This is a genomic window from Microbacterium sp. (assembly GCF_044340635.1).
In the GTDB taxonomy this organism is placed as follows: Bacteria; Actinomycetota; Actinomycetes; order Actinomycetales; family Microbacteriaceae; genus Microbacterium.
The window spans coordinates 1-55,176 of sequence record NZ_JBIITF010000019.1 but is presented as its reverse complement, the minus strand read 5'-3'; the positions used below and the strand labels follow the sequence as shown (position 1 = coordinate 55,176).

Annotated in this window: 56 protein-coding genes and 2 tRNA genes (1 of these 58 only partly in view); 28 read left to right on the top strand and 30 right to left on the bottom strand. The window is 68.5% G+C overall.

Annotation, left to right across the window (positions count from 1 at the left end; all coding sequences use genetic code 11):
• Positions 1-13, bottom strand: the start of a protein-coding gene (locus ACIQ0W_RS14335; RefSeq protein ID WP_100811644.1) for a cold-shock protein. Its footprint begins 371 nt before the window's first position; the window shows 13 of its 384 coding nt (coding positions 1-13); its start codon is at positions 11-13; its stop codon lies beyond the left edge, outside the window.
• 134 nt (positions 14-147) lie between these two features.
• Here ACIQ0W_RS14335 and ACIQ0W_RS14330 point away from each other — a divergent pair, with 134 nt between their 5' ends.
• From ACIQ0W_RS14330 to ACIQ0W_RS14320, 3 genes are read left to right on the top strand one after another with little or no spacing between them, the layout of a single operon-like run.
• Positions 148-426 carry a multidrug ABC transporter ATPase gene (locus tag ACIQ0W_RS14330; protein WP_396643395.1) on the top strand — a complete coding sequence of 93 codons (279 nt, stop codon included), beginning with the start codon at positions 148-150 and terminating at the stop codon, positions 424-426.
• Positions 427-433: 7 nt separating this feature from the next.
• Positions 434-2,164 carry a helicase-associated domain-containing protein gene (locus tag ACIQ0W_RS14325; protein WP_396643394.1) on the top strand — a complete coding sequence of 577 codons (1,731 nt, stop codon included), beginning with the start codon at positions 434-436 and terminating at the stop codon, positions 2,162-2,164.
• A gap of 42 nt (positions 2,165-2,206) precedes the next feature.
• Positions 2,207-3,847, top strand: coding sequence for a DNA repair helicase XPB (locus ACIQ0W_RS14320; protein WP_396643393.1), 1,641 nt, complete (start codon positions 2,207-2,209; stop codon positions 3,845-3,847).
• A gap of 30 nt (positions 3,848-3,877) precedes the next feature.
• Here ACIQ0W_RS14320 and ACIQ0W_RS14315 read toward each other — a convergent pair whose 3' ends face one another.
• Positions 3,878-4,291, bottom strand: a complete 414-nt coding sequence (locus ACIQ0W_RS14315) for a hypothetical protein (RefSeq protein ID WP_396643392.1) — start codon at positions 4,289-4,291, stop codon at positions 3,878-3,880.
• Positions 4,292-4,365: 74 nt separating this feature from the next.
• Here ACIQ0W_RS14315 and ACIQ0W_RS14310 point away from each other — a divergent pair, with 74 nt between their 5' ends.
• From ACIQ0W_RS14310 to ACIQ0W_RS14295, 4 genes are all read left to right on the top strand, one after another.
• Positions 4,366-4,914, top strand: coding sequence for a TetR/AcrR family transcriptional regulator (locus ACIQ0W_RS14310; RefSeq protein ID WP_396643391.1), 549 nt, complete (start codon positions 4,366-4,368; stop codon positions 4,912-4,914).
• A gap of 81 nt (positions 4,915-4,995) precedes the next feature.
• The gene (locus tag ACIQ0W_RS14305) at positions 4,996-5,688 is read left to right on the top strand and encodes a response regulator transcription factor (RefSeq protein WP_396643390.1); all 693 of its coding nucleotides are present in this window, start codon (positions 4,996-4,998) and stop codon (positions 5,686-5,688) included.
• Positions 5,689-5,778: 90 nt separating this feature from the next.
• On the top strand, positions 5,779-7,518 hold the full coding sequence (locus ACIQ0W_RS14300; protein WP_396643389.1) for an ATP-binding protein: 1,740 nt from the start codon (positions 5,779-5,781) through the stop codon (positions 7,516-7,518).
• Positions 7,519-7,691: 173 nt separating this feature from the next.
• Positions 7,692-7,979, top strand: coding sequence for a WXG100 family type VII secretion target (locus ACIQ0W_RS14295; RefSeq protein ID WP_396643388.1), 288 nt, complete (start codon positions 7,692-7,694; stop codon positions 7,977-7,979).
• Between the two features lie 184 nt (positions 7,980-8,163).
• Here the strand turns inward: ACIQ0W_RS14295 and groL are convergent, their stop codons facing one another.
• The 6 genes from groL to ACIQ0W_RS14265 form a co-directional block, all read right to left on the bottom strand.
• Positions 8,164-9,789, bottom strand: coding sequence for a chaperonin GroEL (groL, locus tag ACIQ0W_RS14290; RefSeq protein WP_396643387.1), 1,626 nt, complete (start codon positions 9,787-9,789; stop codon positions 8,164-8,166).
• Between the two features lie 121 nt (positions 9,790-9,910).
• Complete coding sequence (locus ACIQ0W_RS14285) at positions 9,911-10,993, bottom strand: DUF3048 domain-containing protein (protein ID WP_396643386.1); 1,083 nt, start codon at positions 10,991-10,993, stop codon at positions 9,911-9,913.
• 125 nt (positions 10,994-11,118) lie between these two features.
• Positions 11,119-11,325 carry a cold-shock protein gene (locus tag ACIQ0W_RS14280; RefSeq protein WP_036300326.1) on the bottom strand — a complete coding sequence of 69 codons (207 nt, stop codon included), beginning with the start codon at positions 11,323-11,325 and terminating at the stop codon, positions 11,119-11,121.
• 160 nt (positions 11,326-11,485) lie between these two features.
• Positions 11,486-12,052 carry a LytR C-terminal domain-containing protein gene (locus ACIQ0W_RS14275; protein WP_396643385.1) on the bottom strand — a complete coding sequence of 189 codons (567 nt, stop codon included), beginning with the start codon at positions 12,050-12,052 and terminating at the stop codon, positions 11,486-11,488.
• A gap of 58 nt (positions 12,053-12,110) precedes the next feature.
• Positions 12,111-12,380 (bottom strand): DUF3263 domain-containing protein, encoded by a 270-nt coding sequence (locus ACIQ0W_RS14270; protein ID WP_396643384.1) that lies wholly within the window; start codon positions 12,378-12,380, stop codon positions 12,111-12,113.
• Between the two features lie 27 nt (positions 12,381-12,407).
• The gene (locus ACIQ0W_RS14265) at positions 12,408-13,415 is read right to left on the bottom strand and encodes a DUF2332 family protein (RefSeq protein WP_396643383.1); all 1,008 of its coding nucleotides are present in this window, start codon (positions 13,413-13,415) and stop codon (positions 12,408-12,410) included.
• A gap of 85 nt (positions 13,416-13,500) precedes the next feature.
• Here ACIQ0W_RS14265 and msrB point away from each other — a divergent pair, with 85 nt between their 5' ends.
• Together msrB and ACIQ0W_RS14255 are read left to right on the top strand one after the other, a co-directional pair.
• Entirely contained in the window at positions 13,501-13,902 is a 402-nt protein-coding gene (msrB, locus tag ACIQ0W_RS14260) for a peptide-methionine (R)-S-oxide reductase MsrB (protein WP_396643382.1), read from the top strand.
• Positions 13,899-14,438, top strand: a complete 540-nt coding sequence (locus ACIQ0W_RS14255) for a nitroreductase family protein (protein WP_396643381.1) — start codon at positions 13,899-13,901, stop codon at positions 14,436-14,438. Before msrB ends, ACIQ0W_RS14255 begins: the two co-directional genes overlap by 4 nt.
• Positions 14,439-14,531: 93 nt before the next feature.
• On the opposite strand, the gene ACIQ0W_RS14250 is transcribed toward ACIQ0W_RS14255, so the two are convergent.
• Positions 14,532-15,482, bottom strand: coding sequence for a DMT family transporter (locus tag ACIQ0W_RS14250; RefSeq protein ID WP_396643380.1), 951 nt, complete (start codon positions 15,480-15,482; stop codon positions 14,532-14,534).
• 213 nt (positions 15,483-15,695) lie between these two features.
• On the opposite strand from ACIQ0W_RS14250, the gene ACIQ0W_RS14245 reads away from it, so the two are divergent.
• Together ACIQ0W_RS14245 and ACIQ0W_RS14240 are read left to right on the top strand one after the other, a co-directional pair.
• Positions 15,696-16,556 carry a hypothetical protein gene (locus tag ACIQ0W_RS14245; RefSeq protein WP_396643379.1) on the top strand — a complete coding sequence of 287 codons (861 nt, stop codon included), beginning with the start codon at positions 15,696-15,698 and terminating at the stop codon, positions 16,554-16,556.
• 100 nt (positions 16,557-16,656) lie between these two features.
• The gene (locus ACIQ0W_RS14240; RefSeq protein WP_396643378.1) at positions 16,657-17,247 is read left to right on the top strand and encodes a hypothetical protein; all 591 of its coding nucleotides are present in this window, start codon (positions 16,657-16,659) and stop codon (positions 17,245-17,247) included.
• Positions 17,248-17,367: 120 nt separating this feature from the next.
• Here ACIQ0W_RS14240 and ACIQ0W_RS14235 read toward each other — a convergent pair.
• Positions 17,368-17,440 (bottom strand) — tRNA-Thr (locus tag ACIQ0W_RS14235).
• Positions 17,441-17,507: 67 nt separating this feature from the next.
• Positions 17,508-18,476, bottom strand: coding sequence for a DsbA family protein (locus ACIQ0W_RS14230; protein WP_396643377.1), 969 nt, complete (start codon positions 18,474-18,476; stop codon positions 17,508-17,510).
• Positions 18,477-18,710: 234 nt separating this feature from the next.
• Here ACIQ0W_RS14230 and ACIQ0W_RS14225 point away from each other — a divergent pair, with 234 nt between their 5' ends.
• Together ACIQ0W_RS14225 and ACIQ0W_RS14220 are read left to right on the top strand one after the other, a co-directional pair.
• Positions 18,711-19,814, top strand: a complete 1,104-nt coding sequence (locus ACIQ0W_RS14225) for an ABC transporter ATP-binding protein (RefSeq protein WP_396643376.1) — start codon at positions 18,711-18,713, stop codon at positions 19,812-19,814.
• A 90-nt stretch (positions 19,815-19,904) separates the two neighbouring features.
• A complete protein-coding gene (locus ACIQ0W_RS14220) occupies positions 19,905-21,215 on the top strand; it encodes a DUF4032 domain-containing protein (protein ID WP_396643375.1) in 1,311 nt (436 codons plus the stop codon).
• 18 nt (positions 21,216-21,233) lie between these two features.
• On the opposite strand, the gene ACIQ0W_RS14215 is transcribed toward ACIQ0W_RS14220, so the two are convergent.
• From ACIQ0W_RS14215 to cysS, 3 genes are read right to left on the bottom strand one after another with little or no spacing between them, the layout of a single operon-like run.
• A complete protein-coding gene (locus ACIQ0W_RS14215; RefSeq protein ID WP_396643374.1) occupies positions 21,234-21,875 on the bottom strand; it encodes an NAD(P)-dependent oxidoreductase in 642 nt (213 codons plus the stop codon).
• A 32-nt stretch (positions 21,876-21,907) separates the two neighbouring features.
• Positions 21,908-22,900 carry a 23S rRNA (guanosine(2251)-2'-O)-methyltransferase RlmB gene (gene rlmB, locus ACIQ0W_RS14210; RefSeq protein ID WP_396643373.1) on the bottom strand — a complete coding sequence of 331 codons (993 nt, stop codon included), beginning with the start codon at positions 22,898-22,900 and terminating at the stop codon, positions 21,908-21,910.
• Positions 22,893-24,293 carry a cysteine--tRNA ligase gene (gene cysS / locus ACIQ0W_RS14205; protein WP_396643372.1) on the bottom strand — a complete coding sequence of 467 codons (1,401 nt, stop codon included), beginning with the start codon at positions 24,291-24,293 and terminating at the stop codon, positions 22,893-22,895. Before cysS ends, rlmB begins: the two co-directional genes overlap by 8 nt.
• Before the next feature lie 121 nt (positions 24,294-24,414).
• Here cysS and ACIQ0W_RS14200 point away from each other — a divergent pair, with 121 nt between their 5' ends.
• Positions 24,415-25,350 carry a DMT family transporter gene (locus tag ACIQ0W_RS14200; RefSeq protein WP_396643370.1) on the top strand — a complete coding sequence of 312 codons (936 nt, stop codon included), beginning with the start codon at positions 24,415-24,417 and terminating at the stop codon, positions 25,348-25,350.
• Positions 25,351-25,368: 18 nt separating this feature from the next.
• On the opposite strand, the gene ispD is transcribed toward ACIQ0W_RS14200, so the two are convergent.
• Together ispD and ACIQ0W_RS14190 are read right to left on the bottom strand one after the other, a co-directional pair.
• Complete coding sequence (ispD, locus tag ACIQ0W_RS14195) at positions 25,369-26,610, bottom strand: 2-C-methyl-D-erythritol 4-phosphate cytidylyltransferase (protein ID WP_396643369.1); 1,242 nt, start codon at positions 26,608-26,610, stop codon at positions 25,369-25,371.
• Positions 26,611-26,619: 9 nt separating this feature from the next.
• Positions 26,620-27,102 carry a CarD family transcriptional regulator gene (locus ACIQ0W_RS14190; RefSeq protein WP_036297846.1) on the bottom strand — a complete coding sequence of 161 codons (483 nt, stop codon included), beginning with the start codon at positions 27,100-27,102 and terminating at the stop codon, positions 26,620-26,622.
• A gap of 137 nt (positions 27,103-27,239) precedes the next feature.
• On the opposite strand from ACIQ0W_RS14190, the gene ACIQ0W_RS14185 reads away from it, so the two are divergent.
• Complete coding sequence (locus ACIQ0W_RS14185) at positions 27,240-27,710, top strand: DNA modification methylase (protein WP_396643368.1); 471 nt, start codon at positions 27,240-27,242, stop codon at positions 27,708-27,710.
• Positions 27,711-27,717: 7 nt separating this feature from the next.
• On the opposite strand, the gene ACIQ0W_RS14180 is transcribed toward ACIQ0W_RS14185, so the two are convergent.
• Both ACIQ0W_RS14180 and ACIQ0W_RS14175 read right to left on the bottom strand, forming a co-directional pair.
• Positions 27,718-28,404, bottom strand: coding sequence for a response regulator (locus ACIQ0W_RS14180; RefSeq protein WP_396643367.1), 687 nt, complete (start codon positions 28,402-28,404; stop codon positions 27,718-27,720).
• The gene (locus tag ACIQ0W_RS14175; RefSeq protein WP_396643365.1) at positions 28,401-29,675 is read right to left on the bottom strand and encodes a sensor histidine kinase; all 1,275 of its coding nucleotides are present in this window, start codon (positions 29,673-29,675) and stop codon (positions 28,401-28,403) included. The genes ACIQ0W_RS14180 and ACIQ0W_RS14175 overlap by 4 nt, the downstream gene beginning before the upstream one ends.
• Positions 29,676-29,843: 168 nt before the next feature.
• Between ACIQ0W_RS14175 and phoU the strand changes: the two genes are divergently transcribed.
• Positions 29,844-30,509 carry a phosphate signaling complex protein PhoU gene (phoU, locus tag ACIQ0W_RS14170; protein WP_304688899.1) on the top strand — a complete coding sequence of 222 codons (666 nt, stop codon included), beginning with the start codon at positions 29,844-29,846 and terminating at the stop codon, positions 30,507-30,509.
• 64 nt (positions 30,510-30,573) lie between these two features.
• On the opposite strand, the gene ACIQ0W_RS14165 is transcribed toward phoU, so the two are convergent.
• A complete protein-coding gene (locus tag ACIQ0W_RS14165; RefSeq protein ID WP_396643364.1) occupies positions 30,574-31,323 on the bottom strand; it encodes a phosphoglyceromutase in 750 nt (249 codons plus the stop codon).
• A gap of 51 nt (positions 31,324-31,374) precedes the next feature.
• On the opposite strand from ACIQ0W_RS14165, the gene ACIQ0W_RS14160 reads away from it, so the two are divergent.
• On the top strand, positions 31,375-32,229 hold the full coding sequence (locus ACIQ0W_RS14160; protein ID WP_396643363.1) for a class I SAM-dependent methyltransferase: 855 nt from the start codon (positions 31,375-31,377) through the stop codon (positions 32,227-32,229).
• A gap of 9 nt (positions 32,230-32,238) precedes the next feature.
• Here the strand turns inward: ACIQ0W_RS14160 and ACIQ0W_RS14155 are convergent, their stop codons facing one another.
• The 4 genes from ACIQ0W_RS14155 to ACIQ0W_RS14140 all read right to left on the bottom strand — a co-directional run bounded on the left by ACIQ0W_RS14155 (position 32,239) and on the right by ACIQ0W_RS14140 (position 35,574).
• Complete coding sequence (locus ACIQ0W_RS14155; RefSeq protein WP_396643362.1) at positions 32,239-33,390, bottom strand: aromatic acid exporter family protein; 1,152 nt, start codon at positions 33,388-33,390, stop codon at positions 32,239-32,241.
• Positions 33,387-34,523: a YgfZ/GcvT domain-containing protein gene (locus tag ACIQ0W_RS14150; RefSeq protein ID WP_396643361.1), complete on the bottom strand. Its 1,137-nt coding sequence runs from the start codon at positions 34,521-34,523 to the stop codon at positions 33,387-33,389. Before ACIQ0W_RS14150 ends, ACIQ0W_RS14155 begins: the two co-directional genes overlap by 4 nt.
• On the bottom strand, positions 34,523-35,125 hold the full coding sequence (locus tag ACIQ0W_RS14145) for an FABP family protein (protein ID WP_304687370.1): 603 nt from the start codon (positions 35,123-35,125) through the stop codon (positions 34,523-34,525). Before ACIQ0W_RS14145 ends, ACIQ0W_RS14150 begins: the two co-directional genes overlap by 1 nt.
• A gap of 158 nt (positions 35,126-35,283) precedes the next feature.
• Positions 35,284-35,574 (bottom strand): hypothetical protein, encoded by a 291-nt coding sequence (locus tag ACIQ0W_RS14140; protein WP_304687372.1) that lies wholly within the window; start codon positions 35,572-35,574, stop codon positions 35,284-35,286.
• A gap of 127 nt (positions 35,575-35,701) precedes the next feature.
• Here ACIQ0W_RS14140 and ACIQ0W_RS14135 point away from each other — a divergent pair, with 127 nt between their 5' ends.
• The 4 genes from ACIQ0W_RS14135 to ACIQ0W_RS14120 are packed head-to-tail and all read left to right on the top strand — an operon-like array spanning position 35,702 to position 40,159.
• Positions 35,702-36,391, top strand: coding sequence for a DNA-binding response regulator (locus ACIQ0W_RS14135; RefSeq protein WP_396643360.1), 690 nt, complete (start codon positions 35,702-35,704; stop codon positions 36,389-36,391).
• Between the two features lie 59 nt (positions 36,392-36,450).
• A complete protein-coding gene (locus tag ACIQ0W_RS14130) occupies positions 36,451-38,625 on the top strand; it encodes an RNA degradosome polyphosphate kinase (protein WP_396643359.1) in 2,175 nt (724 codons plus the stop codon).
• Positions 38,622-39,560: an NUDIX domain-containing protein gene (locus tag ACIQ0W_RS14125; protein ID WP_396643358.1), complete on the top strand. Its 939-nt coding sequence runs from the start codon at positions 38,622-38,624 to the stop codon at positions 39,558-39,560. Before ACIQ0W_RS14130 ends, ACIQ0W_RS14125 begins: the two co-directional genes overlap by 4 nt.
• Positions 39,557-40,159, top strand: a complete 603-nt coding sequence (locus ACIQ0W_RS14120; RefSeq protein ID WP_396643357.1) for a hypothetical protein — start codon at positions 39,557-39,559, stop codon at positions 40,157-40,159. The genes ACIQ0W_RS14125 and ACIQ0W_RS14120 overlap by 4 nt, the downstream gene beginning before the upstream one ends.
• On the opposite strand, the gene ACIQ0W_RS14115 is transcribed toward ACIQ0W_RS14120, so the two are convergent.
• Genes ACIQ0W_RS14115 through ACIQ0W_RS14105 form a run of 3 tightly spaced genes read right to left on the bottom strand, consistent with a single transcriptional unit; the run spans position 40,151 to position 46,074 of the window.
• Positions 40,151-41,467, bottom strand: coding sequence for a M1 family metallopeptidase (locus ACIQ0W_RS14115; protein ID WP_396643356.1), 1,317 nt, complete (start codon positions 41,465-41,467; stop codon positions 40,151-40,153). The two genes, ACIQ0W_RS14120 and ACIQ0W_RS14115, sit on opposite strands and share 9 nt — an antisense overlap.
• A gap of 10 nt (positions 41,468-41,477) precedes the next feature.
• Positions 41,478-45,437, bottom strand: a complete 3,960-nt coding sequence (locus tag ACIQ0W_RS14110; protein ID WP_396643355.1) for a Pls/PosA family non-ribosomal peptide synthetase — start codon at positions 45,435-45,437, stop codon at positions 41,478-41,480.
• Position 45,438: 1 nt separating this feature from the next.
• A complete protein-coding gene (locus tag ACIQ0W_RS14105; protein WP_396643354.1) occupies positions 45,439-46,074 on the bottom strand; it encodes a hypothetical protein in 636 nt (211 codons plus the stop codon).
• A 159-nt stretch (positions 46,075-46,233) separates the two neighbouring features.
• On the opposite strand from ACIQ0W_RS14105, the gene pstS reads away from it, so the two are divergent.
• The 4 genes from pstS to pstB all read left to right on the top strand — a co-directional run bounded on the left by pstS (position 46,234) and on the right by pstB (position 50,267).
• Complete coding sequence (pstS, locus tag ACIQ0W_RS14100; RefSeq protein WP_396643353.1) at positions 46,234-47,334, top strand: phosphate ABC transporter substrate-binding protein PstS; 1,101 nt, start codon at positions 46,234-46,236, stop codon at positions 47,332-47,334.
• A gap of 76 nt (positions 47,335-47,410) precedes the next feature.
• Positions 47,411-48,352, top strand: a complete 942-nt coding sequence (gene pstC / locus ACIQ0W_RS14095) for a phosphate ABC transporter permease subunit PstC (protein WP_396643352.1) — start codon at positions 47,411-47,413, stop codon at positions 48,350-48,352.
• A 1-nt stretch (position 48,353) separates the two neighbouring features.
• Entirely contained in the window at positions 48,354-49,448 is a 1,095-nt protein-coding gene (pstA, locus tag ACIQ0W_RS14090; RefSeq protein WP_396643351.1) for a phosphate ABC transporter permease PstA, read from the top strand.
• Between the two features lie 39 nt (positions 49,449-49,487).
• The gene (gene pstB / locus ACIQ0W_RS14085) at positions 49,488-50,267 is read left to right on the top strand and encodes a phosphate ABC transporter ATP-binding protein PstB (protein WP_100813456.1); all 780 of its coding nucleotides are present in this window, start codon (positions 49,488-49,490) and stop codon (positions 50,265-50,267) included.
• An 81-nt stretch (positions 50,268-50,348) separates the two neighbouring features.
• Here the strand turns inward: pstB and ACIQ0W_RS14080 are convergent, their stop codons facing one another.
• From ACIQ0W_RS14080 to sigK, 4 genes are all read right to left on the bottom strand, one after another.
• Positions 50,349-51,233: an aminotransferase class IV gene (locus tag ACIQ0W_RS14080; protein WP_396643350.1), complete on the bottom strand. Its 885-nt coding sequence runs from the start codon at positions 51,231-51,233 to the stop codon at positions 50,349-50,351.
• A 167-nt stretch (positions 51,234-51,400) separates the two neighbouring features.
• A complete protein-coding gene (locus ACIQ0W_RS14075; protein WP_396643349.1) occupies positions 51,401-52,042 on the bottom strand; it encodes a DNA-directed RNA polymerase subunit beta in 642 nt (213 codons plus the stop codon).
• A gap of 84 nt (positions 52,043-52,126) precedes the next feature.
• Positions 52,127-52,894, bottom strand: a complete 768-nt coding sequence (locus ACIQ0W_RS14070) for an anti-sigma factor domain-containing protein (protein ID WP_396643347.1) — start codon at positions 52,892-52,894, stop codon at positions 52,127-52,129.
• On the bottom strand, positions 52,891-53,493 hold the full coding sequence (gene sigK, locus ACIQ0W_RS14065; RefSeq protein ID WP_396643346.1) for an ECF RNA polymerase sigma factor SigK: 603 nt from the start codon (positions 53,491-53,493) through the stop codon (positions 52,891-52,893). Before sigK ends, ACIQ0W_RS14070 begins: the two co-directional genes overlap by 4 nt.
• A gap of 189 nt (positions 53,494-53,682) precedes the next feature.
• Between sigK and ACIQ0W_RS14060 the strand changes: the two genes are divergently transcribed.
• The 3 genes from ACIQ0W_RS14060 to ACIQ0W_RS14050 all read left to right on the top strand — a co-directional run bounded on the left by ACIQ0W_RS14060 (position 53,683) and on the right by ACIQ0W_RS14050 (position 55,073).
• Positions 53,683-54,342: a fasciclin domain-containing protein gene (locus tag ACIQ0W_RS14060; protein WP_396643344.1), complete on the top strand. Its 660-nt coding sequence runs from the start codon at positions 53,683-53,685 to the stop codon at positions 54,340-54,342.
• 144 nt (positions 54,343-54,486) lie between these two features.
• Positions 54,487-54,559: transfer RNA gene (locus ACIQ0W_RS14055), tRNA-Lys, on the top strand.
• Between the two features lie 130 nt (positions 54,560-54,689).
• Positions 54,690-55,073, top strand: coding sequence for a hypothetical protein (locus ACIQ0W_RS14050; protein ID WP_396643343.1), 384 nt, complete (start codon positions 54,690-54,692; stop codon positions 55,071-55,073).
• The last annotated feature ends 103 nt before the right edge of the window (positions 55,074-55,176 follow it).

Sequence of the window (55,176 nt, the reverse complement as noted above, 5' to 3'; positions counted from 1 at the left end):
TGCCGGTGGGCATCGTGAACTACCTCGTTGCGTCTGGCGCCCGCAGGCGCTGAAGAATCCGGGGAAACCCCCGACATACCAGCCTACGGCACCTCTTCGCGAGGCGCGCGATCGATCCGAGCACCCGCGCCCACTAGGCTCGGACGAATGAGCACGTCTCCCGATTCTTCGCAGCTGCAGCCTGGGCGCGCCGAACGCATCCTCGCGTTCATGTCGCTCGGGATCGCGCTCCTGTCGATCGTGTGCTTCGTCGCCATCATCATCGGAACAGCCACGGGCATGAGCCGGGAAGACTTCGCATCCGGAATCTGGCCCCTCGTCGCGGTCCTGCCCAACATCGGGCTGCCCCTCGCCTTCGTCTTGATCATCACGCTTCTCGTCATCACCTGGGTGCGTCGCAGGCGCGCGAATCAGGCATCGTCTTGAGCCGACCGTGACAGAGGGAACGAGGGAGCTCGCCGCGCGCCTCGCGACCCTCGACGATTCGGAGTTCGCCGCCCTGCTCGCGGCGCGTGGGGTGTCGCCCACGGTCGCTTGGCGCGACTACTTCGATGCCGCCGACGCGCTGACCGATCCCTCGTTCGTCGCGCGGGCGTTGCAGGGTCTGACCGCCACCGAGCTCTCGGCCGTGGCCCGGGCCGCCGCAGACGGAACACCCGTCCCCCAGGAACAGGCCGCCACGGTTCGGAGTCTCGGACTGACGGATGCCTCGGGCATCCCCCTCCCCTCGACGTCCGCCGCGATCAACCTCGTCACCTTCGACGCCGCGTCGTCGCAGGACGCACTGCCGCCGGCCGACGCCGCGACCGAGGGCGCGACCGCCGAGCGTGCCTTCACGAGCGTCGCCTCGCTCGGCGACATCCTGATCCAGTCGCTCCACGCGCCGTTCGCCCGCCTGGGCTCCGGCGCGATCGCGGCCGCCGATCGTCGCCGAATCTCGGACGAGCTTCAGCACCCGGAAGACCTGGATGCCCTGATCGCGCTCGCCCGCACAGCCGGCTTGCTGGATGTCGAGGGGCGCTGGCTGCTGCCCACCGCGCAGGCCGAACTCTGGCTGCGCGAACCCACGGTGCGGCGTTGGTCGCTCGTCGCGACAGCGTGGCGCGACGAGCTTCCCCGCGGAATCCGCGCGGGTGGTGCGTGGACCGATCCGTCGACGTGGAACGCGACATTCCCCGCGGATGCCTCCTGGCCGGCCCGTGCGGAAGCCCTGCGGGCCCAGGCCATGGTGTGGGGCCTCATCGCGCCGGATGGCGCAGCCCCGCCGTGGTCGCGCGCCCTCCCCTCGGGCGCCGAGCGTGCCGAGGCCGAGTTGGGGGCCCTGCTCCCGCACGAGGTCGACCGCATCTACCTGCAGAACGACCTGACGGCCATCTCTCCGGGCCCGCTCGCGTCCGGACTCGATGTGCGCCTGCGCCAGCTCGCCCATCGTGAGTCGCACGCGCAGGCCTCTTCGTATCGCTTCACGCCCGAGACGATCGCCGCCGCGCTCACCGAGGGCGAGACCGCCGAGTCGATGCTGGAGTTCCTCGCGGGGCTCTCCCTCACGGGCGTACCGCAACCCCTCGAATACCTCGTACGGACGACCGCCGACAAACACGGTCTCGTCCGCGTCGGCTACGACCCGGACGCACCGCCCGAGACCCCCCGCACGCTCGTCACGAGCAGCGCATCACAGGCCCTCGAGACGATCGCCGTCGACCAGTCGCTCCGCTCCCTCGGCCTGGTCCGAACCGGCGACGGGTCGGCGTTGACCTCGCGCGTGCCCCGCGAAACCGTACTGTGGGCGCTGATCGACGCCCGGTATCCGGCCGTCGCGGTCGATCGTGCGGGCACGGAAGAACCCATGCGGCGCCATCGCATCGCGGCCAGCGCGCTCCCTCCCGGTTCTGTGTCCCCCGAGGCGTACACAGCGCTGATCGAAACCCTTCGCTCGTCCGTCTCCTCCAACGCGGACACCGCCTGGCTCGAGCGCGAGATCGAAGCCGCCGTGCGCCTCCGTGCGGTCGTCGACGTCGACGTCCAACTGCCCGATGGGTCGACCCGCACATTCACCCTCGAGGCCAGCGGCCTGGGCGGCGGGCGTCTGCGCGGCCGAGAGCGCGGCACGGATGTCGAGCGAACCCTGCCGGTCTCGAGCGTCCGAGGCATCCGACGCGTGTGAACCGCGCCGCGGCACCCGCGCGCACCGGTAGAATTGGCCCTTATGTCTGATGGCCCCCTGATCGTGCAGAGCGACCGAACCGTGCTGCTCGAAGTGGCGCACCCCGACGCCGAGACGGCGCGGCACGAGCTGGCGATCTTCGCCGAGCTCGAGCGGGCGCCCGAACACATCCACACCTACCGGATCACCCGGCTCGGACTGTGGAATGCCCGCGCCGCCGGGCACCACGCGGAAGACATGCTGGCGACGCTCGACCGGTGGTCGAAGTTTCCCGTCCCGCCGTCGGTGTCGATCGACGTCCGCGAAACCGTCGGCCGCTACGGCCGGCTCGTCATCGAACGCGACGACGAGGGCACACTCGTGCTGCGCAGCACCGACGGCGCCGTGCTGTCGGAGGTCGCGCGCAACAAGCGCATCCAGCCCCTGCTCACGGGCCAGCCCGTGCCGGGCACGTACACGGTCGACGCCTGGGCGCGCGGGCACATCAAGCAAGAACTGCTGAAGATCGGCTGGCCGGCCGAAGACCTCGCCGGGTACACCCCCGGCACCCCGCACGAGATCGCGCTCGACGAGAGCGAATGGAACCTGCGGCCCTACCAGCGGCAGGCCGTGGACAGTTTCACGGATGGCGGATCCGGCGTCGTCGTCCTCCCCTGTGGCGCCGGCAAGACCCTCGTCGGTGCCGCCGCGATGGCTGACACCAAGACGACGACACTGATCCTCGTCACCAACACCGTCTCTGCCCGGCAGTGGCGTGACGAGCTCCTCAAGCGCACCACCCTGACCGCCGAAGAAATCGGCGAGTACTCGGGGCAGGTCAAAGAGGTCAAGCCCGTCACGATCGCGACGTACCAGATCCTCACGGCCAAGCGGAAGGGCGAATACGCCCACCTCGCCCTCCTCGATGCGCTCGACTGGGGCCTGATCGTCTACGACGAGGTCCACCTGCTGCCTGCCCCGGTCTTCAAGCTCACGGCCGAGCTGCAGGCTCGCCGCCGCCTGGGTCTCACCGCGACACTCGTCCGCGAAGACGGACGCGAGGGCGATGTGTTCAGCCTGATCGGACCCAAGCGGTTCGACGCTCCGTGGAAAGAGATCGAGGCTCAGGGGTTCATCTCCCCCGCCGCCTGCTACGAGGTGCGCATCGATCTTCCGGCGTCCGACCGCCTCGAGTACGCCGCCGCGGCCGACGACGAGCGATACCGCCTGGCCGCGACCGCACACGCCAAGATCGACGTCGTGCGCCAGCTGGTCGAGCGGCACGAGGGCGAACGGATCCTGATCATCGGGCAGTACCTCGACCAGATCGACATCCTCGCCGAGGCTCTCGACGCGCAGAAGATCACGGGCGCGACGCCGGTCGACGAACGGGAAAGGCTGTTCCAGGCGTTCCGCGAGGGCTCGATCTCGGTGCTCGTGGTGTCGAAGGTCGCGAACTTCTCGATCGACCTGCCCGACGCATCCGTCGCCATCCAGGTCTCGGGATCGTTCGGCTCGCGACAGGAAGAGGCACAACGCCTCGGTCGCCTGCTGCGCCCCAAGACGAATGGCCACACCGCGAGCTTTTACACCCTCATCGCGCGCGACACGGTCGACCAGGACTTCGCACAGAACCGTCAGCGCTTCCTCGCCGAACAGGGCTACGCCTACACGATCCTCGATGGGACGGCCATCGCCGCCTGAGTTGGCGTCGGCGTCCCCCGCCGGCTGGCCCTACGCCGCGATGGTTGTGCCGATACACACTCCCAGGCACGAGAAGTAGACCACGCCGGCGAACAGCGCGTGAAACGTCACGTGCCGGGGCATCCGGCCACGCACGACGTCGACGATCGCCCGCCCATAGTCCGCCGCGCCGGGCTCGGTGATGCCCCGCAGCCGCCGCGAACGGCGCACCATCATCGATTCCCCCGGCGGGATTCCGATGGTGAGGACGACCAGCGCCGCCCACGCGTAGATCACCGATCCCGATGCCATGAAGACGATCCAGAGGATCAGGACGGCGACGGTGAGCACGACATGGCTGACGATAGCCGGGGCATAGTGACGGCCGTGACGTGCCCAGCCGACGAGCAACCACGCGCCGACGACCGCCTGGATCACCCAAACGCCGAGCACGAAGTAGGTCATGTCGGGCAGAATACTACTTTCGTAGTGTCGTGTCACTACTTTTATAGTGCGGATGTTGCACCTAGTGTTCCCCTATGGCTTCCACCCGCGATCGCGCTGTCGCGGCAGCTCTCGCGCTCGTCGGCGAACAGGGCATCCGCGCGCTGACTCACGCTCGCGTTGATGCGCGGGCGGGACTGCCGAGAGGTTCGACGTCGAACTGGTTCCGCACGCGGGCAGCCCTCGTCACCGGCCTGATCACGTCGATCGCCGAGGCCGAGCGCGCCGACGCCGCGGGCGGCTCCAGCTCACGTCCGCGGACGCCCGAAGACCTCATCGACATGTTCTGCCTTTTCGTCGAGACCGAGACGGGCGCGGCGGCAACCCGCACGCGTGTCCGCCTCGCTCTCGCGCTCGAGGCCGCGCACGACACCGCCCTCATCGCTCCCCTCATCCGCCAGCGAGCGATCTTCGTCCAGTGGACGGCAGAGCTCCTCCGCGGAGTCGGCGCGCGGCGGCCGGAAGAGGCGGCCCGGACTCTGCTCGCCTGCGGCAACGGCCTCACCTTTCACCGGCTCACGGTCGATCCCGACGCCGAGATCCGCCCGGTCATCGAGCGCGCGGTCCGTGCGTGTCTGGACTGACGAGCAACCCGACCAGGGCGTGAACGCGCCGATCAGGGCAGGATTCAGCGGATGCATCACTCCAGTGGGGATAATGGGGTAATGACTGCACCGCGCATCCTCGTCGTGGACGACGAGCCGAACATCCGCGATCTGCTGATCACGAGCCTGCGCTTCGCCGGCTTTCAGGTCAGGGCCGTCTCGAACGGCGCGCAGACGATCTCGGCCGTTCTCGAAGAAGAGCCCGATTTGATCGTGCTCGACGTCATGCTGCCCGACATGAACGGGTTCAGCGTCACCAAGCGCCTGCGAAGCGCCGGCTACACCGCCCCCATCCTCTTTCTGACCGCCAAAGACGAGACCGAAGACAAGATCGAGGGCCTGAACGCCGGCGGCGACGACTACGTAACCAAACCGTTCAGCCTCGACGAGATCGTCGCGCGCATCCAGGCGATCCTCCGCCGCACGATGCAGGCCGACGAAGAGGCGGTCATCCGTGCCGGCGAGCTGTCGATGGACCAGGACACGCACGATGTGAAGGTCGGCGACGTCTCGATCGACCTCAGCCCGACCGAGTTCAAGCTGCTGCGCTACCTGATGCTGAACCCCAACCGCGTGCTGTCGAAGGCGCAAATCCTCGACCACGTCTGGGAGTACGACTTCAACGGTGACGCGGGCATCGTCGAGAGCTACATCTCGTACCTGCGGCGCAAGATCGACCCGCACTCGTCCGAAGCGCTCATCCAGACCAAACGAGGCTTCGGCTACATGCTGAAGGCCGGTAAGACCGCGTAGGGGGCTCCCCTGAGCGATCGTCACAAACCCGACAAGGTCACCCGGTGGTGGCGGGGCGTCAGCCTCCGCGCCAAGGTCACCGGCGTCACCGTGGCGATCCTCGCGATCGGCCTGTTCGCGTCGGGCATCGCGACCATGGCGTTCGTGCACAACGCGCTCGTCGTCGCGCAAGATCAGCAGCTGGAAGCGCGCGCTTCGTCGAACCTCGCCGCCGGGCTGCTGGATGTCGAGATCGACGAAGACGACGGCACCGTCAAGATCTCTCTGACAGACCAGGCCCTGGCCGGCGACTACTTCATCGCCGTCTACGAACCGGGGGGCGAAGCGTTGGGCGGTCGACCCCAGGAGGGCGGCCCCATCTGGCCCGAGGAGTACACGCTCGAGAAGACCTACTCCACGGGAACAACGCCGTTCACGCTGTACGGGGAAGACGGAGAGGTCTATCACGCCAGCGCGGGAACGCTGGATCCGCGCCTCACGGGTGAGCTGTACACGCAGATCATCGCGCAGCCCCTCGCCCCGATCGATCGGACCGTCGCGACGTTCTTCGGCGTCTTCACGATCCTCGGGCTCATCACGATCGCGGCCGGTGCACTCACCACCCGCCTGCTCGTCACCCAGACGTTCCGCCCGCTCGGGCAGGTCGAGCGTGCCGCGACATCCATCTCGTCCGGTGACTTCAGCCAGCGACTCACACCCAGCGACCCCCGCACCGAAGTCGGAAAACTCACGGGCGCGCTCAATACGATGCTCGATCGTGTGGATGCCTCGCTCAGCCAGCGCGAGGCGACCGTTCGCCAGATGCGGCGCTTCATCGGCGATGCGAGCCACGAACTGCGCACGCCCCTCGTAACTGTGCGCGGCTACGCCGAGCTGTATCGGATCGGTGCCATCCGAGGTGACGAGGACATCGCACAGGCGATGGAGCGCATCGAAAAAGAGGCGATCCGCATGGGTGTGCTGGTCGAGGACCTGCTCGCCCTGGCGCGCCTCGACGAGCGCCGCGAGGTCGAAATCGCGCCGATCGACCTACGCCCGATCGCGCGTGATGCGGGCATGGATCTGCGCGCCGCCGCACCGCAGCGCACCGTGACCGTGATCGACGCGGATTCCCTGGCGGCGCGGATCGCCCTCGAGAACGACGGCGCGACGGGCACCGTCCCCGTGGACACCGATCCCGCAGAAAAGGATGCCTCCGCCCCGCGTCGACGCGGCGGGGCGAGCTCCGCTGCCCGTGCACGCTCGCTCCTGCGTCGCATCCCGCGCCCTGTTCCGGCGCCGCGCGGCGGATCCGCGTCGGATTCAGCGGACGGCCCTGCTCAGCTGTCGTTCCCGACGAAGTCGATCCCGGTCGCCGTGAGCCGCCCACCCGTGGTGCTCGGGGATGAGAACCGGATCCGCCAGGTCGTCGCGAATCTGCTCGGCAACGCGCGTCGCTTCACCGCCGACGATTCGCCGATCGAGATCGTGGTCGGCACCGACGTCACCGCCGTGAGCCCGACCGCACCGCTCGGTATGGGGTGGGTGGCGATCGTCGACCACGGGGAGGGCATCCCCGAGCAGATCCGCGACAACATCTTCCAGCGCTTCTGGCGCGCCGATTCATCGCGTACGCGCGAGACCGGCGGCTCCGGCCTCGGGCTCGCCATCGTGGCTTCGATCGTCGCGGCGCTGAACGGCACCGTCGAGGTCGAAGACACTCCGGGCGGCGGCGCCACGTTCCGGGTCTCGTTCCCCATCGCGGCCGAGTCGACGCTGTACCTCGACACGCAGCCTCTCCCTAAGCTCCCGCCGCTCCCCCCTCTGCCGCCGCAGCCCTCCGCTCGTTGAGCGCACCTTCTTCCGAGCGCTTCGCTCACTCGACGACCGGTCCTCCCCAGCGGCGCGGCCGATAAAGCGAAGGGCGATTCGGATGCTTGCGCGCAGTCCGTGCCTGCCAGGCCCGTAGCGTCGGGGCATCCGCCGGCACTCGGCGATACCGATCCGCACCTCAAGGAGCTCTCATGGCCGTTTTCACCGTCGATTCCGACGCCGTCATCGCCCAGTCCGCCGCCATCCGCGGAACGATCGACCGCATCCAGTCCGAGTCTCAGTCGATGCTCGGCCAGCTCGTCCAACTCCAGTCCGCGTGGACCGGTCAGGCATCCGCGGCCTTCCAAGAGACCATCGAACGGTGGCGCACCACGCAGCGACACGTCGAAGAGAGCCTTGCCACCATCACTTCGGCGCTGGAGTCGGCCGGCAGACAATACGCGGATGCCGAGATCACGAACGCGGCTCTGTTCCGCTGACCCAACCGCGAGAGTGCCCGTCCCCAGCGCGAGGATGCCCCTTCCCACAGCGAGGGTGCCCGTTCCGCGAACCGAACGGGCACCCTCGGCGACAGAACGAGCACCCTCACGCCGCCTCTGAGGCCGAGACAAGAAGAAGGGCCCCGGCGCAATGCCGGGGCCCTTCTTATGATTCGTGCGGGACTTAGAAGTCCATGCCACCCGTCGGGTCGCCGCCACCCATGGCAGCGCCGGCCTTCTCGGGCTTGTCGGCCACGACGACCTCGGTCGTCAGGAACAGACCGGCGATCGACGCCGCGTTCTCCAGAGCGGAGCGCGTCACCTTGGCCGGGTCGATGATCCCGTGCGCGAACATGTCGACGTACTCGCCGGTCGCGGCGTTGAGGCCGTGTCCGATGGGCAGCTCGGCGACCTTGTTCGCCACGACACCGGGCTCGAGGCCCGCGTTCAGGGCGATCTGCTTGAGCGGCGCCTCGATCGCGACGCGAACGATGTTCGCGCCGGTCGCCTCGTCACCCGTCAGGTTGAGCGTGTCGAACACGTTCTTCCCGGCCTGGATGAGGGCGACGCCACCACCGGCGACGATGCCCTCTTCGACGGCGGCCTTCGCGTTGCGAACGGCGTCCTCGATGCGGTGCTTGCGCTCCTTGAGCTCGACCTCGGTTGCAGCTCCCGCCTTGATGACGGCGACGCCACCGGCGAGCTTGGCGAGACGCTCCTGGAGCTTCTCACGGTCGTAGTCGCTGTCGGTGTTCTCGATCTCGCGGCGGATCTGGGTCACGCGACCCTCGATCTGCTCCGAGTCGCCGGCACCCTCGACGATCGTGGTCTCATCCTTGGTGATGATGACCTTGCGCGCCTTGCCGAGCAGGTCGGTGGTCGTGTTCTCGAGCTTGAGACCGACCTCTTCGCTGATGACCTGACCACCGGTGAGGATGGCGATGTCCTGCAGCTGCGCCTTGCGACGGTCGCCGAAGCCGGGAGCCTTGACGGCAGCCGACTTGAAGATGCCGCGGATCTTGTTGAGCACGAGAGTCGCGAGAGCCTCGCCCTCGACGTCCTCGGCGATGATGACGAGCTCCTTGCCCTCCTGGATCACCTTGTCAACGACCGGCAGAAGGTCCTTGATGTTCGAGATCTTGGAGTTCGCGATGAGGATGTAGGGGTCCTCGAACACGGCTTCCTGGCGCTCGGGGTCGGTGACGAAGTAGGGGTTGATGAAACCCTTGTCGAAACGCATACCCTCGGTGAGCTCGAGCTCGGTGCCGAACGTGTTCGACTCCTCGACGGTGACGACGCCTTCCTTGCCGACCTTGTCGATCGCCTCGGCGATCAGGTCACCAATGGTGGTGTCGGCGGCCGAGATCGACGCGGTAGCGGCGATCTCTTCCTTGGTCTCGACCTCTTTGGCGCTCTTGAGCAGCTCGGCCGAGATGGCCGCGACGGCCTTCTCGATGCCGCGCTTGAGCGAGATGGGGTCGGCGCCGGCCGCGACGTTGCGCAGGCCTTCCTTGACGAGGGCCTGAGCCAGAACGGTAGCGGTGGTGGTGCCGTCACCTGCGACGTCGTCGGTCTTCTTGGCGACCTCCTTGACGAGCTCCGCGCCGATCTTCTCGTACGGGTCGTCGAGTTCGATCTCCTTGGCGATCGAGACGCCGTCGTTCGTGATGGTGGGGGCGCCCCACTTCTTCTCGAGCACGACGTTGCGACCGCGGGGGCCGAGCGTCACCTTGACGGCGTCGGCGAGGATGTTCAGGCCGCGCTCGAGGCCGCGACGGGCCTCTTCGTCGAAAGCGATGATCTTTGCCATGTGTGTGTCGTCCCTCCCGGACGTAGGTATTGGTTTAGCACTCCGGTAAGGCGAGTGCTAACGCCCATTCTGGCACTCACCCCCACCGAGTGCAAGCCGCGCAGAGTCCGGATGACTCAGGTCAGACGACCGCGATGCTCCCACCGCGCGCATCGGGCACGAGCTCGACCCACGTGTTGCCGGGAGCGAGATACACCGGCGTGCCGTACTGATTCGTGAGCTGAATGGGTGCGTCAGCGGATGCCTTGGTCCAGGTGACCTGGATGACCTTCCCGCCCGTTGCCACCCACGCCGGGCCGCTGCCTACCATGACGGTCTTCGGGATGTCGCCGTAGGCCCAGTCGATGCTCACCGAAAGCGCGACGACATTGGTCGCTGCGAGCTGCCCACCCCCGGAATCCAGGTCGGGCGCGCCGTTCTGCGAACGGAGGTAGCGCCCGGATCCCGCGTCCCACCGCCACGACCGGCCCTCCTTCGCCGAGAAGAACAGGTCGAACCCGTTCGCCGCGCTCCCGTACGCCGCGGCAGACGCCGTCTGGGGGCGCTGCGAATACGCGAACTGCTGGGCCGGCGGAGGTACATCGGCGTACGCGGCTCGTAACTCCTGCGCCTTGACGAGCACGTTGTGGGGCGCGGCCTTCGACGGGGTGCGGTACATGAACCGGTCGTCCGCACCGCCGTGGATGGCGTTGTGAACGGGCGCATTGAGCATCATGTCCACGAAACGCTGCTGCCCACCCGAGTAGGCGATCAGACCGCCGAAGGGCGAAACGATATCGGGGTCCATGGGACGGATGCTTCGCACGGGACCGATCTCGGCGGGCACATCCGAGAACCAGAGCGCGACGTACCGGGTCAGGCCACCCTCGACGAGCTCCTCGAACACGATGTCCGTGCGGTCCAGACCCACCTGCGGGCGGGCCGCGACGTGGTTGTCGATCTTTGCCGCGAGGGCGGGGCCCGTGATCGTTTCGGCGGGAACCTGCGTACCGCGCAGAGGCTGCACGGCCATCGGGGGCGCCTCGGGTGTCGGCGTGGGGCTGGGCTCGATGGACGCCGTCGTGCTGGGCGTCGCCGGCGGGGGGCCCGCTTGCGCCGGTTCCGCGGCGCAAGCGCCGAGCATCAGTGCCGAGACGAGCACACCGACGGTTGCGGCGAGCCGCACGGAACGAGGGAGCGCGCGGGCCCGCGCAGGCGACTTCATGCGCGTCAGACTAGGACGCGCGCGCCGAGGGGCGCCGTCGACACGGCGGTCGGCGCCGAAGCCGACGCACCATCCGCGGGCGCATCAAGCGACGACCCTTCACGAACGCGCGTCCGGAACGCGCGTCAAGAGACGACGCGGACCGATTCGGCCTGCGGGCCCTTCTGCCCTGCTCCGACCGTGAACTCGACGAGTTGCCCCTCTTCGAGGACGCGGAATCCCGACATGTCGATGTTCGAGTAGTGGACGAAGACGTCCTGCCCCCCGTCGACCACGGTGATGAAGCCGAATCCCTTCTCGGCGTTGAACCATTTGACGGTGCCCTGGGTCATGCGTGAACTCCTGTGCTGCGCGGGTGAGACAGGGTCATGCTAGCCACCGGGATCGCGCCAGATGAGCCTCCAGCACAACTGTTGACACGGGGGCCGTCAACTCGTAACTCTGCCGAAACATGCGGGCGAATGGGGTGCGGAGTGCCGGCCTCCGCCCGGGCTAACCGGCGGGCGTCTCGGTCGCGACGGGCTCGATGCGGTCGAGTCCGAGCACCACGGTCAGCTGCGTGCCGGGGGTGCCGGGGAGCGGATACTCGGGGTCGAGCACGACCTCTGCAGCACCGATCACACCGGCGAGGCCGCGGGCTGCACCCTCGGCCTCGGGCGCGGCGTAGTAGACGGTCGTCAGCGGGAAGGCACGGTCACCGGCGTTGCCCGCGAGCACGTTGGCCTCGGGCCATCCGCTCGCCACCAGCTCGTCCTTCACCAGCGTCGCCTGCCCCTCTTCGGGCGTGCCGTTGAGCACGAGCACCGTGTAAGAGGTGTCCACGACGGGTTCGGCCGTGGGGACGACCGAGATCGAGGGCGCGGGAGTCGGAAAGAGCACGATCTTGCCCTGCCAGATCATGCTTGCGAAGATGCCCAGCAGAACAAGGACGACCGTCGCGGCGAGCGCCCAGAGGAAGGTCGTCCAGCCGCGAACGCGAGGATTCTCGGCTCGGTGCGCGCCGACGCGGCCGGGGGACGCGGAGATGTCGTCGAATCGATCGGTGGGGGGCGGGGGCACCTGAGAATGCTACCGGCGGTCGTGTGTGCGAACCCTCAACGCCGCGGCCGACCGAGGGTCAGAGTCCGAGCGCGCCTTCGCGGGCGGCGCGTTCGGCGTCGCGCTGGTCCCGGATCCGGCGGAGACGCTTGACCAGCATCGGGTCGTACGCGAGCGCCGCTTCGGTCTCGATCAGCCGACCCAGAAGCTGGTAGTAGCGCGCGGGTGCGAGGTCGAGTTCGGCACGGATCGCCTCTTCTTTCGCGCCCACGTGCCGACGCCACTCCGCCTCGAAATCGAGGATCGCGCGCTCATCGACGGTAAGAGCATCGCTCGGGGACTCGGCCATGACCCCAGGGTAGGTCGGCCGGACGCTTCAGCTCGCGCGCCACTCCAGCCACGCGCCAAGCGGATCCGCCGCAGCCAGAACACGTCCGTTGTGGCTCAGGACGAACCCCGGCCATCCGCTCGCGTCCACGGGCGTCGTCCACCGTTCGTGGAGGGCGGGCGGGTCCAGCGATACCCAGTGGACGCCCGCACTCCGCAGTTCGGCGAGCGCGTCGAAGAGCCGCTCGCGACCGGCGCGGGGTACGTGCGGCAGGAGCCCCGGGGTGGTCACCACGGCCGTCGCCCCGGACGGCGTGGAATCGACCAGCCGACGGAGCGCCTCGGGATCGGTGGCGTCGCCCGCGTCGATGCGCAGGTGCTCGGCGGCGGCAAGATCGAGCGCAGCATCGATACGCGCCGCGCGGCCCGTCTCGCCCGGCCAGACGAGAGCGGTGGCGAAGCGACGGTCGTCCGCGTCGGACGGATCGAGCGGGCGCAGGTCCAGCCCGGCGCGCCAGACGATCTCGGGCATGAGCAGTTCGGGCCGGCGTCGTTCTGGCGAACGGTCGCCGCGGAGTTCGCACGAGAGCACGACCGACGATGGGCCGTCCACGGGATCGAGCGCCACACTCCGCGCTCCGCCGTACCGATACGAGTACCGGTCGGGCAGCAGACACAGACCCGCGGATGCCCCGAGTTCGATCAGCGCGATCGGCCCCTCGATCGCGGCGAGCGCGGGTAGCAGCACAGCCGACCGCTGCGGTTCGTTGGTCTGGAGTGAGCGAACGGATGCGTCAGCGACGAGTTCGTCTGCGTGCTGGATGAGCCAGTCGGCGAAAGCCGCGTACCCACCGACTTTGGGCGCGCCCCGCAAGCGCGCGAGAGCGAACACCAGCGGGGGTTGGCGGCGGTCGGGCGGGAGGCGTCCGATCACGGCGCAGGCCGAGGCATCCTGCGCCACTCCCCTCGCCCATTCGGCGTAGAGCGCGGAGCGGCCCGGGGTCTCGACGAGAGCGAACCGCCCGTATCGCTCTGCCACCTCATCCGCCGCCGTCATGCCCCTATTCAATCGCGCGCATACCGGCGGATGCGCCGCGTCGGCCGCACGCAGGGTTGAATGGAGGGGACGACAGGAGAGTGCGATGGACTACACCGTCACCAAAAGCGACGAGCAGTGGCGCGAAGAACTCGACGCGGACCGGTTCGCCGTGCTGCGGCAGGCCGCGACCGAGACCCCGTTCACCGGCGAGCTGCTCGAAGAGGAACGTTCGGGGCTCTACACGTGCGGCGCGTGCAACGCCGAGCTCTTCGAGAGCGGCACGAAGTTCGATTCCGGATGCGGATGGCCGAGCTTCTACGAATCCGTCCGTCCCGACGCGGTCGAGCTGATCGAGGACGACTCGCTCGGCATGATGCGCACCGAGGTGCGCTGCGCGACGTGCGGATCCCACCTGGGTCACGTCTTCCCGGACGGGTACGGAACACCCACGGGCGACCGGTACTGCATGAACTCGCTCGCGCTGTCGTTCGAGCCCGAGAAGTGAGCGCGCTCGACGCCGTCCGGGCCCGGCGCTCGTGGTCGAAGGTCACAGACGAGGCCCCGACGCACGACGAACTGCTCGAGCTGGTGTCGGCGGCCGGTCGAGTCGCAGATCACTCGGGATTGCGCCCCTGGCGCCTGATCGAGCTGCGCGGAGATGACCGCGACACGCTCGGCCGCGCGATCAACAAGGCCGAGGGTGAGAAGGGCGTATCCAGCAAGCCCCGTCGCGCTCCCCTGCTGATCGCCGTGGTCGCGAGCTACCGCAAGAGCGACAAGGTGCCGCGCTGGGAGCAGGAGGCCGTCGCCTCAGGCGTCGCGCACATGCTCAGCCTGCTGCTCGACGAGGCCGGTTACGGCGTGCTGTGGCGCACGGGGCACTACACGCGGGCGAAGGCCGTCGCCAAGGCGCACGGGCTCAAGAAGAACGAAGAGCTGCTGGGGTGGCTGTACGTGGGGAAGAAGCCCGAGCGCACGCGCGGTGGCTTCCGCCGCGGCGTGGATGCTTCGCGTTTCGTCTCGCGGATGCCCCGCCCCTAGCGCGCCCGACCCCACCCCGCCGAAACACCCATCGTGCGACGAAACACCCCGTGTCGAGGGGTGTTTCGGCGCAGAAGAGGTGTTTCGGAGGCTTCAGCCGCGGTCGGTGGCCCGGCGGCGGCGCGGCATCACGACCACCAGCACCGCGACGAGCGCCACCACCACGGCGATGAGCGCGCGCGGCACGTCGAGGTCGGCGCCCGTCGGCCAGGCCACGTCGAGCACGACGGATGTCGCGAGCAGGCCGACGACCGAACCGAGCCCGAGCAGAAGCACTCCGGTGTACCGGACGAGCCCGGCCGACACGAAGATGTAGACGACCCCGGTGGCGCCGCCGAGGTAGAGCCACGGGTTTGTCGGGAGCACCGCGGGCGGACCGACGAACGCGATGTGGATCGCGGCCGCGACGCCGAGGATGACGGTTCCGCCCAAGAAGTTGACGAACGTCGCGGCGAAGGCCGACTCGACGCGCTGCCGCAGACGCCCGTTCGTCGCCTGCTGCCACGCGATGCCCGCGCCCGCGAGGAACGGCAGCGTGAGCATCCACCACGGCACCGAAACCACGGCGCTGCCGACCAGCCCCACGGCGACCGCCACGAGCGCGAGTGCTCCCCCGCCGACGCGACGCATCGTGACCGGGACGACTCCCGCGGGACCGTAACCCGCACGGTCGAGCACCAGCCCACCGACCGTCTGGCCCGCGACGACCCCGACGGTGAACAACGAAACCCCGAGCAGCCCGACCGTCAGGCCCTGCGTGACGGTTGTCAGTGCGCCCGCGAGCCCACCGAGAAGCATCCATGAAGGGATGCGCCGTTCTCGGACGCCCGCGAAGAGTCGACCCATCGCGGCTCGACCGGCGGAGGTGACGGGCGCTAGCACGACCAAGATGATCAGGCCCGAACCGAACGACACGAAAGCGGCGAAGATCCCGTCCCCGGATTCGCTGCCGAGGCCGCCGTTCATGCGGGCCTGCACGGCGGTCATGGCGCCGACCGACACTGCGCCGAGTGCCGAGAGGAGTACCGGGGGGCGCTGACGCATCGCCACTCCCCCTTCTTGGAGCCGACTACGGGATGTGAACCCGTAACCCCGGACTCACGGGTTCAGATGCGCTGGCGGACCGGGCCCCGGCGTTCCGCGGATGTCGCGTCAGATCAGGGTAGCCGTTCGATCGTCGAGCCAGCGCTATGGACGGGTCGGCCGGGATGCGGGATCGACCGCGAAGCGAGGGGCAAACTTAGGTAGCGTCTGGGCATGCGACTTCTGCCCGCAAGCCTCCTCCTCCTCGTGGTAGCGGGTGTTCTGGTCGGATGTACGTCCTCTGATGCTTCGACGTCGGCTAGTGCTGAACCGACGGCGTCCGCGTCGCCCGAGCCCACGGCAACGGTCACCGGCGCAGATCCCCTCGATCTGATCGGCACCTGGCGCATCTCGGAGGCGGATGGCGAGACACCTGGGACCGTAGTGCGCATCGGGCTCGGCGGCCTCGAGATCTGGCGGAGCTGCGGCGATGTCGTCGGGTCGTGGGTTGCGGACCACACCCAGATGCGCGCCGTCGTGTCGGGGTATTCGCAGACATGCGACCCGCTCCCGCCTCTCACATGGATCGATGACACGGCGTCGTACGAGCTCACGGCCGAGAGCGCGACCCTCCGTTCCGGCGACGGAGGCGTGCTGGCTGTCCTCATCGCGGATGACGCAGCCGAGTCTCCCGATCGAGTGACGCTGGGGCATTTCTCGACCGAGATCGACGATCGGGCACGAGACCACTTCGCCGGAATCGTCTCCTGGCCCGCGGGGCTGGAGCCCGCCGAGCCCGGCGAGCTCTTGGGCGAATGGGTGCCGCAGGGAGACTTCGCCGCCGACCCGCACGTTGTGTTCTCAGAGGCCGGACACTGGTCGGGTACCGACGGTTGCAACGGCGGCGGCGGACGCTGGATCGTCTCGGCTGGCGGTTCGTTCGACAGCACATCGGGAGCATCGACCCTCGTCGGTTGCGACGGCGCACCGGTTCCGAGCTGGGTGATGACGGCGCGCGGGGCCGGGATGGACGGCGACGAACTCGTCTTGCTCGACATCAGCGGGCAAGAGCTGGGACGCCTCATCCGGACATGAGCGGCGGATGAAGCGACACGACGCCGTGTCGCCGTCCGACGATAATGATCGGATGATCCCGCCGCGCGCACACGATGATTGGACGGCCTTGGACCCGTCAATGCGTCGAGAAGCGCTGGGTGCACTCAAAGCACGGCTCCACGAGAGCCCGAAGGATCTGTCCACACGTCGCGAGATCGTCGATGCGTACCGCCAACTGGGGAACCCGGACCAGGCAGGCCGTTTCGCCCTCGGTCTGGAGGAGGGCGCTCGACCCGATGAGATTCGTGCCTACTCTTCGATGATTCGGGGACTCGGTGCCGGCGAATCTGCGGCGCGCAGGCTCAGTCTCATCACGGCCGAGGTCGAACTACCGGAGCCGGTGAGGCAAGCAATCGAGGGCCGACCGCTGGGCGACGAGTGGCGACCCGGAGGAATCTACGTCGGCATCGCCTGGGCGATCTGGGTCGGGCTCGGGCTCATCTCGATGATGGTCGTGTTCAGTTTCGCCATGGCGGGAGCGCGCGACGTGCAGTCGATCGCGCAATGGTGGACCGCCTTGACCGGGTGGGCGCTTGTGGTCGCGTTGACTTCGACCACTGCGTGGTGCGCGGCGTCCAAGAAGTGGAAACCTGCACTCGTTTGGGCATCCATCACCATCGTGTTCACCGCGTGCGTTCTCGTCATTTCGGTAGTACTCCTCCCGCGCTAACCGCGCCCATTTCGTCTGGGCTACTGGCACGGGAATGGCACCCCGGGATCATCACAGGACCATCCAGAGGGCCCTGGTTAGCGCACCGGATCGGCTCGCTGACCAGGGACCTATCCACAGAGCCGACTACGGGACTTGAACCCGTAACCCCCTAATTACAAGTTAGGTGCGCTACCAATTGCGCCAAGTCGGCAGGTCCACCAGTCTATCGACGCCGATCGAACGTCGTGAGCCGGCGCAGCCCGCGAGCCGCTCACTCCTCAGGGAGTGGGGGACGGCGTGGTCGTCGGGGTGACGGAGGGCGTGGGGGTCGGCGTCGAGAAATAGGCCTCGCTCGCCAGCGTGAGCACGAACTGCGCGAACTCTTTCGCATCGGTCAGGTCGCCGTTGTACGGCGTGCCGTTGACGTAGACCTTCGGGCCGGTCAGCGCCGCGTCGGTGCCCTCGACCGGCTCAGCCAGCGCGCGCGCGGTGGCCTTCTGGACCCACGGCACGAAGCTCGCATTCTCGATGCACCGAGCGACCCGCTTGGGGTTCTCGACGCCCACGGCCTGAGCGAGCACCGCCAGGTCGTCGTCGCTCAAACCGTCGGTGTCGAGCTCGGGTCGCTGCTCGAGCAGCCGGTGATTGAACGCGAAGAACGAGGTCGGCGCGTACGTCGCAACGCACGCAGCCGCACCGGCCGAACGCAGCGAGTACTTGGTTCCGTTGGATTTTCCCGTCAGGAGTGCGACCGGGTGGTACGAGATCGTCGCCGCCCCCTCCGATACCCATTCCGACAGCTGCTGGGCATTCGCCAACTGGAAATCGGAGGACGCCTCGGACAGGTAGTCGACGTAGACCTCGACCCGCAGCGGCTGCTGGGTCGACGTCGGTTCGGGCGTGGCGGCCTCGGTCGCGTCGGGAGCCGCGGCATCGGACGACGCGGGCGGGGCATCTGCCGCGCCGCCTCCGGAGAAGGATGCCAGCACGCTCGCGGGAATCGAGTCGACGACGATGCCGTCGTCCTGCACGGTGGGAGAAAGCTGCGGCTGAGAGGCCGACTCGCCGAGCGTCCACGCCACGGCGACACCCGCGCCGACGACGACGGCTGCCACGACGACACTGCCGACGACGATGCGCGCGAGGCGCCCTCGACGCTGGCGGGCCTGGACGGCAGCCGCCTTCTCGCGTACCGCCTCGCGGCGGTCGCGACGCGCGGGGACGTTGGGCGTCTCATCGCTCGACATGAAACCTCTGAATCGCTCGGGCCGAAAGCGTCGGGCGCTTCCGGGTAGGACGCGCACGGGAAAGCGACATCCGCATCCGATGGTAGTCAGAGAGGCTGGGAATCACCCAGACGAGGCGCCTATTGCTGTGCCATAATTCCGAGAGGCGCGCCGATGCGCCTGCGGCGGCTAACCCCCGCCACTTCCATTCACTACGGATCGTCCGGCACGTACCTGCCGGTGAAGGAGAAAACAATGTCGTCTGTCACGTTCGACAACGCCACCCGCCTGTACCCCGGCGGTGAGCGACCCGCCGTCGACAAACTCAACCTCGAAGTCGCCGATGGCGAGTTCCTCGTTCTCGTCGGCCCCTCCGGTTGCGGCAAGTCCACGTCGCTGCGCATGCTCGCCGGCCTCGAAGAGGTCAACTCGGGACGCATCCTGATCGGTGACCGCGACGTCACGGACGTCCCGCCGAAGGATCGCGACATCGCGATGGTCTTCCAGAACTACGCCCTGTACCCGCACATGACGGTCGCCGAGAACATGGGCTTCGCCCTGAAGATCGCCGGCGTCGGCAAGGACGAGCGTGCCGCCCGCGTTCTCGAGGCCGCGAAGCTGCTCGACCTCGAGCAGTACCTGACCCGCAAGCCCAAGGCTCTCTCGGGTGGTCAGCGTCAGCGCGTCGCGATGGGTCGCGCCATCGTGCGTCAGCCCCAGGTGTTCCTCATGGACGAGCCGCTGTCGAACCTCGACGCCAAGCTCCGCGTCCAGACCCGCACACAGATCGCATCGCTCCAGCGCCGCCTCGGCGTCACGACGGTCTACGTCACGCACGACCAGACCGAAGCCCTCACGATGGGTGACCGCATCGCCGTTCTGAAGGATGGCGTCCTGCAGCAGGTCGGCACGCCCCGCGACCTGTACGAGACGCCGAAGAACGTCTTCGTCGCCGGCTTCATCGGATCGCCCGCCATGAACCTGTTCACGGTTCCCCTCACCGAGGGTGGCGTCCAGTTCGGCACGTCTGTCGTGGGAATCGAGGCTGACACGATCAGCCGCGCCCACGGCAGCGAGGTCACGATCGGCGTTCGTCCCGAGGACGTCGTGCTCGGCCCGGCGGACGGCCCGGGCCTCTCGGTCACGGTCGACCTGGTCGAAGAGCTCGGTGCCGACGGCTACCTCTACGGCCACGCGGACGTCCTCGGCAAGCGCACCGACCTGGTCGCGCGCGTCGACGGTCGCCGCCACCCGAACGCCGGCGAGACGGTGACGCTCGCGCCGATCCCCGGACACATGCACGTGTTCGACGTCGTCACGGGCGACCGCCTCAGCGACAAGCCCGTCGTTTCGGCGTAACTCCCTCGTGCGGCGCGGGTCCTCTTCGGAGGCCCGCGCCGCACGCATTTTCTCGCGCCCGCAGCACCCGAAACCGACGGAGGAGACACCGTGAGCGATGCCCTCAGCATCACCGCGAGCGAGGTCGACCCGGGCTTGCTGACCCTGCCCTGGTCGTTGCCGCTCGCCGAGTGGCCGAGCAGCACGATCGTCTCGCTTCCCAAGGGCCTTTCGCGTCACCTGGTGCGTTTCGCGAATCTCTCCGGCCGGGTCGTCGCGGTCAAAGAGACGACGGCCGAGATGGCGCGGCGCGAGTACGAGATGCTTGGCAACCTGCACCGGCTCGCCGTGCCCTGCGTCGACCGCGTCGCGGTGATCGCGGGACGCAAGGATGCCTCGGGCGAGCCGCTCCCGGCCGCCCTGGTCACCGCGCACCTGAAGTTCTCGCTCCCCTATCGCGCCCTGTTCACACAGGTGCTGCGCCCCGACACCGCCACGCGCCTGGTCGATGCGCTCGCGGTGCTGCTGGTGCGCCTGCACAATGTCGGTTTCTTCTGGGGCGACGTGTCGCTCTCGAACACGCTTTTCCGTCGCGATGCCGGAGCCTTCGCCGCGTACCTCGTCGACGCCGAGACCGGCGAATTGCACGAGAGCGGGCTGACGCTCGGTCAGCGCGAGCACGACCTCGACGTCGCGCGCACCAACATCGCCGGTGAGATCATGGATCTCGAGGCGGGCGGGCGACTCGAGGGCGGTGTCGACGCGATCGAGATCGCCGACGGCATCCTCTCGTCCTACCACTCGCTCTGGGCGGCGCTCACGGACCAGGAGAGCTTCTCGTCCGCGGAGTCGTGGCGCCTCACCGAACGCGTGCAGCGCCTGAACGCGCTCGGGTTCGACATCGGCGAGATGTCCATCCAGGCCGCACCCGACGGCACCCGCGTCTCGATCCAACCGAAGGTCGTCGACGCCGGGCACCATCAGCGGCGCCTGATCCGGCTGACGGGGCTCGACGTCGAAGAGAACCAGGCACGGCGCCTGCTGAACGACCTCGACGAGTTCCGCGCCCGCGTCTCGCGGCTCGGCGTCGACGAAGAGATGGTCGCCCACGAGTGGCTGACGCGCGTCTTCGAACCCGTCGTCAAGGCCATCCCCTACGACCTGCGCGCCAAGCTGGAGCCCGCCGAGGTGTTCCACCAGGTGCTGGAGCACAGGTGGTACATGTCGCAGGAGCGGGGTTCATCCGTTCCCCTCGCCGAGGCCCTGACGTCTTACGTCAACAACGTCCTGCGCCATCGCCGCGACGAGGCGACCATCATGGGCCCCCCGACCGAGACACTGGCGATCCCCGTCATCGACGACGACGCCGAGATCGAACCGGACGCCGAGGCGGACGCCGTCGACTGGCGGGACCTCGTCTGAGCGGGCCTGCCGCGTCAGCTAGTAGCCGACGGTGAACCGCTCGCGGGAGTGCTTCGGCTCTTCGATTTCGTCGAGCACAGCCACGGCCAGGTCGGCGCCCGAGATGAACGACTCCCCGTCCGCGTCCGTGACGATGACATCGCCGCCGTCGCGGTACGACCCCGTCCGCTCTCCTGGGTTCCATGCGCCGAACCCGCCCGCCGGGTGGACGTAGAACCAGTCGATCGACGGATCCCCGGTCTGCAGGTCCTCGAGGATCCCGATCGCCTCGAACGCCTCGGGCTTGTACTCCTCGGTGAAGCTCGGCAGATCGATGACGCGGGGACCACCGGGCGCCGAAAGGCTCCCGCCCGCACCGCCGATCACGCCGACCCGTGTGCCGGGCTGAAGCGTCGCGACGAGCTCCGCAACCGCGGGACGAAGGAGCCCAGCCATCTCGCCCCGTGCGGGAACCGACACGATGACGACCTCGGCACCCTGGATCTCGGCGACGAGGCCGGGCACGTCGAGCAGCGAGCCCTCGATGTAGGTGACACCCTGTTGCCGATCGGACGCCGCGGTCCGCGCGACCGAGAGCGCGGTGTGTCCGCGCCGCGCGGCTTCGGCGACGATGTGGCTACCGGCGTAGCCGGTTCCTCCGATGACGACGATGCGAGACATCCGTGATCCTTTCGCTTGCGTTTAGCGGTGCTTCAGTCTCCGACGGACGCGCGCAGGGTCGACACCTGGTAGAGGGCGACGGATGCCGCGATGCCGGCGTTCAACGACTCTGTGCTGGCCGAGATGGGAATCGAGACGATCTGGTCGCATGTCTCGGCCACCAGACGCGACAGCCCCTTGCCCTCGCTGCCGACGACGATCACTATCGGGCGGTCGGCGAGCTCGAGGGCGGGCAGCGACACATCGCCATCGCCGTCGAGTCCGAGCACGAAGACGCCCTGGCGCTTGAAGTCCTTCAGCGTCGAGGTCAGGTTGGGCGCGACCACGACAGGCGTGCGAGCAGCAGCACCGGCGCTGGTCTTCCATGCTGCGCTGTTGACGCTCGCCGAACGACGCTGCGGCAGGATGATGCCGTGCCCGCCGAAGGCGGCCGTCGAGCGGATGATCGCGCCGAGGTTGCGGGGGTCGGTGATGCCGTCGAGCGCGACGAAGAGCGGGAGCTTGCCCGCGTCGATGACCTTCTCGAGCAGGTCCTGCGGGTGCCCGTACTCGTACGGCGGCACCTTGAGCGCAACGCCCTGGTGAACGCCGTCGAAGCCCGCCATGCGGTCGAGCTCCGGTCGCGTGACCTCGAGCACCGGAATCTCGCGGTTCGTCGCGATCGAGAGCATCTCTTTCACGCGGTCGTCCATCTCGACCCGCTGCGCGATGTAGAACGCCGTGGCGGGGATCTTCGCCCGCAGGGCCTCGAGCACCGAGTTACGGCCGGTGACGACCTCGGTCTCTTCGTCCTTCTTCGCGCGGGGCGCGCGTCCCGAGCTCGGGTTCGAGCTCGGGCGCCCCTTGCCGCCCGCGGCGGCGAAGCGCTCGGCCGCGGCCTTGCGCTTGCCCGCGGGGTGCCACGCGCGATCCTCGGCCTTGGGCGTCGGCCCACGACCTTCGAGCGAGCGCTTGTTCTTTCCGCCCGTGCCCTTTGTGGGACCCTTTTTGCCCCTGCTCGCGCCGGGCCGTCCTGGCTTAGCCATCGATGCTCCAATGCGTGCCGTCTGAGGTGTCTTCGAGGGTGATGCCGGCCGCCGCGACAGCGTCGCGGATGCGGTCGGCGGCGGGCCAGTCCTTACCGGCGCGCGCACGCGCACGCTGGTCGATCAGGCTTGTCACCAGGGTATGCAATGCGCGGGCCTCCGCGCCGTCCGAATGGTCGCGCCAACGCTCGGACATCGGGTCGATCCCGAGAATTCCGGTCATGGTGTGCACGTGGATGGCGGCGGTCGTCGCCGCATCCAGGTCGGATGCGTCCAATGCCGCGTTCCCTGCCCGCACGGTCTCGTGCAGCACGGCGAGCGCCTCGGGAACGCCCAAGTCGTCGTCCATCGCGGCGACGAACGCATCGGGAAGGTCGGTGGCGAGCCATCCGTACTCTCCGCCGCGGGCACGGCCCAGTCGCACGAGGAACGTGCGCAGCCGTTCGAGCGCCGATGCGGCCTCGGCGAACGACGACTCGGTGATATCGAGGCTCGAACGATAGTGCGCCGAGACGAGCGCGTAGCGGACGACGAGCGGGTCGTAGGCACGCAGGATGTCTTCGGCCAGGACGAAGTTGCCGAGCGACTTCGACATCTTCTGTCCATCGACGGTGACGAGCCCGTTGTGCACCCAGTACCGCGCGAACGCGTCGCCCGCAGCGGTGGACTGGGCGAGCTCGTTCTCGTGGTGCGGGAATCGCAGGTCCAGTCCTCCGCCGTGGATGTCGAATTCGGGGCCGAGATACCGGCGCGACATCGCCGAGCACTCGATGTGCCAGCCGGGACGACCCGCACCCCACGGCGAATCCCAGATCGCGCTGTCGGGCTCGCCGGCCTTGGCGCCCTTCCAGAGCGCGAAGTCGTGGGGATCGCGCTTGCCGCGCGGGTCCGCGTCGGCCGCGGCCTCCATCGCGTCGAGCGACTGACGCGTGAGCGACCCGTAGGCGGGCCACGATCGCACATCGAAGTAGACGTCGCCCTCGGCGGCGTAGGCGTGGCCCTCGGCGATGAGTCGGCCGATCAACTCGTGCATCTGCGGGATCGACGCCGTGGCGCGCGGTTCGTAAGTCGGCGGACGGATGCCGATCTGGGAATACGCGTCCGAGAACGCCAACTCCATGCGATACGCGAGTGCCCACCAGGTCTCGTCGGGCGTCGCGTTCGCGAGCACCTTGTCATCGATGTCGGTGACGTTCCTGACGTACGTCACGGGGCCGACGCGGTGCTCGAGCCAGCCGCGCAACACGTCGAAGGCGAGCGCGCCGCGCAGGTGCCCGAGGTGCGGGCCGGACTGCACGGTCGGGCCGCACACGTACATCGAGACGCGTCCGGGGTCGCTCGGCACGAAGTCGCGCAGTTGCTGCGCCTTCGTGTCGTAGAGCCGGAGAGTCACCCACCTACCCTACCGGCGGGGGTTCAGCGCATCGAGCTGTCACGAAACGCTCGATCTGGCGAGCGGATGCAGCGGTTTGCGACAGTTCGACGCCCCCACGCCGACCGGGTAGAACTGGAGGGTGCTTCCCGTCCTCGCCGTGCTCGCCGCGGCCGTCCTTTTCGGCACGACCGGTACCTCGCAGGCGCTCGGCCCCGACAACACCACCCCCCTCTCCATCGGAGTGGTGCGCCTTGTGCTCGGTGGTACCGGCCTCGCAGTGATCGCGTTCCTGCTTGCCCGCCGTGCCCACCGCCGCGGCACCGTCCCACCGCGTCCCCGCCTCACGGCAGCGCCGCTCGCTCTCATGGCGCTCACGGGCCTGTGCCTCGCGCTCTACCAGCCGCTGTTCTTCCTGGGCACCGCCCGCAACGGCGTCGCGGTGGGCACGGTCATCGCGCTCGGTTCGGCGCCGATCCTGGCCGGTGTACTCGAGTGGTCGCTGACGCGCCGCCGTCCGAGCGGCGCCTGGCTGCTCGCCACGGCACTCTCGACCGTCGGTGTCGCCCTGCTGGGAATGGGCGGCGGGACGGATGCCGCGGGAACCGGCGGCACGGACCCCCTCGGATTCCTCGGCTCGATCGGCGCGGGCGCAACCTTCGCCGTCATCGCCAATGCGCAGCGACGACTGCTGGACGGCGGGTGGGACCCTTTCACCGTGGTCGGCGCGATGGGCGCGGGCTCCGCCGTGCTCTCCGCCTGCGTGCTGCCCTTTGTCGACCTCTCGTGGCTCCGGGAGCCCGCGGGAGTGGTGATGGCCGTATGGCTCGGCATCGGAACGATATCCGTCGCCTACGTGCTGTTCACCTGGGGCCTGAACGGGCTGACGGCCGCGACCGCGGCGACACTGACCCTCGGCGAGCCACTGACCGCGAGCATCCTGGGGGTGAGCGTCCTCGGCGAGCAGCTGAGCGTTCTCGCCGTGGCGGGGCTCCTGGTGCTCGCCGTCGGCCTCGTCACCCTGGCATGGGGCTCACGCGCGCCCCGAGACCCGAAGCCCTTCGCCGTGGAGGCGTGACGACGAATCCGTTACGACTCAGGCGGGGACGACCAGGGCAACAGCGAAGGCCGCCACGCCCTCACCGCGACCGGTGAACCCGAGCCCGTCCGTCGTTGTCGCAGCGATCGAGACCGGAGCACCGAGAGCCTCGGACAACACCGCTTCCGCCTCGGCGCGACGTGCCGAGAATCGCGGCCGGTTGGCCTGGAACTGAACGGAGACGTTTCCGACAGCCCAACCCGCGTTGCCGAGGAGCTCTCGCGTCCTCGTCAAGAACGCACCCGCGTGCGCGCCCGCGAACTCGGGGCGGTCCACACCGAAGTGCGTGCCGATGTCGCCCAGCCCAGCGGCAGAGAGGAGCGCGTCGACGATCGCGTGTGCGACGGCGTCGCCATCCGAGTGCCCCGCCAGTCCCGGCTCGCCCGGCCAATGCAGCCCCGCGAGCCACAGCTCGACGGCAGCGTCCCCGGCGCCGTCGACTCCCGCGAACGCGTGAACGTCGGTGCCGACCCCCACCCGCGGCGCACGCCCGCCGGTTTCGAACCGTGCGTGCGCCGGCGCGAGGGGCACGATGAGCCCGCGCGCGCGGTCCATGTCCGCCGGCGTGGTGATCTTGAACGAGAGGGCATCACCCGGCACGGTGACGATCGGATGCCCCGCCGCGGCCACGAGCGCCGTGTCGTCCGTGTAGTCCTGCTCGGCGCTCGCATACGACGCGACGAGTATCCCGCGCGGGAAGCCTTGCGGGGTCTGCGCGGCCGCGAGATCAGCGCGGTCGACGGCCTCCAGCACGACCTCTCCCCCGATCCGCTTGATGGTGTCGATCACCGGAAGGGTCGGAACGATGCCCGACCCGGTCCGGTCGACAGCCTCGACGACACGCTCGAATACGGCGGGCGGGGTGAGTGCCCGTGCAGCGTCATGCACCAGCACGACCTCGACGTCGGCCCAGAGTGCAGCCAGACCCGCGGCGACCGAGCGCTGCCGGGTTTCGCCCCCGGTGACGACGGAGATCAGATCACGTCGACGCCCGCTCTCGAGTGCGGGAGCCTCTTCCGAAGCGGCCAGAGCCTCGGTGAGGGCATCACCCTCACGTCCGGCGGGCGCGACGATCACGACCTGTGCGGGTCCCGCCGCGAGGACACCCCGCAGGGCATGCCGAAGCATCGAGTGTTCATCGATGCCGACGAAGGCTTTCGGTGCTCCCGCGCCGAGGCGCGTGCCCGAACCACCCGCGACGACGATGATTCCGATGCGAGGGGAAGGCGTGATGCTCACGCCGGGAGCCTAGCTTGCGAGGACCTCGTCGAGCACGACGCCCGCACGCTCTTCGTCGGTCTTCTCGGCCAACGCGAGCTCGGAGATGAGGATCTGGCGCGCCTTGGCGAGCATCCGCTTCTCACCCGCGGACAAACCGCGGTCCTGGTCACGACGCCACAGATCGCGAACGACCTCGCTGACCTTGATGACATCGCCGGAAGCGAGCTTCTCGAGGTTCGCCTTGTAGCGGCGGGACCAGTTCGTGGGCTCTTCCGTGAACGGTGCGCGCAGCACCTCGAATACCCGGTCGAGACCCTCTTTGCCGATGACGTCGCGGACGCCGACCAAGTCGACATTCTCTGCAGGTACCTCGATGACGAGATCACCCTGAGTGACGTTGAGCTTCAGGTATTTCTTGGTCTCGCCCTTGATGACCCGGTCTTTGACTTCGATGATCGTCGCGGCCCCGTGGTGCGGGTAAACGACCGTTTCGCCAACCTCAAAAAGCATGCAGTTATGTCCTTTCGGCAACCTACAGAATACCACAGGCGCCATACGCTAAGGTTCGCCGTGCACGGCGGGCAGCCGCGGTCAAGCGCACCCCCCTAGAATGAGATTGCAACGTCTGCGATCTCCCTGGAGGACCCGTGAAATCCCGTCGGCTCGCGTCTCTGGCCCTGGTGGCCGCCGTTCTGGTGGGAACTTCCGGCTGCACGCTGATCTCGCCGCAGGCGACGCTCATCCCCTACGCGCCGGCAGACGGCGTCAGCGCACACACCGGCGATGTCGCCGTGCGCAACGCGCTCATCGTCTCGGATGACGGAATCGACGGGAACTTCCTCGCCGCCTTCGTGAACGAGAGCACCGACCCCGTGACGCTGCGGGTCGAGTACGGCGAGGGGTCCGCCAAGACGGAACTCACCGTCCGACTGGACGCGAGCGAAGCGATCAGCCTCGGCATGGACGGCGCGAACGACCCGCTGCCGTTCCCCGACATCGACACGATGCCGGGCGCCACGATGCCCGTCTACTTCCAGGCCGGCGACGCCGAGGGCTCCCTCGTCGAGGTGCCGATCCTCACGGGCGAAACAAGCTATCTCGAGCCGTTCGTCCCCTGAGCGCTCGTCACTCCGATTCGAAGCGGTACCCGAGTCCTCGCACGGTCACGAGCATCGTCGGCTCACTCGGCGTCTGCTCGATGCGTGAACGGATGCGCTTGATGTGCACATCGAGCGTCTTGGTGTCACCGAAGTAGTCGCTCCCCCACACGCGGTCGATCAGCTGACCACGGGTCAGGACGCGACCGGCGTTGCGCATCAGCACTTCGAGAAGCTCGAATTCTTTGAGCGGCATACTGATCTCCGCGCCGTCGACGGCGACGCTGTGGCGGTCGATGTCGAGGGTCACGCGACCACCGGTGAGGACGTGCTCCTCGAGGTCGACGTCGGGCTCGGCGGTGCGGCGGAGAACCGCACGCATGCGAGCGAGCAGTTCGCGTGCGGAGTACGGCTTCGTGACGTAGTCGTCCGCTCCGAGCTCGAGTCCGACCACGATGTCCACTTCGGAGTCCTTCGCGGTGACCATGACGATCGGCACCGCCGATGTCTGACGGATGCGTCGGCACACCTCGGTTCCCGACATCCCGGGCAGCATGAGATCGAGCAGGACGATGTCGCACCCGCGCTCTTCGAATGCGGTGACGGCCGCGGGGCCGTCCTCCGCGATTTCGACTTCATACCCCTCGCGGCGCAGCAGGTAGGCCAGCGGTTCGGCCAGATCGGGTTCGTCTTCGACGAGGAGGACCCGGGTCATGTCTTCTTCTCTCCCTCAGGGGCGCGTTCAGCGCCCAGGGCGCCTCGGCGTTTCTTCGTGGTCTCGTTCGCCTTGCGACGGGTGGTCGAGTCGCTCCCTTTGCGGCGACGGCGGGGCTTCTCGGTCTCTTCGGGCGACGATGCACGCGGGAGCCGGATGGTGAAGGTCGATCCGCGTCCCGGCTGCGACCACACGCGCACTTCTCCGCCGTGCCGCTGCACGGCGTGCTTGACGATAGCGAGGCCCAGGCCCGTGCCGCCCGTGCGGCGAGAGCGCGCGCCATCGGCGCGATAGAAGCGCTCGAAGATGCGCTGCTGGTCGGCCTCGACGATCCCGATTCCCTGATCGGTGACGGCGATCTCGACCACCTTGTCTTCGACGCGAACGCCGACGCCGACGCGTCCCCCCTTCGGGGAATACGCGACCGCGTTGGCGATCAGGTTGCTGACGGCCTCGATCAGCATCGTCGGGTCGCCCCGGACGATCGCTCCCCGGTCGCCGCCGCGCAGCAGTTCTACGCCGACCGAATCCGCCTGGACGGCGTTCGACTCGACGGAGGCCGCGACCACCTCGTCGATCGAGACGTCGCGCGGCTCCGGCAGCTCGTCCGCGGCTTGCAGCCGAGACAGATCCATGATGCGACTCGTCAGGCGGGACAAGCGGGCGGCCTCGGCCTGCAGTCGCACGGCGAACGCGCGCACCTGCGGCGGGTCGTCGGCGGCGGATTCGATCGCCTCGGCGAGCAGGCTCACGGCCCCCACCGGCGTCTTGAGTTCGTGGCTGGTGTTGGCGACGAAGTCGTACCGCATCTGTTCGAGGCGCTCCTGCTCGGTGACGTCGTCGACCACGAGCAGGACATGCGTGCCGTCCAATGACGCCGCCCGCGCCGACACCAGGCGGCCCTCGGTCGCAAGCAAAGCGGTTCCTCCCGCGGCACGGCGCATCCGGAAGCGCGCGCTCTCCGCACCGCCGGACGTCCGCGTCGCGCGGACGAGGACGCGCAGGTCTTCGACGCTGATCACCTCACCCGCCGACATGCCGAACCCCGGCGCCGCGGGTGATGCCGCAACCACGGTCAACGACGCATCCACGACGGATGCGGCGCCCTCCATGGCGTCGAGCACCTGCAACACACCGGAGGGTACGCTCACGGCCGCCTCGGCCTCGGCACGCTCCGCCGCCCGCAACGCGGCGAAGACGAGAGTCGATACTCCGAGACCTATCACCGCTCCCGCCAGTAACGCGAGGAGCGCGATCTGCACCGGGTCCATGAGTCCCAGCGTAGGGTCACGCGCCGCGAACGGCCGACCGGGGCCGCTGAGGCACGGTGTCGGCCCGGGTACTATTCACCGGAGCGGCACCATCCGTTAACCTTCGGCGGAGATGATCGCGGAGGTCGCGGGCGCCGTGTCCGACCGACCGGGAAAGGGACCAGCACCGTGCGCGAAGTCTTCCATCAGTCCCTCGAGGACGTCCAGGGGCGGCTCGTCGAGATCTCCGAGCTCGTCGCGATCGCGATCGAAAAGGCCACGCAGGCGTTCGGCTCGAGTGATGTCTCGCTCGCCGAAGAGGTCATCGACGCCGACAGCATCATCGACGACAAGGCCGTGGCGCTCGACGAGCTCGCCATCGAGATCCTCGCCCGCCAGCAGCCGGTCGCACGCGACCTGCGCATCGTCGTGAGCGCGCTTCGGATGTCTGCGTCGCTCGAGCGCATGGGCGACATCGCCGAGCACATCGCTCAGCTGACGCGGTACCGCTTCCCCGAGCGCGCGATTCCCAAGGGCCTCAAGAGCACCTTCACCAGCATGGGACAGATCGATGTCCAGATGGCGCGGAAGCTCACCGAGCTGCTGCGCACCCAGGACATCGCGGTCGCTGAAGAGATCCGCAACCTGGACGACCAGCTCGACGACCTGCACGTCTCCGTCTTCGAGAAGGTGCTCGGCGAGAACTGGCAGGGCGAGGCGATGGCGACGGTCGATGCGACCCTCGCGAGCCGCTACCACGAGCGTTTCGGCGACCACGCGGAGTCGGTTGCGAAGAAGGTCGTCTACCTCGCAACGGGTGACTGGTCGGACGCCTCCAACGTCACCCTCGCCTAGCAGACATCGAGAAAGGGACCGGATGCCTCGGCATCCGGTCCCCTTTTCGTGCTGAACGCGGTCGCTACTTCTTGCCCTGCGCAGCGACGGCAGCTGCTCCGGCCGCGGCGGCTTCGGGGTCGAGGTACTCGCCCGGCCCGAGGGGCAGCAGGTCTTCGCCGAGTCGGTAGACGAGCGGAATGCCGGTCGGAATGTTGAGCTCCGAGATGTCGTCGTCGCTGATGCCCTCGAGGTGCTTCACGAGCCCGCGCAGCGAGTTGCCGTGCGCCGTGACGAGCACCGTCTTGCCTGCACGCAGGTCGGGAACGATGCCGCTCTCCCAGTACGGGAGCATGCGGTCGATCACGAGCTTGAGCGATTCGGTACGGGGGATCTCCCCGTCGATGCCGACGTAGCGCGGGTCGGATACCTGGCTGAACTCGTCGTCATCGGCGATCTCGGGCGGCGGCACATCGAAAGAGCGACGCCACAGCATGAACTGCTCGGGGCCGAATTCGGCAAGGGTCTGCGCCTTGTCCTTGCCCTGCAGTGCGCCGTAGTGGCGCTCGTTCAGGCGCCAGGTGCGGGTCACGGGGATCCACAGCCGATCGGCCGCATCGAGCGCGATGTTGGCGGTCTGGATGGCACGGCTGAGAACAGAGGTGTGCAGGACATCGGGCAGCAGTCCCGCCTCGGCGAGCAGTTCGCCGCCACGCTTCGCCTCGGCCTTGCCGAGGTCGGTCAGGCGCACATCGACCCAACCGGTGAAGAGGTTCAACTCGTTCCACTCGCTTTGGCCGTGGCGGAGCAGGATCAACGTATAAGGCTCGGTCATGCGCCCATGATATCGGCGCCGGGTGAAGCGCATTCCCGACATCATGGAGGGATGACCGCGCAGCGCCCGCCCGCACACCAGCCTTCTGCGGGTCGCCCCGTCGGGCAGGCGACACGCGGGACGACAGGCACGAACAGGCTGCGCCGCAACGACCGGTACCTCGCGGGGCTGCCCGCGCTGCGCCGGACCGACGATCCGCTCGTCGTCGATCTGGGATTCGGGGCAAGCGCCGTCACAGCGCTGGAACTCTGGACGCGGCTGGCGCGCGTCCGCCCCGATGTGGAGGTCGTCGGCGTCGAGATCGACCCCGAGCGCGTCGCGCGGGCGCGTGAACAGCTCGCCACGGTCCGCGCGGGCAAGACATCCTTCGCACCAGACGCGCGGGTCGGGTTCGAGTCCGGCGGTTTCGAGCTTCCCCTCCCCGGCGGGCGCCGACCCGTCCTGGTTCGTGCGATGAATGTGCTGCGCCAGTACGAAGAGGGGCAGGTAGCGGATGCCTGGGCCCTCACATCCGCTCGCCTCCAGACCGCGGGCGCGCTCGTCGAAGGCACCTGCGATGAGGTCGGCCGTGTCGGTTCGTGGGTCGACGTGGATGCCGGCGGCGAGCCGGTCGGGTTGACCATCGCCCTGCGGCTCACCGACCTCGATGCACCCTCGATCGTCGCCGAGCGGCTCCCCAAAGCGCTCATCCACCGCAATGTCCCCGGCGAGCGCGTGCACGCCGTACTGTCGGCGCTCGACGCGGCGTGGACCCGGGCCGCTCCCCTGGGCGTCTTCAGCCCTCAGCAACGCTGGGTCGCCGCGGTCGAGGCGCTCCGCGCGACGGGCGTGCCGGTGCGGGGCGGACGCACCCGATGGCGCCTGGGCGAACTCACGCTGCCGTGGTCGGCCGTCGCCCCCGGCTGAGCGGCCGGATCAGAGACGCGGGATCGCGGCACGCGCCCGATCGGCGGGCATCCCCGCTCCGATCAGCAGATCGACGACGAACGGTCGCAGTGCCGCGATGAGGTTCTGGTCCCCGAAGCCTGCGCCCGGCACCACCTCGTTCGGGTCGAGGTGGTGCGCGATCCCGGCCAGGGCCTCTTGCGCGACGGGCTCGAGTGAGATGTCCGCCAGCGATTGCTCGACGAGCGATGCCCCGCGACCGAGGGAGAGCACGAGATCCGCGGCAACGGGACGCGGGACACCGTCGTCCACGAGATAGGCCGTCCGCCGCGCGACGACCCGCAGGTTGCGGGTCGCGAGGTCCATGGCGGCCAGCACCCGCTCGGCGCGTGCCAACTCCGCCCGGCTGGCCCAGAGCCACGGCGAGATGCGCGCGATGGCCACGGAAGAATCGAGAGTCTCTCGCCACGCCCGGACGAGCGGATCGAGCGCACGTGCCTTCTGCAGCCCGCGCTCGGCACGCGCACGGTCGCCCTGGCGCAGCGCGATGGCAAGGCTCATCACGGCGCCGTCGAACGCGCGGAACAGCGTCGCGACGTCCCGACGTGCTTCGCCACGCGGACTGCGCGGGATCAACGCGGTGGCCAAGAGGGCCGCAACTCCCCCGACGACGCCGTCGAGCAGGCGCGAGAACGGCACGCTGGTCGAGGCCGGGATGATCAACACGATGAGGGACTGGATCGCGGCGGCGATCGCGAAACTCGCCTGGGGTGAGAGGAATCGTGCCACCACGAGGGTCACCGCCAGGGCGAGACCCACCTGCCACCATCCTCGTCCCGCGACGAGCAGCAGGACCTCGGCGATCAGAATGCCGACGATCATGCCGACGACCGTCTCGAGAACGCGCCGCGGGCGGGCATCACGCACGAGTCCCAAGCTCGCGACCGTCACCGTCCCGGCGAGCAGCGGGGTCTGATGTCCCACGACGAAAAATGCGAACGCGTAGGCGGCGGTTGCGGCGACGACGATCTGGATGATCGGCAACGCCGAGTTCCGGACGCGGCGTACACCCGGTCGCGGATCGAAGCGATCACGCATCCTCAGGGGGATGGCGGTCGTGATGGGCGGAAGCGGCTCCTGCTGCGGATCGCTCGAACCGGAACGACCGGCGCCGTCGTTCACGCGCGGGTGCGCGCCGAAAGCCGCGGCAGGCGCGGAACGGATGCCTCGGCTCCCGCTCCGGGCGGCACGATGACCTCCTGGGCCGCAATCACGGTCTCGTCGCCCACCGTGACCGTCAACGTCGCGTCGATCGGCAGGGTCCGCTTGACCACGGCGAGCGCGATCGGCCCGAGCTCGTGATGGAGCGCGGCCGAGGTGACGCGGCCGACCTCCGTGCCGGCCAGCGAGACGGACGCGCCCGGCTCGGGCAGAACCGCGTCGCTGCCGTCCAGATGGAGGAACACCAGGCGGCGCGGTGGATGGCCGAGGTTGTGGACTTTCGCGACGGTTTCCTGCCCTCGATAGCACCCCTTGTCGAGGTGCACGGCCGAGCGCAACCAGTCGAGTTCGTGAGGCAGAGTCCGCTCATCGACCTCGTTCGCACGGCGGGGGCGCCATGCCGCGATGCGGAGCGCTTCGGCGGCGATCAGCCCGGCGGCCGCGACGTCCGCGGCGCGAGGGATCGCCGCGGCGATGTCAGCCGCAGCATCCGTCGTCACGATCGCTTGGCGCCAGTTCCAGTCGGCAGCCGGGTGCGGGCCGGTCGCGTACTGGTGTCCGCCCACTGTCACGTGCGACCACGGGTCGATCCAGACGAGCGGCACATCAGCGGGCGCGTGGACGTGGGGCGCGATCAGGGCCTCGGCCGCACCGCCACCGAACGATCCGAGCACGGTCAGGTCGGCTTCGCGCGTCACCACGACCTGGGCGCGGAACACCATTCTCTTCAACCATGTTGCGAGCGCTTCGGCGCTGGTGGCGTCGGCGATGAGCCAGGTGGTGACGCCATCGTCCAGAACGGATGCCGCGTGCTCCACGTGCCCGTGCGGATCGAGCACGAGCAGCTCAGTCGCACGGCCCGGCTCGAGGCGCGCCAGGTGCTGCGACGTGATCGAGTCGAGCCAGGTCAGTCGATCGGCACCTGCCACCGACAGCACGACGCGGTCGCCGAGGTGGACGATCGCGCGGCCTTCGGCGAGCAGGCGCTGTTCACGAAGGAAGGTACCGAAGTGCAGGGGTGCACCCCCTGAATCGTTCGTCGAGGCAGACTCGTCGATGACGGCCCCCGGAAGCACAGCGAACGGAGAGGCCATCACTCGGCCTTCGCAAGACGCGCGGACGCGTGGCTGCGCAGTTCGGTGCCGAGCGCGGCGATGTCCCACGCCCAGAGCAGATGAGCGTCCACGAGGCCGTACAACCGCGTCGCGGCGGCGTAGGGCTTCGCCCCCGAAGGGCGCACCACGGCATCCGTCGCGAGATCGATCCGTGGTCCCGTCACGTGTCCCAGGTACAGCTCGGAGGTGCCGTCCGAGTGGACGATCGCAACCTCGATCTCGAAGCCGCCCTCGGCGACGCGCAACGCCTCGACGTCATCGACCGTTCGCGCAGGCGCCGGCGCGAGAGCAGGGAGCAGACCCGGACCGGGATCGGCGTCACCGAGGGGGCGGGCGAGACGCCAGTACCCCGTCTCGGCGACCAGCTGCACGCCGGGGCCGTCACCGGAAGACATCCACGCCGTCGCGGAGTAGTTCAGGTAATCGCCGCCGTCGTGGCTGAAGCTCACACGATGAGCGAACTCACCCGCGTAGCGGTGACCCGCTGCCTCGTAGTCGATCACGCCCGTTCCCTCCCACACCCCGACCAGCCACGAGAGCGGTACGAGGTCGGCAGGCAGGTCTGTCGGCAGATCGATCACGATCGGGCCGCTCAGCGCTGGCCGCGATAGAGGTTGACGATCACCACGCCCGAAACGAACGCGATCGCCAGGGATGCCAGTGCGAGGAGACCCACAAAGAAGATCTCGAGAGCGAGGAGGTCCATGATCCCACTCTAGTCCGACGTCGCACGTTCGGATCAGGCGGGAATGATCGTCGCGAGGCCGACTCCGGCCGACACGATCCCCAGCGCCAGCAGGGCGCCGAGCACGCTCGCGGCCACCCGCCGGATGAACCCGGTGGATCGCCCGTAGGCCAGCTGCACACCGAAAGAGACCAGCAGGCTCGCGGCGAGCGCCAGGACGAACCATTGCGCCTGGTGCGTCGCGGGTACGAAGATGGCCACCGCGATCCCGCCGAGGAGGGCAGCGATCCAGACCGCGGCGATACCTCCGACGCTCGAGCGGGGAGCGAGTTCGGGTGCCGACATGCCTTCATCTTCCCCCACCGGTGGCGACCGCGCGAGCCCGTCACGACCCGCGGGCCGTCGCATTCCCGCGGTCGGCGTAAGATGGGGGGCCACGACGACCCTGGGGGCGTCGCCCGAGAGGAAACGCGTGGCCCAACTGCTCGTCCTGAGTTCCGCACACGGCAGCGGTCCCGTTCTGCCGTCCCTGGAACTCTTGAGCCACCGGGTCCGGCAGATCCCCGCCGAGCCGGCACAACTGGTGAATGCGCCGAGCGCCGATGTCATCTTCGTCGACGCCCGAACCGACCTGGTCGGCGCGAAGTCTCTCTGCAAGATCCTCAACACGACCGGTCTCGACGCGCCCCTGATGCTCGTGGTCACCGAGGGCGGCCTGACCGCGGTCAGCACGGACTGGGGCGTCGATGACGTCATCCTCGTCAGCGCCGGCCCCGCAGAGGTGGATGCCCGCGTACGCCTGGCAATGGGACGGATGACGCAGGAGCAGGTCTCGACCCGCATCCAGACATCCGGAATCACGATCGATGAGTCCTCGTACTCGGCGAAGGTGCACGGAAAACCGCTCGACCTGACGTACAAGGAGTTCCAGCTCCTGCACTTCTTCGCCACCCACCCCTCGCGCGTCTTCACGCGCGAGCAGTTGCTCAGCGAGGTGTGGGGCTACGACTACTTCGGCGGCACGCGCACCGTCGATGTGCACGTGCGGCGCCTGCGCGCCAAGCTCGGCGATCTGGAGCAACTCATCGGCACCGTCCGCAACGTGGGATATCGCTTCAACGTGTACGAGGACGATCAGCTTCCCACCGCCAGCGGCCGCTAGGGCTGACGCCGGGGCGGCCGGTTTACCCGCCGGACACCTGCGCCCTGCAATGATGGACCATGCTCGAATCCTCGATCCTCGACGCTGGTCTGGGCGATGCCGACGATGACGACTTCGATGAAGCCGTCGAGGCGTTCGACTCGCAGCTTCCGGAGAACAGATATCTCGACCGCGAACTGAGCTGGCTCGCGTTCAATCAACGCGTCCTCGAGCTCGCCGAAGACCCGACGGTGCCCGTGTTGGAGCGCGCGAACTTCCTCGCGATCTTCGCCAGCAACCTGGACGAGTTCTTCATGGTGCGCGTCGCGGGGCTCCGTCGCCGGATCATCACGGGCCTTGCCGTCCCGACGAACGTCGGCCGGTCGCCCTCGGACGTCCTGGCGGACATCTCGGCCGAGGCATACAGGCTCCAGCTGCGTCACGCCGAGGCATGGCGCGCGGTCGTGCAGCCCGACCTCTCGGCCGCGGGCATCGAAGTCGTGACGTGGGACGCCCTGGGCGACGAAGAACGCGTTGCCCTCTACGAATACTTCCAATCGCAGGTCTTCCCGGTGCTGATGCCGCTGGCCGTCGACCCCGCGCATCCGTTCCCGTACATCTCGGGTCTCTCGCTCAACCTGGCCGTCCGCATCCGCAACGCCCGCACCGGGCGCCAGGAGTTCGCGCGTCTGAAGGTCCCTCCGATGCTGCCGCGATTCGTCGAGGTGCCGGGCGCCGCGAGCGCCGGACGCGGACGATACCTGCCGCTCGAGGACCTGATCTCGAACAACCTGGTCGATCTCTTTCCGGGTATGGAAGTGCTCGACCACCATGCCTTCCGCCTCACGCGCAACGAAGACATGACGATCGAGGAGGACGAGACCGAGAATCTCATCCAGGCCCTCGAGGCCGAGTTGCTGCGACGCCGCTTCGGTCCGCCGATCCGCCTCGAGATCACGGACGACATGGACGACGTGACGCTCGGGCTGCTCATCCGCGAGCTCGACATCACCGAGCAGCAGGTCTTCCGTCTGCACGCGCCGCTCGACCTGCGTGGCCTGTTCGACCTCTCGCGGATCTCACGCCCCGACCTGCACTACCCGCCGCACCTGCCGACCACGGCGCTGGCGTTCCAGCCGGGCGACAACAACGAGCGCGCCGATATCTTCGCGTCCATCCGCCAGGGCGACGTGCTCGTGCATCATCCCTACGAATCCTTCGCGACGAGCGTCCAGGCGTTCCTCGAGCAGGCCGCGAAAGACCCGCACGTGCTCGCGATCAAGCAGACGCTCTATCGCACCTCGGGCGACAGCCCGATCGTCGAGGCACTGATCGACGCGGCCGAGGCGGGCAAGCAGGTGCTCGCGCTGGTCGAGATCAAGGCCCGCTTCGACGAGGCGGCGAACATCGTGTGGGCGCGCAAGCTCGAGAAGGCCGGCGTGCACGTCGTATACGGCCTGGTCGGGCTGAAGACGCACTGCAAGCTCGCGCTCGTCATCCGTGAAGAGGGCGGCGTGCTGCGCAGCTACAGCCACGTCGGCACGGGCAACTACAACCCCAAGACCAGCCGCATCTACGAAGACTTCGGGCTCTTCACCGCCGACGACCAGGTGGGCCGCGACCTCACCCGGCTGTTCAACGAGCTCTCCGGCTACGCGATCGAGAAGAAGTTCAAGCGGCTGCTCGTCGCTCCCCTCCACCTGCGCAAGGGCCTGCTGCGCCTGATCGACAAGGAACGCAGAAACGCGCTCGCCGGCAAGCCCGCGAAGATCCGCTTCAAGGTCAACTCGATGGTCGACGAGCAGATCATCGACGCGCTGTACCGCGCAAGCCAGGCCGGCGTCCAGATCGAGATCTGGGTGCGGGGTATCTGTTCCCTCAAGCCCGGCATCGAGGGCGTGAGCGACAACATCACCGTGCGGAGCATCCTGGGTCGCTACCTCGAGCACTCCCGGATCTTCGCGTTCGAATCGGGCGGCGACCGCCAGGTCTACATCGGCAGCGCCGACATGATGCACCGCAACCTCGACCGGCGCGTCGAGGCCCTCGTGCGCGTCGTCGCCCCCGCGCACCTGAAAGAACTCGACGAGCTGTTCGACCTGGCGATGAGCGACGGCACGAGTTCGTGGTGGCTCGGCCCCGACGGCGCTTGGGTCCGGCACAGCACGGATGCCGAGGGGCGTCCCCTGGTCGACATCCAGGACAAGACGATGCACGACATTCAGCGTCGTCGTCGCGCACGGGCGGTCCGGTGACGGACACCGCCGTTTATGCGGCGGGAGCGGTCATCTGGCGGCTCGTCGAGGGCAAGTTGCACATCCTCGTGATCCACCGCACGGCATACGCAGACGTGACCCTTCCCAAGGGCAAGGTCGATCCCGGTGAGATGCTGGCCGAGACGGCCGTGCGCGAGGTGTTCGAAGAGACCGGTATCCGCGTCTCGCTCGGCATTCCGGTGGGCGTATCGCGCTATCGGATGCCGAACAAACGGCAGAAGATCGTGCACTACTGGTCTGCGGAGGCCACGGATGACGCGATTCGCACGTCGCGCTTCGTGCCGAACAAGGAGGTGGCCGCCCTCGAATGGGTGACACCCAAGCGCGCGCGGACCTACCTGAGCTACCCCGTGGATCTCGAGATCCTCGACGCCTTCATGAAGTTCGTCGACGACGGAGTGCTGCAGACGTTCCCCCTGATCGTGCTGCGGCACGGCAAGGCGGTCAGCCGGGACTCCTGGAGCGGGCAGGATGCGTTGCGTCCCCTGACCGCGCGCGGCACCCGCCAGGCCCATGCGATCGTCGGGCCACTCCTGGCGTTCGGCGCGCGCAGGGTCATCTCGTCAGACGCGGTGCGCTGCGTCACGACCGTGACCCCGTTCGCCGCAGCCCTCGGCAAGCCGGTGCGGCGAACCGAATTGATGAGTCAGGATGCGTGGGAGCAGGGCCGTGCGGACATCCGAGCCGTCGTGGGTAAGCGCGTGCGCTCCGGCAAACCGGCCGTCCTGTGCAGTCACGGGCCCGTGCTGCCGGAGATCATGAGCGAGATCGCCCTGGCGACGGGCACGCTCCGCGGGTCGTACCTCGGCAGCGCCTCGACGTTGGATCTCGCGGCATTCTCGGTCGTTCATCTGTCGGCCACGAACCCCGGCTCCGGCATCGTCGCGATCGAAACGCACACCCCGAAGGAGTGAGCGCGCACCCCGAAGTCACGCTGCTCGCGGGGGTGCGGGTCGCCTGGCAGACGCTCCCGCCCGCACGTGCCCGCCGGGAGATCGCAGATGCCCTGGTTGCACGCATCGCGACCGCGTCGACGGGCGGCACGGTCATTGTCGGCCGACGGTGCGAGCGCTGCGGGGCCACAGATCACGGACGACCGGTCGTCACGGGAGCACCCATCCAGGCGAGCGTGTCGTACACGGCCGACGTGGTGGTGGTCGCGGTGGCGGACGCCTGCCGAGTCCTCGCACTCGGGATAGACGCCGAACGCGGAGCGCCGACACGCCAGAACGGATTGCGAGGACTCATCATCCCGGGACAGCGCACCTCGCTCCGCCACTGGACGCGCGTCGAAGCGGTGCTGAAGGCCGACGGTCGGGGGCTGTCGGTCGACCCGCGGCGTGTCCGCATCGAGCGGACGCTGGGGGGAGTCCACGGGAGCATCACCGGCGAGAGCGCCAGGACAGAACGCGGTGTCCGTCCAGCAAGCGCTGCCCTCGGCATCCGTCCCCGTCTGCTGCGGGTGCGCGGACCGCGGGGCATCGTGATCTCGCTCGCGGTCGCCTCAGTCTGAGATGCGACGCAGCGACGGCAGCGACGTCTGCGACAGCCAGCTCATGAAGAGGTCGGCGAGCGGTGCGTCGGCGATCGCCTCCGCGCACACCACGAAATCCTCTGTCGTAGCGACGCCGTAGCGGTGGTCGGCGCACCAGCGGCGCAGGATCTCGAAGAACGTCGGGTCCCCCACCCGACGGCGAAGGGCGTGGAGGGTCAGCGCGCCGCGCTTGTAGACGCGGTCGTCGAACATGAGGTCGGGTCCCGGGTCCGAGAGCAGCAGATCCTGCGGCAGCGCCCGCAGCATCGCGTGGTGCGCGGCAGCGCACGCCTCGACGGACGGGCCGCCGGATGCCTCGGACCAGAGCCACTCCGCGTAGCAGGCGAATCCCTCGTTCAGCCAGATGTCCCGCCAGTGCGCCAGCCCCACGCTGTTGCCGAACCACTGATGGGCGAGCTCGTGCGCGATCAGACGCTCTTCCGAGCCGTCGAGATGGTTCGAGCCGAACGTGGCCATTCCCTGCGCTTCGAGGGGGATCTCGAGCGGATCGGCCGTCACGACCACGTCGTAGCGCGCGAACGGGTACGGACCGAACGCGCGCTGGAAGACCCGCATCATGTCCGGCAGATCGGCGAAAGCCGTCTTCACGGCAACGGAAAGCACCCGCGGATGATGCAGAGCTCCCGCAACGCCATCGAGATCGACGAGCGTCTCGACATAGTGGCCGATCTGCACCGCGACCAGGTAGGTCGGGGTCGGCGCGGACTGCTCGAACACCGACGTCGCCGCACCACCCGCGCGCCCGAGCGAGACGCGCTCGCCCGTCGCGACCACGCTGTAGGCGGCATCCGTGGTGACAGCGATTCGATAGGTCGCCTTGTCGTCGGGCCGGTCGTTGCAGGGGAACCACGTCGGGGCGCCGGTCGGCTGGGCCGCGACGAGGGCGCCATCCTCCAGCTCTTCCCACCCGATCGCTCCCCACCGCGACCGGCGCGGTGCCGGCGACCCGGCATAGGCGAACTCGACCGAGAACCGCTCGTCGAGCGCGATCGGAGCGCTGGGGGTCACGCGGATCATCCGCGGGCCCTGGCGGTACGCCGTGCGGCGGTCGCCGTCGACGCGCACCTTGGAGGCGTGCAAACCGACGAGGTCGACCGTGAACGAGCGGATCGGACGCCGGGCGACCGCATTCAGGACGACCCGCCCGGAGAGCCGGTTGGTGGACGGCTTGTACGTGATCGCGATGTCGTACGACTCCACGTCGTACGACAGGTCCCCACTCTGCGGGGCGTAGGCATCGGGCGCCGGCAGCTGAGCGCCGGTCATCGGGTGGCCATCAGTGCGCGCTCGTCTGGTAGGAGCGCACCTTGACCGCGCGCCACGGACCGATCGGGTTGCCGCTCCAGCGGCTGCCGATCGGCACGGTCTCGCCGCGCATCACGAGCGACGCGGGTCCCACCGTCGCATGCGCGCCGATCGACGCAGCGGGCAGGATCACGCTGTGCGGGCCCAGCGTCCCGCCGGGTTCGATCGTGACGACATCCATGCTCATGATCCGATCATGGAACAGGTGCGTCTGCACAACGCAACCCCGGTTGACCGTGGACGCATCACCCAATGTCACGAGATCGGGCTCGGGCAGCCAATAGCTTTCGCACCAGACGCCGCGCCCGATCTTGGCGCCGAGCGAACGCAACCACACGGCGAGCGCGGGAGTACCCGTCGCGGCGCGGGCGAACCACGGCGCCGCGACCATCTCGACGAATGTGTCGGACACCTCGGTGCGCCAGACGAAACTCGACCACAGGGGCTTCTCGCCCGCGTGGATGACGCCCACGAGCATCCACTTGACGAGCGTCGAAACACCCGCGGCCGCAGCTCCCGCGACGAGCAGAACGATGCCCGACAGCAGGACAGCGACGATCGCGCCGTATGTCTGCACGAGCAGGGCGAGCACGAAGAGGACCCCGAGCCCGATCGCGCAGGTCACGATGACGGGCACGATGCGACACAACTCCCACAGGGCACGGGCAATCCGGAGCGCTGTGCGCGGCTGATACGTGCGGCTCTCGTCGGCGTCGCTGGAGACGCGGCGCAGGCGCACGGCGGGAGAGCCGAGCCACGAGGTCCCGGGCTTCGCCTTGAGTGGCGCCGCCGACAGTACGGCAACCAACCCGCCTCTCGGCACACGGTGGCCGGGAGCCGCCATGCCCGAGTTGCCGAGGAACGCGCGTTTGCCGATCTTCACCGGCCCGATGCGAATCCAGCCGCCGCGCAACTCGTACGACGCGACCATCGTGTCGTCGGCGAGGAAAGCGCCACCTTCGATCGTCGTCATCGCGGGGATCAGCAGGACCGTGGATGCTTCGACATCGCGACCGACGTGTGCCCCCAGCATCCGCAGCCAGACCGGTGTGAACAGGCTCGAGTAGAGCGGGAACAGGATCGTGCGCGAGGAGTCCAGAAGGCGCTCGATCGTCCACGCGCGCCATCCCATCGCACTCCGTACGGGGAACGTCCCCTCGACGAGACCCCATTGGAGGCCCCGAACGAGGACGACGACGGATGCAGCGAAGACGAAGCCCGTGACGAGCACCGCGGGTACGAGCCAGGCGTACGCGGCGAGCGCCGCCGTCCCGAGCGAGTCCGCGCCACGCATGCCCGCCGCCAGGACGAGCGCACCGAGAGCGAAAGCCAGCAGGGGCAGCAGCGCCAGCAAGGCCGACGATGCGGCGTAAGCCCACAGCCAGCGCGTGGGCGCGGGTGGGCGCTCAGGCGGCCAATCCTCGGCAGCGCCGCCGACCCGCTCCGCGGGCGAGCCCGCCCAGCGCTGGTCGGCGCGCACGCGGCCGAACACCGCGGACCCTGGCGCGATCTCGGCCCGACGACCGATCCGCGTACCGGGTGCGAGGGTGCTGCGCGCCCCGATCGTCGCCTGAGCGCCGATGCGCACCTCGCCGATTCGGACGACGTCGCCGTCGATCCAGTAGCCCGTCAGGTCGACCTCGGGCTCGATGCTCGCGCCGTCGCCGATCTGCAGCATTCCCGTGACCGGTGGCAACGTATGCATGTCGACGTCGCGGCCGATCTTCGCGCCGAGCGCGCGAGCGTAGTAGCTGATCCACGGGGCCCCGGCGAGACCTACGGCGTCCACCTGGTCGGCGATCTGCTCCGCCAGCCACAGCCGGATGTGCACATGTCCACCGCGGGGGTGATCGCCCGGCCGTACCCCGGCGAGCAGCATGCGGGCGGCGACCGCGGAGATCGCCATCCGTCCGAACGGAGTGGCGAAGATCAGCAGAGCCGGAATGAGCACCCACCAGTCCACAGCCGGTAGCGCCTGGAAGCCCGGCACGAGGTGGAGGAGGGCGCCCGCGGTCAAGAGGTAGATCAGCCAGCGGACGCCGCTGAGGATGAAGAGGGGCACGCCCATGATCGTCTGCAGGATCTGTGTCGAGCGGGGTGTCGGCGCGGGTTCGCGATACGTTCCCACCGCATCTTCGCCGAGCGGTCCGAGCGCCTTCGCCATCGCGCCGAGGCGCGGCAGGTCGTAGATGTCGGCGACGGCGAACTCCGGCGAGCGCACCCTGATCTTCGAGACGAGCTGAGCCGCGGCGAGCGAGCCGCCACCCAGGTCGAAGAAGTCGGCGTCGGCATCCGGCACCGAGACACCGAGCACCGCGCGCCACTGCTCGGCGAGCCACGCCTCGACGCCGGTCAGCGTTGATTCCTCGGACGGCATACCCACCAGCGGCCAGGGCAGCGCAGCCTTGTCGACCTTGCCCGATGTCCGAACGGGCAGGTCGCCGACGACCGCGAGCAGCGGCACCATCGGAGCGGGCAGGGTCCCGGCAAGATCGGCACGGGCAGCTTGGCGGTCGAATCCCTCGTCGACGACGAGGTAACCGACCAGGATGTCGACCCCGGCATCCGTCCGCCGCACCGCCACCGCGGCGCCCCCGACATGCGGAAGGGCTTGCAGCGCGGCCTCGACTTCGCCCAGCTCGATGCGGCGCCCGCCGATCTTGACCTGATCGTCGGCGCGTCCCTGGAACACCAAGCCCGCCGGTTCGTACCGGACGAGATCGCCGGATCGATAGGCCCGGTCCCAGCCCAGGGTCGGCATCGGAGCGTACTTCTCCGCATCCTTCGCGGGGTCGAGGTAGCGGGCGAGACCGACTCCTCCGATGATCAGCTCGCCGACCTCGCCCTCGGCGACCTCGCTGCCCTCAGCGTCCACGACCGCGAGCGCCCAGCCGTCGAGGGGCAGCCCGATCCGCACCGGCGGCTCGCCGGTCAGCAGCGCGGCGCACGCCACGACCGTCGCCTCGGTCGGCCCGTACGTATTCCAGACCTCGCGGCCCTCTTCCGTCAGACGGGCGGCGAGTTCGGGCGGGCACGCTTCGCCCCCGAAGATCAGCAGACGGACGTTCTCGATGGACTCGGCCGGCCAGAGTGCAGCCAGCGTGGGGACGGTGGACACGACGGTGATCTGCTGGCGCACGAGCCACGGGGCGAGGTCTTCGCCCGACCGGACGAGCGCGCGTGGCGCGGGCACGAGACACGCTCCGTGTCGCCAGGCGAGCCACATCTCTTCGCACGACGCGTCGAACGCGACCGATAGACCCGCCAGCACGCGATCACCGGGCCCCAGCGGGTCCTCCTGCAGGAACAACGCGGCCTCGGCATCGACGAAGGCTGCGGCCGAGCGATGACTGACCGCCACACCCTTCGGCGTTCCGGTCGACCCCGAGGTGAAGATGACCCACGCGTCGTCGTCCGGTGCGGGCGGAGGCACGGCCACGACCGCGTGCGTGCTCGGGTGCGGGGCGTCCCCTTCGAAGAGAGCGGATGCCTCGGGCTCGGCTTCCTCGACCGTCGGACGGAAATCACCCGAGCCGTCGATGACGCCGCGCACGGCCGCCTCACCGAAGACGAGCCCGGCGCGCTCTTCGGGATCGTCGGCGTCGACCGGCACGTATGAGGCGCCCGCGGCGATCACTCCCAGGATCGAGATGTAGAGCTCCTTGGTGCCCGAGGACATGCGGATACCGACCCGGTCTCCGCGCCGGACGCCGGCCTCATGGAGCCGTGCGGCCGTCCGGCCCACGCGCGCCATCATCTCGCGGTAGCTGAGGGATCCGGATCCATCGTCGATCGCCGACGCCTCGGGGAACCGCGCGGTCGTCGCCCGCAAGATGTCGAGGAGCGTGCGCTCTGCCGGTGCGTGGGCACGCCGGTCGAGCTCCGGCTGGCGCGATTCGGGCGCGGACACCGGGGCGGCGAGATCGGTCACGTCAGCTCGAGAGGAGGTCGATCAGCTGCGCCTTCGTCAGGCGCGAGTAGCCGCTGTGCCCGGCCTCGCGAACGCGGACACGCAGGAGCGCGACAGTCAAGCGAGCCAGGTCGGGATCGGCGGCGGCACCGGATGCCTCGCCCGGCGCCGAGGCGGGGTCGCTGTCCTGCGGCGCGTCGTCCGGAACATCCCCCGGCTCGAGCGCCGACACGGCCTTGTCTGCGTCGTCGGCGGCGCGGCGGGCGGCCTTGTCGGCCTTCGAGGCCGCCTTCTTCAGCGCCTTGGCCGACGCGGCCTGTGTCTTCGCCTCGGCCTCTGCACGCGCGGCGTCCTCGGCGGCGCGTTCGGCCTCGGCCTTCAGCGCGGCCTTGCGTTCGACCTTCGCGAGGGCCACGGCCGTGGCCTTGCGCACCTCCGCCGCGGCATCCTTCGCCTTGGCCGCGACCTTGGAGGGCTTCTTGCGCAAAGTCTTCTTCGAGACATCCGCGCGGGACTCGGCCTCGGCAGCGAGCTCGCGGACTTTCTTCGCGGCCTTCGGCGGGAAGTCCTTCGCGGCCTTCCGAGCCTGCTTGGCCGCCTTCGCCGCGTCGTCGATCGCCGCTCGTGCGGCCTGCTCTTTTCTGCTGGTCTGGGGCATGGCGCACAGCATATTCCGCCCCGGTGAACGGACCCGCCGCGCCCGATCCCGTTCACCTTCCGTTTACCACTCTGGCCCACTCTCTTAAGGCGTCGCTCCTACCGTCGCTGTGTGCCCTGCACCGGGACACGACATGTCAACGGATCGAACGGAAACACAGTGAAGATCACCCGAATCTCGCGGATCGCGGCCCTCAGCGCCGTCGCCGCTCTTGCCCTTGCCGGCTGCGCCTCGAACGAAGGCGGCGGCGACAGCAGCACCGACCCCGAAATGAGCGACCTCTCCGGCGAGCTCGTCGGCTCCGGCGCGTCCTCGCAGGAAGTCGGCGTCCAGGCATGGGCCGCCGGGTTCCAGACCGTCAACGAGGGCGTCACGGTCACGTACGACCCCTCGGGCTCCGGCGCCGGACGCGAGTCGTTCCAGGCCGGCGCCGTCGGCTTCGCCGGCTCCGACCGCGCCTTCTCGGCCGAAGAGATCGCCGAGGGCCCCTTCGACGGTTGCGTCGAGGGCACCGGCATCATCGAGATCCCGTCCTACATCTCGCCCATCGCCGTCATCTTCAACCTCGAGGGCATCGAGTCCCTGAACATGGACGCCGCGACCATCGCGGGCCTGTTCGCGGGCACGATCACGAACTGGAACGACCCGGCGATCGCTGCTCTCAACGAGGGCGTCGACCTTCCCGACCTGGCCGTGACGCCGGTGCACCGCGCCGACGACTCGGGCACGACCGAGAACTTCACCGACTACCTGTTCCAGGCCGCGCCCGACGTATGGACCGAAGAGCCCGATGGTGTGTGGCCCTTCGCCACCGGTGAGGCCGCCCAGGGTACCTCTGGTGTCGTCTCGGCCGTCGAGGCCGGCCAGGGCGCCGTCACGTACGCCGACGCTTCGCGCGCCGAGGGCTTCGGCACCGTCGCGGTGCAGATCGGTGACGAGTTCGTCGAGTTCTCGCCCGAGGCCGCCGCGGCAATCGTGGACGCTTCGCCGGTCGCCGAGGGCCGCACCGCGGGTGACCTCGCGATCGAGCTCGACCGCACGCCGGACGAAGCCGCTTACCCCATCGTCCTCGTCAGCTACATGATCGCGTGCGAGGAGTACGTCGACGCCGCGACCGCCCCGCTCGTCAAGGGCTTCCTCGAGTACGTCATCAGCCCCGAGGGCCAGGACGAGGCGGCCGCCGCAGCCGGTAGCGCCCCGATCTCGGACACGCAGCGCGAGAACATGCAGGCCGCGCTGGACCTGATCGTCGTCGAGTAATACCCGTGCCCGGCCCGCGAGAGATCGCGGGCCGGGCACACCCCTTAGGCCTCGTACAACCCGAGAACAGGATGAGATGACCACCACCGCGCCCCCCGTCGTCAAGGCGAAGCAGCGCCCGGGCGACCGCTGGTTCTCGGGGACCGCACTCTTCGCGGGATCGATGATCCTCGTGACCCTGGCCGCCGTCACGATCTTCCTCGTGATCCAGTCGCTCCCCGGCCTCGCGGCCACGAGCGAGGACGCTTCGGTCCTCTCTACGAACTTCTGGGACTACGTCTGGCCGCTCGCGTTCGGCACGGTCTGGGCCTCGGCCCTCGCCCTCCTGATGGCCGTCCCGCTCTCGGTCGCTGTCGCCCTCTTCATCTCGCACTACGCCCCGCGCCGACTGGCCCAGGGCCTCGGCTACGTCGTCGACCTGCTGGCCGCCGTCCCCTCGGTCGTCTTCGGCCTCTGGGGCATCCTCGTCTTGGCACCGGCCGTGCAGCCCCTGTACAGCTGGTTCGTCGAGAACGCCAGCTGGTTCCCCCTCTTCGCCGGCCCGGTCTCGAGCACGGGCCGCACGATCTTCACCGCCGCCATGGTCCTCGCGGTCATGGTCGTTCCGATCATCACCGCGATCTGCCGTGAGATCTTCCTGCAGACCCCCGTGCTCCACGAAGAGGCCGCACTCGCCCTCGGCGCGACACGGTGGGAGATGGTCCGGATGGCCGTTTTCCCCTTCGGCCGCAGCGGTATCGTCTCGGCCTCGATGCTGGGCCTCGGCCGCGCCCTCGGCGAGACCATGGCGGTCGCGCTGGTCCTCTCGGCCACGGGCGTCGTGACGTTCCGACTCTTCACCCCCGAGAACCCCAGCACGATCCCCGCGAACATCGCGCTGACCTTCCCCGAGGCGTATGGCACCAACATCAACGTCTTGATCGCGACGGGATTGATCCTCTTCATCGTCACCTTCGCGGTGAACGCCCTCGCGCGATACTTCGTCAACCGCCGCAAGGAATTCTCGGGAGCCAACTGACATGACCCTCACGACTGCTCCCTCGTCTTCCACCGCACCCGCGTCTCCGAGCGGGCTCACGAACGGTCGCCTTCCGAAGGGCTCGACCTGGGGCATCCTCGGTCTCAGCGCGGTGGTCAGCGCCATCCTCTTCGCCGTTCTCGGCATCGCCGGCGGCGGCGGGTTCAACGTCGCCGGATTCGCCGTCGTCACCGTCCTGCTGTACCTCGTGCTGATCACCGTCGTGTCCACGATGGTCGAGGGCCGCCGGAAGGCGGTCGATCGCCTGGTCACGGGCATCGTGACGGCGGCCTTCGCGCTCGCGATGGTGCCCCTGGTCTCGCTCGGCATCACCGTCCTCACGAACGGGATCGCCGGTATCTCCGCGGACTTCTTCACGTCGTCGATGCGCAACGTCGTCGGTGAGGGTGGTGGCGCACTGCACGCCATCATCGGCACCCTCCTCATCACCCTCGCCGCGGCCGTCATCTCGATCCCGATCGGCCTCTTCACGGCGATCTACTTGGTCGAGTACGGCCGTGGGAAGCTCGCGCAGGGCATCACGTTCCTCGTCGACGTCATGACGGGCATCCCGTCGATCGTTGCGGGCCTGTTCGCGTTCGCGGTGTTCGCGCTGTTCTTCGGACCGGGCATCCGCCTCGGCATCATGGGTGCCGTCGCCCTGTCGGTCCTGATGATTCCCGTCGTCGTCCGCTCGAGCGAAGAGATGCTGCGTCTGGTGCCGAACGAGCTGCGCGAGGCCGCCTACGCACTCGGCGTGCCGAAGTGGCTCACGATCGTCAAGGTCGTCCTGCCGACGTCGATCGCGGGCATCACGACGGGCATCATGCTCTCGATCGCCCGCGTCATCGGCGAGACCGCCCCCCTGCTGATCACGGCGGGCGTGACGACATCGATGAACTACAACCTGTTCGAGGGGCGCATGATGACGCTCCCCGTCTTCGCTTACTCGCAGTACATGAACCAGGGCATCCCGGCCGAGGCCTACATCGACCGCGCCTGGGCCGCGGCGCTCGTGCTGATCGTCATCGTCATGGCGTTGAACCTGCTCGCGCGCCTCATCGCCCGAGTCTTCGCGCCGAAGACCAGCCGCTAGCCCTCCCCCGCTCCTACCCGAGAACATCCAGAGGAAAACGTGTCCAAGAGCATCGAAGTCAACGATCTGAACGTCTTCTACGGCGATTTCCTCGCCGTAGAAGGTGTCGGGCTCGAGATCGAACCCCGCAGCGTGACGGCCTTCATCGGCCCGTCGGGCTGCGGTAAGTCGACCTTCCTGCGGACCCTCAACCGTATGCACGAGGTCATCCCGGGGGCCTACGTCAAGGGCCAGGTGCTGCTCGACGGGTCCGACCTGTACGCCCCAGGTGTCGACCCGGTGCTGGTGCGTCGCCAGGTCGGCATGGTGTTCCAGCGCCCGAACCCGTTCCCGACGATGTCGATCCGTGAAAACGTGCTGGCCGGCGTCAAGCTGAACAACAAGCGCATCAACAAGAGCGACGCCGACGCCCTGGTCGAGAAGTCCCTCCGCGGGGCGAACCTGTGGAACGAGGTCAAGGACCGCCTCGACCGCCCCGGTTCGGGTCTGTCGGGTGGACAGCAGCAGCGCCTCTGCATCGCCCGCGCGATCGCCGTCTCGCCCGACGTGCTGCTGATGGACGAGCCGTGTTCGGCCCTCGACCCGATCTCGACGTACGCGATCGAAGAGCTGATCGCCGAGCTCAAGTCCGAGTACACGATCGTGATCGTCACGCACAACATGCAGCAGGCCTCGCGCGTCTCCGACCGCACCGCGTTCTTCAACATCGCGGGCACCGGCAAGCCCGGCAAGCTCATCGAGTACGACGACACCCGCACGATCTTCACCACGCCGACCGTCCAGGCGACCGAGGACTACGTCTCGGGTCGCTTCGGGTAAACCCGTACGCCAACGAGGAAGGCCCGCGACAATCGTCGCGGGCCTTCCTCGTTGGCTGATCAGTCGCGGGGCGAGAGCAGATCAGTCGCGGGGCGAGAGCAGATAGGCGTTGAGCGCGTCGGTCAGCTCGTGGTCGAGCGACACCTCCACCTCGTCGATCCGCCGAACGGGAGCTGCGAGCCGCACGCTCGACACGAGCCACGCGGCATCCGCGGTGGCCAGCTCACTCACGCGCACATCGCGATAAGCGGTCGTGTAACCCTGCCCCTCGAGCCACGCGAATGCGCTCAACTGGGTCGTGCCGTGCAGGATTCCGCCGGTCGGCTCCGGGGTGACGAAGACGTCACCGATACGCAGGATGACGGATGCCGTGGGTGCTTCGAGCACGAACCCGTCCGACGAGACGAAGATCGCGTCGTCGGCACCGCGCTTGTGCGCCTCGCGCAGCGATGCCATGTTCACCGCATACGACAGCGTCTTCGCCCCCAGAAGCAGCCACGGAGCACGGGCGGGCGCGTTGAGATCGAACCCGCGGTCGAGCGTCACGACCGCAATACCCTCGCGCCGGGGCCGCGAGAAGTCGGCCGCGTCTGCAGCGGTGACCCAGGCGGTCGGGGTCGGTCCATGCTCGACTCCACGGCTGAGGATGGTCTTCACCACCCACTCTCCAGGGCCGCACAGCGCCGCGGCGGCATCGATGGCCTGACGCCACTGCTCCACGTTCGGCACCGGCAGATCGCAGATCTCGGCCGAACGCACGAACCGCTCCAGATGCGCAGCGACCTCTTGCGGGTGAGTGTCGACCACACCGATCGACTCGAAGATGCCGTCCCCCCGCTGCGTACTCAGCTCGCCGACGCTGAGCGCCGGCGCGGACGCGTCGACTTGCGTGAACGTCGCGGAGAAGTCGGTGCGGGAGTCGCCGGATGCCGTGGGCTCGATGATGAGCGCGAAGCGTGTTGCCATTCTCCGAGCCTACGGCGCCCGGTCGGAATAGCCGCCGCGGCGGCTGCGTTACACTGGAACAGCCGGGCCGCAGTAACCCCGGGCTCCATAATCTGCCGCTCCGAGCGGCTCCGCGCCGAGAGGCGTTCTGCGGCCCGGCACTTCTCTGCCGGAAGGTCGGGCGTCGCTCAGTTCAGCGTGTCGCGGCGCCACAGCGAGGCCGCCGCGGTCAGATCCGCGGCGAATGCCGACAGTCTGAGTGCCCGAGTGGTGAGGTCTGTTGCACGCTCGGGCTCGGTCAGTTCGTAGTCGTCGGCGAGCCGGGTCGCCCCATCCGCTTCAACGCGGCAGAAGGCGGCCGCCCGTTCGAGTGCAACGCCGAAGTCACCCTCGAAGACGCCACGCAGGATCGTGTCGGACAGCTCGACGAGTTCTTCGGGCCCGGCGGGGGCCGGGGCACCCGCGACGACAACATCGGCCGTCGAGAGCTCGACCCGCCCACGCTCGAAGAGGAGAGCAGCGGTACGGGGGTCGTCATGGATCATCAACTGCAGCAGGTACAGGCGCCAGAGCGTTCCCGGCAGCGTCCGCGCGGGTGAGCGCGACCACAGCTCGGCGATGTCATGGATACCGTGCAGGTCGGTGAACTGCACCAGGCGGTCGACCACCGAGGCATCCGGCTCTTCGCGGACGCGCGAAAGCAGCGCGGCGGCCGTCGAATGGGCCACGCGCGAAACGTCGGCGGGATCCTCGGTGCCGAACAGTCGGTCGAACATCTCGGAGGGGCGTCGTACCGGCTTGTGGAATCCGGGGCCGGTGGCGTCACTCATCCGTCCAGGCTACCCGCGACGTCTGGAGCGAGAGCCGCCGAAGCGTTCGCCCGCCGCGCAACCGAATCTGCCGTGCAAGGTGCGTCAGGCGGTGGGGATGGCGAAGATGGGATCGCTCGTCGGCGCCCCGCTCGGCGAACCGCCGGCAGGCTCCACCGTCACCGCGATGACGTCGCCCGGACTCATGGGCCCGGCCAGAAGGGCCGTCGCGTCACCATCGTCGCCGGCCTCGAAGACCCCGGCTGAGATCGCACCGGCGTCGCGGACGAACCAGAGTTCGTAGCTCTGATCGGCGCCGATCGTGGGCAGGCCATCCGAAACGAAGACGACCTCGCCGACCGTCTCCGACCAGTGCACGGTTGCCTCGCCACCGTCAGACAGCGTCGTCGACGCGGTCTGAGCGTCGGGGGCGGCCTCGATGCGCTCGAGGGCCACCACCGCCACCGGGCGATTCAGCTGCTGCGTGAGGACGACCGCTCCGCCGCCGACTCCGACCAGGAGGACGAGGGATGCGGCGAGCGCGAACCAGGCTCGCGGGCCCCAACTGCGCCGACGCGGCTCGGCGGGGGCTGCGGCCGGGGACTCGAGGCTCGAGGCGGGAGCTGCGACCTGTGCGGGATGATCCTGCTGCACAGAGGCGATCCGCGCCAGCAGATCAGTGCGCAGGGCGGGGGGCGGCGCGACCTCGGCGACGGAGTCCGAGAGTGCGGCGACCGTGGCGGCATCCGAATACGCGTGGTGCTCCCACTCGGGATGCTCCGCGAGGGCGTCGACGAACGCGGCCTCGTCCTCGGGGCTCAGCGCGTTGAGCGCGTGCCCCGCGGCCAGTTCTGCGAATTCGTGCTCGTTCATGTCGTCACCCCCAATTCTCCTCGCAGACGGGTCAGCCCGTCTCGCATTCTCGTCTTGATCGTTCCGAGCGGCGCCCCGACGAGGGCCGCAATCTCGCTCTGACTGTAACCCCCGTAATACGCGAGGGTTATGGCTTCCCGTTGGGCATCGGGAAGGGTCTCGAGCGCCTGAGCGACCCGCTGCCCTTCGATCCGAAGCTCCACTTGTTCCGCAACCCCGTCATGAGCGACCTCTATGTCCCGGAAGCCCACACGCACGTCCCGGTCCGCGCTCGCCTGCGCCGATCGAACACGATCGACGGCACGGCGGTGCGCGATGGTAAGCACCCATGATCTTCCCTGCCCCTTGTTCGGAGCGAACTTGGCGGCGGATTGCCAGAGCTCGAGGAAAACCTCCTGCAGGACTTCTTCGCTCTGCGAACGATCGACGAGCACACGAAGAATGAGGCCGAATACGCGGGAAGAGAGAAGGTCGTAGAGACGCGCGAACGCACCCTCATCCCCTTGTGCGACGCGTGTCAGCAACTCCGCAACATGGTCGACGGATTCACCGCCCTCTTCGGGCATGTCCACACCGTCGATCACCACGGAATCCAGCATGCCTCACCGAGAGCCCGACCCCCCAACGCGGCACGGGGGTCTGGACAAGCCGAAAAGTTTCTGGTCGATCTCCAATCCGATCCCGGAGCAGCCCCGAATGGCCCTGTGAACGCCGCACCAAGCGGTGCACCGACCCCGCACCGGGGTATGTGTCCACGGGGCCCACAGCCCCACATAGAGGAGGAACTCATGTCACGTACCAAGATGCGCCTGACCGCCGGCCTGTCACTCGCCCTGGCGGCGACGTTTGCGCTCAGCGCTTGTTCGATGGGCGCCGAGACCGCCACCGACGACACGATGGAAGAGCCTTCGAGCACTCCCTCGATGTCCGAAGAGATGGAAATGGACCCGGCGGCGAACCTCGTCGGTGCAGGCTGCGCTGCCTACGCCGAGCAGGTCCCGGATGGTGCCGGCTCCGTCGAGGGCATGTCTGCCGACCCCGTTGCGGTCGCAGCATCCAACAACCCGATCCTGACCACGCTCACCGCAGCGGTCAGCGGTCAGCTGAACCCCGAGGTCGACCTCGTCGACACTCTCAACGGCGGCGAGTTCACCGTCTTCGCGCCCGTCGATGACGCGTTCGCGAAGATCGACCCCGCCACGATCGAGACCCTCAAGACCGACACGTCCCTGCTGACGTCGATCCTGACGTACCACGTGGTCCCCGGTCAGATCGCCCCCGATGACATCGAAGGCACGCACACCACCGTTCAGGGTGCGGACGTCGAGGTAATGGGCAGCGGAGACAACATCATGGTCAACGGCGAGTCCGCCGTGATCTGTGGTGGCGTCCAGACCGCCAACGCCACGGTCTACCTCATCGACACGGTGCTGATGCCCCCGATGTAATCGGACCATCGTGTGTCGCGTGATCCGGGGGGCTCACGCGACACACGCACGACCGCGGCCGTCGGAACCTACCTGCGAGGGGGTTCCGGCGGCCGCTTCCGTGCGCGCGGCCACCCCTCGGCGTTCAGTAGGCTGGTGGGGTACGGGCCTCTAGCTCAGTCGGTAGAGCATCGGACTTTTAATCCGCGGGTCGTGGGTTCGAGCCCCACGGGGCCCACCGCACGCACAAGGCTCGAACCCTTGCCAATGGAAACGTTGGCAGAGGTTCGGGCCTTGTTCATGTCTGCGGCCCAGGTCAGAGCGTTGGCGTTGACCTGCGGATCGAGGAGCATTTCGAAGGGCCGGTTGTGCTCGACGCGCAGCTCGTTGTCCTCGTCGATGAAGACCTTCGTGAAGAACGCCTGGTTGCACAGCCGCCGGTTGGTGTCGTCGCAGCGGGCGTAGATGTCAGCGCAGTTGGCGAGCAGGCCGAGCGCGTCATCGAGGTGGGCGCGAGCGTCGGCGTAGTCGCCGAAGTGGGTGTCGATACGGCGGGTTACCTGGTCGAGTTCGGCGACGATGCGGTCTTGCTCGCGCTTGAGTACGGAGAGCGGTATCGCGTCGGCGTAGTGCGCTTGCATGAGGCGGTCTTGCTCGCTTTCGAGCCGGTTGCGGTTGGTGGTGAGGCGTTCCAGTTCCTCGGTTTCGGCGGCCATGAGCCGGTCGAACGGGACTGCTGCACGAATAGGTGACATCTGATCTGGCTTGCCCTCGAGGGTGGCCTGGAAGGATGTTGCTGTGCCCAAGCCCTACCCGACCGAGTTCCGTGATGACGTCGTGCGCGTCGCGCGGAAC

What these genes read in the sequence shown, in the direction of transcription:
- ACIQ0W_RS14330 (WP_396643395.1), top strand. Translation starts at nt 148, where the DNA reads ATGAGCACGTCTCCCGATTCTTCGCAGCTGCAGCCTGGGCGCGCCGAA.
- ACIQ0W_RS14320 (WP_396643393.1), top strand. Translation starts at nt 2,207, where the DNA reads ATGTCTGATGGCCCCCTGATCGTGCAGAGCGACCGAACCGTGCTGCTC.
- ACIQ0W_RS14315 (WP_396643392.1), bottom strand. Translation starts at nt 4,291, where the DNA reads ATGACCTACTTCGTGCTCGGCGTTTGGGTGATCCAGGCGGTCGTCGGC.
- ACIQ0W_RS14310 (WP_396643391.1), top strand. Translation starts at nt 4,366, where the DNA reads ATGGCTTCCACCCGCGATCGCGCTGTCGCGGCAGCTCTCGCGCTCGTC.
- ACIQ0W_RS14305 (WP_396643390.1), top strand. Translation starts at nt 4,996, where the DNA reads ATGACTGCACCGCGCATCCTCGTCGTGGACGACGAGCCGAACATCCGC.
- ACIQ0W_RS14295 (WP_396643388.1), top strand. Translation starts at nt 7,692, where the DNA reads ATGGCCGTTTTCACCGTCGATTCCGACGCCGTCATCGCCCAGTCCGCC.
- groL (WP_396643387.1), bottom strand. Translation starts at nt 9,789, where the DNA reads ATGGCAAAGATCATCGCTTTCGACGAAGAGGCCCGTCGCGGCCTCGAG.
- ACIQ0W_RS14285 (WP_396643386.1), bottom strand. Translation starts at nt 10,993, where the DNA reads ATGAAGTCGCCTGCGCGGGCCCGCGCGCTCCCTCGTTCCGTGCGGCTC.
- ACIQ0W_RS14280 (WP_036300326.1), bottom strand. Translation starts at nt 11,325, where the DNA reads ATGACCCAGGGCACCGTCAAATGGTTCAACGCCGAGAAGGGATTCGGC.
- ACIQ0W_RS14270 (WP_396643384.1), bottom strand. Translation starts at nt 12,380, where the DNA reads ATGGCCGAGTCCCCGAGCGATGCTCTTACCGTCGATGAGCGCGCGATC.
- ACIQ0W_RS14265 (WP_396643383.1), bottom strand. Translation starts at nt 13,415, where the DNA reads ATGACGGCGGCGGATGAGGTGGCAGAGCGATACGGGCGGTTCGCTCTC.
- msrB (WP_396643382.1), top strand. Translation starts at nt 13,501, where the DNA reads ATGGACTACACCGTCACCAAAAGCGACGAGCAGTGGCGCGAAGAACTC.
- ACIQ0W_RS14250 (WP_396643380.1), bottom strand. Translation starts at nt 15,482, where the DNA reads ATGCGTCAGCGCCCCCCGGTACTCCTCTCGGCACTCGGCGCAGTGTCG.
- ACIQ0W_RS14245 (WP_396643379.1), top strand. Translation starts at nt 15,696, where the DNA reads ATGCGACTTCTGCCCGCAAGCCTCCTCCTCCTCGTGGTAGCGGGTGTT.
- ACIQ0W_RS14240 (WP_396643378.1), top strand. Translation starts at nt 16,657, where the DNA reads ATGCGTCGAGAAGCGCTGGGTGCACTCAAAGCACGGCTCCACGAGAGC.
- ACIQ0W_RS14230 (WP_396643377.1), bottom strand. Translation starts at nt 18,476, where the DNA reads ATGTCGAGCGATGAGACGCCCAACGTCCCCGCGCGTCGCGACCGCCGC.
- ACIQ0W_RS14225 (WP_396643376.1), top strand. Translation starts at nt 18,711, where the DNA reads ATGTCGTCTGTCACGTTCGACAACGCCACCCGCCTGTACCCCGGCGGT.
- ACIQ0W_RS14215 (WP_396643374.1), bottom strand. Translation starts at nt 21,875, where the DNA reads ATGTCTCGCATCGTCGTCATCGGAGGAACCGGCTACGCCGGTAGCCAC.
- rlmB (WP_396643373.1), bottom strand. Translation starts at nt 22,900, where the DNA reads ATGGCTAAGCCAGGACGGCCCGGCGCGAGCAGGGGCAAAAAGGGTCCC.
- ACIQ0W_RS14190 (WP_036297846.1), bottom strand. Translation starts at nt 27,102, where the DNA reads ATGCTTTTTGAGGTTGGCGAAACGGTCGTTTACCCGCACCACGGGGCC.
- ACIQ0W_RS14180 (WP_396643367.1), bottom strand. Translation starts at nt 28,404, where the DNA reads ATGACCCGGGTCCTCCTCGTCGAAGACGAACCCGATCTGGCCGAACCG.
- ACIQ0W_RS14175 (WP_396643365.1), bottom strand. Translation starts at nt 29,675, where the DNA reads ATGGACCCGGTGCAGATCGCGCTCCTCGCGTTACTGGCGGGAGCGGTG.
- ACIQ0W_RS14165 (WP_396643364.1), bottom strand. Translation starts at nt 31,323, where the DNA reads ATGACCGAGCCTTATACGTTGATCCTGCTCCGCCACGGCCAAAGCGAG.
- ACIQ0W_RS14160 (WP_396643363.1), top strand. Translation starts at nt 31,375, where the DNA reads ATGACCGCGCAGCGCCCGCCCGCACACCAGCCTTCTGCGGGTCGCCCC.
- ACIQ0W_RS14150 (WP_396643361.1), bottom strand. Translation starts at nt 34,523, where the DNA reads ATGGCCTCTCCGTTCGCTGTGCTTCCGGGGGCCGTCATCGACGAGTCT.
- ACIQ0W_RS14140 (WP_304687372.1), bottom strand. Translation starts at nt 35,574, where the DNA reads ATGTCGGCACCCGAACTCGCTCCCCGCTCGAGCGTCGGAGGTATCGCC.
- ACIQ0W_RS14130 (WP_396643359.1), top strand. Translation starts at nt 36,451, where the DNA reads ATGCTCGAATCCTCGATCCTCGACGCTGGTCTGGGCGATGCCGACGAT.
- ACIQ0W_RS14115 (WP_396643356.1), bottom strand. Translation starts at nt 41,467, where the DNA reads ATGACCGGCGCTCAGCTGCCGGCGCCCGATGCCTACGCCCCGCAGAGT.
- ACIQ0W_RS14105 (WP_396643354.1), bottom strand. Translation starts at nt 46,074, where the DNA reads ATGCCCCAGACCAGCAGAAAAGAGCAGGCCGCACGAGCGGCGATCGAC.
- pstC (WP_396643352.1), top strand. Translation starts at nt 47,411, where the DNA reads ATGACCACCACCGCGCCCCCCGTCGTCAAGGCGAAGCAGCGCCCGGGC.
- pstA (WP_396643351.1), top strand. Translation starts at nt 48,354, where the DNA reads ATGACCCTCACGACTGCTCCCTCGTCTTCCACCGCACCCGCGTCTCCG.
- ACIQ0W_RS14080 (WP_396643350.1), bottom strand. Translation starts at nt 51,233, where the DNA reads ATGGCAACACGCTTCGCGCTCATCATCGAGCCCACGGCATCCGGCGAC.
- ACIQ0W_RS14075 (WP_396643349.1), bottom strand. Translation starts at nt 52,042, where the DNA reads ATGAGTGACGCCACCGGCCCCGGATTCCACAAGCCGGTACGACGCCCC.
- ACIQ0W_RS14070 (WP_396643347.1), bottom strand. Translation starts at nt 52,894, where the DNA reads ATGAACGAGCACGAATTCGCAGAACTGGCCGCGGGGCACGCGCTCAAC.
- sigK (WP_396643346.1), bottom strand. Translation starts at nt 53,493, where the DNA reads ATGCTGGATTCCGTGGTGATCGACGGTGTGGACATGCCCGAAGAGGGC.
- ACIQ0W_RS14060 (WP_396643344.1), top strand. Translation starts at nt 53,683, where the DNA reads ATGTCACGTACCAAGATGCGCCTGACCGCCGGCCTGTCACTCGCCCTG.